Below are 49,526 nucleotides of genomic sequence, written 5' to 3' on the forward strand. Positions count from 1 at the left end.
CAATTTGGACCGGTAACCGCAAGTCCGGTCTCCTTGATCGCCTGTTTCAGCTCGACCGCGAGCCGCTGGCTTTCCTCGTCCTGCAGCTCGCTGAAGCCGGAGGTGACGATGGTCGCCGAGCGGGCGCCGGCGGCGGCCGCATCGCGGATCACCTGCACGGCAAAGCGGGCCGGCACCAGCACCAGCACATGGTCCGGCTTTTCGGGAAGGCTGGCGAAATCCTTGTAGCAGGTGACGCCCCAGATGGTTTCGCGCTTGGCGTTGATCGGAAACAGGCCGCCGGCATATTGGTACTTGATCAGATTGTTCCAGATCCGTTCGGCGTAGTTGCCGGGCTTGTCGGTGGCGCCGACCAGCACGATGTTGCGCGGGTGCAGCATCGCATGGATGCTCTTGACGATGTCGCTGGCGTCAGCGGGCGGTGCCCATTTGCGGGACGAATGTGACGCGGTGCCTGCGAAAGCTTCCATGGAGCCTGCCTTATCCTTGTTCTACTTGTTTCCTCTGGCCCACGGCGGATCACCGCAGAACGCGATTTTTCATTGTTTTTATGGCCGATGGAAGGGGGTAGCAACTCACGCTGCTGCAAGTCAGGGCATCGCTTGCAATATCCCGGCAGGCGCAAAATCGATAAGCATCAGGAACCTCAGTCGGATAGGCTCGAATCCGATTGGATCATGGTCGCGTGCAGCAGATAGCGCTCGGGGCCCGACGTCAGCGCGTCAAACGGCCAGCAGGTCGACAGCACCAGCTCATACCGGTTGGTGAGCGGATCGATGCCGGACTGGTCGAAGCGGACGACCGCGCTGCGATCGGCCTGGTAGCGAAACATCTTGCCGTCGGTTCTCGTGACGTCGATCTCGTCGCCGATTGCGACATCCTTCAGAAAGCGGAAATGGGTGTCGCGATGCGCGGAATAGACCGCAACGCCCGGCTCGCCGGCATCGACGGTTTGTTCGACATGGCCGGGGCCGAATGCCAGCGCCTGGCCGCTGCTGCCGGCAAGCGCAATTGCGGACGCGTGCAGGCGCTTCACCTCGATCCGGGCGACCGGCCAGGTATCGGCCCAGCGCCACGGCTTCACCGGATGTCCGGTCGCGATGCTCTGTGCGAAGGCGCGCTCCAGCAGCAGCTGCGCGAGCAGCGCCTTGGCGTGGATATAGGCGCCCTGGCCGAACAGGATCAGGCCGATGAGGGCGAAGGCGAGCGGGGGGATGAAGCGGCGCATTGCTATCTTGCTCCCGTCATTGCGAGCGAAGCGAAGCAATCCATCATGCGGCAGATGGGGAGCCATGGATTGCGTCGTCGCTTCGATCCTCGCAATGATGCTTGGCGAGAGAAGTGGCGCGCGCGGCCTTGGGGGACGGGAAGGCCGCGCGCGCTCTTGAAAGAGGAGGTCGGGGGCACCTCCTCCTTTCATCCGACGTCAGTGGGACGACGTCTGACGCCGGTTGAACACCAGAAGCAGAAGGCTGACCGTGAGCAGGATCACACCGGCGATCATCTTCAATTCGGCATCGGTCGCAGTCTTCGGCAGCTGGATCGTGCCGGGACCTGGCGTCGCGACCGGTGACCGCTTCAGCGCGGCGAGCTGCACCTTGCCGTCGCCGGCGTTAGCGCGACGCTCGGTCGGCGCGGCCGGCAGGCGCGGACGCTCACCGAACACCTTTGCGAAATCCCAGCCGGCGGGCAGGTTGAGCGGCAGTTCGGAGAGTTTGAGCGGCTCGCCTTCGGGGCGACTCGGCGTCTTGTCGACCGCAACGAGGCTGGTCAGCCGCGTCACGAGCTGATGCTCCAGCGCCAGCGCAAGGATGGTCTTGTCGGCGTCCTCGGGATTCGCCTGCCGCGTGGTGCGCGCGACCTCGGCATCCGCGATCTTGCGGCGCGCCCACAGCTTGGAGAGGCCCTTGCCTTCGGCGGCGTTCGCGAGCGGCAGCGTTACGCTCCATGGACGGTCGCCGATGCGGCCCCTGATCTCGACCGAGCCGGCAAGCTTGTCGAGCTTCGCGGCCAGCACCAGCGGCTCGTCGCGATAGACGTCGGGGAGTGCCGACGGCGTCAGGTCGGCGGTCGCATCGGAGAACTTTGCGGCGAGGTTCGTCACCGCCGGATTTTCCAGCTTGGCGAACAGGTCGCGCATCCGCTCGTCGACCTGCTCGACCGAACCGATATGGGTGAAGGTGCCGCGGCCGAGCTCGGCGGCGCGCGTCATCAGGTAGGTGTTCGGCGCCGAGCCGATGCCGACCATGAAGATGCGTGAGCGGCCGCGCAGCGCGCTGATGGTTTCGAACAGTTGCTGCTCGTTGCCGATGGCGCCATCGGTCAGGAACACGATCTGGCGGACATGGTCGGCGTCATCATGATTGGTGTCGGAGAGCGCCGCGCGCATTGCCGGCAGCATCTCGGTGCCGCCGCGCGCCTGCAACGCGCTGACGAACGACGTCGCGTTGCCGATATTGGCGCTGTTGGCCGCAACCGGCGCCGGGAACAGCGTGTCCATGGTGTCGTCGAAGCGGATCACGTTAAAGCGATCGGTCGGCTGTAGGCGGCCGAGCGCGTAGATGAGGCTCGCCTTGGCCTGGATGATCGAGGTGCCGCCCATCGAGCCGGAATTGTCGATCACGAAGATCACTTCGCGCGGCAATGGCTTCTGTTGCGCCTGTTCCACCGACGGCGGGGTGACGAAGGCCAGCAGATAGTCGGAATTGCCGACATGCTCGCGGAACAGCCCGACCGACGGCGCCTTCTCGGCGGCCGGCTTCCAGGTCAGCTCGAAATCGCGATCGGCCGGCACCGGGCCTTCGGCGAGCTTGACGATACGCGTGGTGCTGTCGGGGCTCTCGATCCTGACCTGGTGGAAATGGCTCTTCACTTCGCCGAGCGCAAAGCCGGCGTTGAGGTGCACCGTGATGTTGGTCGGATTGACCGGCGCGTTCGTCGCGGGATCGAGCACCTCAGAGGTGATACGATCGCGATCCGGAACGGGATCGGTGGTGGCGCCCCAGCCGCTGCCATCGGCGCGGAGATCGACGCTCTGCACCACCGGCCGCGGATTGTAGCGCGGGCCGACCACCATCGGCACCCGCAACGAGAATTCGTTGCCGTTCTGCTGCACCGGCTCCTGATACTCGATCTGCACCAGCACGGTTTCGCCGGGGCCGATATTGGCGACCGAGTTGGTGAAGATGTTCGGCCGCTCCTGCTCCGTGAGCGCGGCCTTCTGGCCGTTCTGCTTGGCCTGCTCGTAGATCGCGCGGGCCTGCTGCCGCTCCTTGATGTCGCCGACCACGATGCGGTCGCCGACCACCATCTTCAGCGTGTCGACCGCGCCGCCGGCCGGCAGCGGATAGACATAGGTCGCTTCCACCCAGTCCTTGGTCGAGTTGCGGAAGATCTGCGTGACGCGGGCACGGACGGTCGGACCGGACACGGTGAGATCGACATCGATGCCGAGCCTGGTTGCATCGGCATAGCCGTCGTCGGTCTTGAACAGCAGCGAGCCGGAGCGCGCCTCGCTCGGCCGCAGCACCGCCTGTTGCGGCAACTCGGCCGACCACACCGGATCAAAGCTCACGAACAGCGCCGCGAAGCCGATCACCAGCGCGGCGACGCCTTCCACCAGGAAGAACAGCACAATGCGCATCCGGCGCGACAGCCGGAGCTGCGGGCCGCTCTCACATGCATCGTAAATCGTCATTTTTGTCACTCCGAGCGAGACTTTCGCTGCTTCGCGATCATGGAGAGCGGTGGTTTTGGCGCGAGCAGAATGATCGGCAATGATTGGCCGCCGTCCGGCGCGGCCCGCCGCCGGCCGAGGCGGTTTTGTGCGGTTTTGTGATGGATTGTCCGGTCTGCTAGACTGCGCGGAATCAAGGGGAACCGGGCAGGAATCACGATGCCGACGCCGGACAAGCAGCTTTCCGCCGAGCAGAGCCAGCAGGTCGCAGAGACCATCCGCGAGGAGATCGCGCGCCGCCGCATCTCGCGGCAGACGCTGGCCGAGCAGGCCAAGCTCAGCCTTTCGACACTGGAGAAGGTGCTCGGCGGCCGCCGTCCGTTCACGCTGGCGACCACGGTGCGGCTCGAGCAGGCGCTCGGCGTCTCCTTGCGCAAGCTGCCGGAGGCGATGGCGGTGGTTGCGCCTGCCAATGGCGGGATCGCGCCCGACAGCCTCGGATCCTATTCGCGCCGCTCGGTGGCGCGGATCGAAGGCACTTACATCACGGTGCGCCCGTCGTTCGGCGAGCAGCGCGCGGTCTATGCCTATCGGACGGAGATCGCCTGGGATGATGCTGCATCATCGCTCGGCTTCCGCGAGGGCGAGCGACAGGATGCCGATTACACCCAGTATGGCGAGGTGGCGGTGCCGAATGAATCCGGCTTCGTCTATCTCGTCACCAACCGGCATGGCCAGCATCGCGTGATCACGGTCTCGCGCCCGCGCAATTCCGGTGAGATGTACGGCATCATCACGACGCTGCTCGCCGGCCGCGGCTCGCTGCTGACGCCGGTCGCCGCGCCGATCGCATTCCTGCCGGTGAAGAACGTGCCGAAGCCGAGCCTCGGCCGGGTGTCGGCCGAGGATGCCAACTACGCCCTCTATCGCGAGCATCTGCGCCGCACGATCGACGAGCCGTTCGCGATCTTCCTGCCGGGATAGTTGCAGGTTGCGTCGGTCGCAGCGATCGTTGCTGCGCAACTAAGCCACATAGCGCTGCCAATTCCGTCATCCTGAGGTGCGAGCGGAGCGAGCCTCGAAGGATGCACGGCCACCATCGACCCTTCGAGACGCCGCTTCGCGGCTCCTCAGGGTGACGGTGAAATTGCTCGCCGAAACAACGAAGCCGCCTGAATGGGCGGCTTCGCGATACCTGATGCTAGCTGTTCGAGCGCGTGGCGCTAGCCGCCGGTCTCGGCGCTGATGATGTCGCCGAACAGCTCCCACTGTCCGTTCTTGAACTGCATCATCTTGAGCTGCTCGACCGGAGCGAAGTCGGTCGCGCTGGTGTTGATCCGGATGCCGGGGATCAGCGTGTCGGGTGTGAAGTCCTTCAGGCTGGCGGCCTGCTTCATCACGTTCTCACGCGTCAAATTGTCGCCGGCCTGCTTCAGCACCTGCACCATGGTCTGCGCCGCGGCGTAGCCATAGACCAGATTGGCGTCGGACAAATTGGCGCCCGGCATGTACTTCTCGGCGAACTCCATGAACTTCTTCATGCCCTCGTCATTCTTCCATTGCGGATCGGACGCGTCCTTGAGGTACCCGGCCGACAGCACGCCTTCGGAAGCCTCGAGTCCGGCGGGCTTCATGACCGCGCCGATCGAGATCGAGACGTCGGTCATCACGTGCATCGGCTTCCAGCCGAGCTCGGCGATCTTCTTGATCGCCTGCGCGGCGAATTTCGGCGTCGAGATGTTGACGAACACGTCGGCGCCGGTGTCCTTCAGCTTGACGATGTGGGAATCGATCGACGGCTCCGTGGTCTCGTAGCTTTCCTCGGCGACGATCTTGACGCTTGACTTGTCGAGCACCTCCTTGAGGCCGACCAGGTAGTCCTTGCCGAAATCGTCATTGGCATAGAAGATCACGACCTTGGCATCCGGCTTGGCCTTGAGGATGTACTTGCCGAAGATCCGCGCCTCGACGCGATAGCTCGGCTGGAAGCCCATCGTCCACGGGAAATCCTTCGGATCGTTCCACTTGCTGGCGCCGGTGGCGAGGAACAGCTGCGGCACCTTCTTGGCGTTGTGATACTTCTGCACCGCGGTCTGGGTCGGCGTGCCCAGCGCGTTGAACACAAGGAACACTTCGTCGCTCTCGATCAGTTTGCGGATCTGCTCCACGGTTTTCGGCGGCGAGTAGCCGTCGTCATAGGAGATCCAGTTGATCTTGCGGCCGTTGATGCCGCCTTGATCGTTGATCATCTTGAAATAGGCTTCTTCGGTCTTGCCGATGACGCCGTAGGCGGAGGCGGGACCGCTATAGGCCTCGACGTTGCCGATCTTGATCTCGGTGTCGGAGGCGCCGGTGTCATACTTCTTTTGTGCAAAGGCGGCCTGGGTGGAGAGCAGGCAGAGCGCCGCGGCGGCGGCCAGCAGCGACAATTTTGTGGTTTTCATAAAGGCAATTTCCTCGATTGATTCTGTTTGGGGACTTACGCAACGAACCCGCAGCCGGTCCCGGCAGACGGTTGCGGGCAACACTTCTCTCGACATGGCCAGGGAGACGCGACACGCGTCCCCGGGATCATGCGGCAGTATCGGTCGGCTTCGGCTGGCTGAATTGCTGCCGCAGCGTCGGCTTATGAATTTTGCCTGTCGCATTCCGCGGCAGGGCATCGATGAATTCGATCAGGCGCGGGCACTTGAACCGCGCCAGATTGGCCTGGCAATGCGCGTGGATCTCGGCCGGCGTCAGCGTGTGGCCCGGCTTCACGGCGATCACGGCCATCCCGACCTCGCCCCATTGCTCGTTCGGGATGCCGATGACGGCGGCCTCGGCAACGGCCGCCAATTGATGCAGCACGCTCTCGACCTCGGCCGGATAGACGTTCTCGCCGCCGGAAATGTACATGTCCTTCCAGCGGTCGACGATGTAGTAGAAGCCTTCCTCGTCGATCCGCGTGGCGTCGCCGGTGTGCAGCCAGCCGTCGGTGAAGGAGGAGGCGTTGGCGTCCGGCCTGTTCCAGTAGCCCGGCGTGATGTTCGGGCCCTTGACCCAGAGTTCGCCGAGCTCGCCGACCGCGGCATCGCTGCCGTCGGGCCGCACGATCCGAACCTCGGTATGCAGCACCGGCTTGCCGGACGAGCCGGCCTTGCGCGCAGCATCCTCGCGGTCGAGCACCATCACCGCGGGCGAGGTTTCGGTCATGCCGTAGCCTTGCTGCAGCGCGACGCCGCGCGCCTCCCAGGTCTTGAGCAGCGGCACCGGCATCGGTGCGCCGCCGACCCCGCCGATCAGCAGGCGGCTGAAGTCGGCTGACGCGAAGGCCGGATGCTGCGCCATGAACTGGTAGATCGCGGGCACGCCGAAGAACACGTTGATGCCTTGCGCGGGATCGCCGATCAGTTTCAGCGCCTCGCCGGGATCGAACGCACGCATGATCAGCACCGTGCCGCCGGCATGCAGCACCGGGTTGGTGTAGCAATTCAGCCCGCCGGTGTGGAACAACGGCAGCACGGTCAGCAGCACGGAGGCCGGCGAGATGTAGGCGGGGCCGCCGAGATTGACGCAATTCCAGAACGTCATCCCATGCGTGATGATCGCGCCCTTGGGCTGACCCGTGGTGCCCGAGGTGTACATGATGGTCGAGATGTCATCGAGCATGACCTCTTCGAACCGTTCGAGCGGTTTCGCCGCCGCGATGCCGGCCTCATAGGCACCGCCCGGGCCGAGCCGCGCCGTCGATGCGACGTCGCAGAGCTTGGCGACCGCAAGCGCGGTATCGGCGAGGTCGTCGTCATGGATCATCACCTTGGGCGCGGCGTCGCCGGTGATGTAGCGCAGCTCGGGAACGGTGAGGCGGGTGTTGAGCGGCAGGAAGACCGCCCCGATCCGGAAGCAGGCGAACTGCACCTCCAGCGTATCGGTCGTGTTCAGCGCCAGCACCGCGACCCGGTCGCCGCGGGCGACCTTGAGGGTGTCGCGCAGATAGCCCGCGAGCCGCGACACGCGGGCGTCGAGTTCCGCATAGCCGAAGCGGCGACCGCTTGCGAGATCGACAAGCGCCATCTTTTCCGGCGTGCGCCGGCGATGATGCGCGATCCAGTCGTAATAACGAACCGGCAAATTTCCCTCCTCTGGAACGGCAGTCTTGCGCCGCCTGTTCCTGGCTCAATTGATGCCATGAATTGGCAGTGGAGGGGGCGTATTAGGATACTGTCTTGCGTTTAGTGGCTGGCCAGTGGCCAGATGGAAGGCCGGTCTGGCCAACAGCCACTCGACGCAAGTGAACAGGGAAAAATCCGGACATCGTCGGAGGCGGGAATCAACGGAGCACGCGGATGGCAAACCCGTTCTACACCGGCGAGCATGAGGCCTTTCGCGAGGTGATGCGGCGCTTTGTGGCCAAGGAAATCGAGCCTTATGCCCATCAATGGGACGAAGAGGGCGAGTTTCCCCGCGCGCTCTATGCCAAGGCGTCCGCAATCGGGCTGCTCGGCCTCGGTTTCCCGGAAGAATATGGCGGGATCGCCGCCGACCAGTTCATGAAGATCGTGGCCTCGCAGGAGCTGGCGCGCGCCGGTGCCGGCGGCGTCTCCGCGAGCCTGATGAGCCATAGCATCGGCTCGCCGCCGATCGCCCGCGCCGCCCGGCCCGAGGTCAGGGCGCGGGTGCTGCCGGAGGTGCTCGCGGGCAAGAAGATCTCAGCGCTTGCGATCACCGAGCCGAGCGGCGGCTCGGACGTCGCGAACCTCCGCACCAAGGGGCGGCGCGACGGCGACCATTACGTCGTCTCCGGCGAGAAGACCTTCATCACCTCGGGCATGCGGGCCGACTATCTGACGGTTGCGGTGCGCACCGGTGGCGAAGGCCCCGGCGGCGTCAGCCTGCTGCTGATCGAGGGCAATACGCCCGGCCTGTCTCGTACCAAGCTGAAGAAGATGGGTTGGTGGGCGTCCGATACCGCGACCCTTCATTTCGACGAATGCCGCGTGCCGGTCGAGAATTTGATCGGCGCGGAGGGCCAGGGCTTCAGGCAGATCATGTACAACTTCAACAGCGAGCGCATGGGCATGGCGGCAAGCTGTACCGCCTACGCGCGGGTCTGCCTCGACGAGGCGATTGCCTATGCCAAGGAGCGCAAGACCTTCGGCAAGCCGATCGCGCAACACCAGGTGATCCGGCACAAGATCGTCGACATGGCGCAGAAGGTCGCGGCCTCGCAGGCGATGCTGGAAATGCTGGCGTGGCGGCTCGGCCAGGGCGAAAGCCCGGTCGCCGAGATCTGCATGATGAAGAACCAGGCGACGCAAACCATGGCGCATTGCGCCTCCGAGGCGGTGCAGATCTTCGGCGGCGCCGGCTTCATGCGCGGCGTCAAGGTCGAGCGCATCTATCGCGAGGTCAAGGTCAACGCCATCGGCGGCGGCACCGAGGAGATCATGAAGGATCTCGCGTCAAGGCAGATGGGGCTTTGAATGCTTCTCACTCACAGCCGTCATTCCGGGGCTCGCGAAGCGAGAGCCCGGAATCCATCGGGCAGCAGATTCGATGTGAAATGGATTCCGGGCTCGCGCTCCGCGCGCCCAGAATGACGAAGGATAGACAAAACAATGCTCTTCACCGCCGACCACGACGAACCGCGCCGCGCGTTGCAAAAATTCATCGCGGCCGAGATCAATCCCCATGTCGACGAATGGGAGAAGGCCGACATCTTCCCGGCGCATAAGTTGTTCAAGAAGCTCGGCAGTCTCGGCTTCCTCGGTCTCAACAAGCCGGTCGAGTTCGGCGGCCAGGGGCTGGATTATTCCTATGCGCTGATGATGGCCGAGGAGCTGGGGGTCATCACCTGCGGCGGCGTGCCGATGGCGATCGGGGTGCAGACCGACATGGCGACGCCGGCGCTGGCGCGGTTCGGCTCCGACGAAGTGCGCCGCGAGTTCCTGTCGCCAGCAATTGCCGGCGACCAGGTCGCCTGCATCGGCGTCTCCGAGCCCGGCGCCGGCTCCGACGTTGCCTCGATCAAGACCCATGCGCGACCCGACGGCGACGATTACGTCATCAATGGCGGCAAGATGTGGATCACCAACGGCACCCAGGCCGACTGGATCTGCCTGCTGGCCAACACCAGCGACGGTCCGGTCCATCGCAACAAGTCGTTGATCTGCGTGCCGATGAAAACCAAGGGTGTCCAGGTCGCGCGCAAGCTCGACAAGCTCGGCATGCGCTCCTCCGACACCGCGCAGATCTTCTTCGACAATGTCCGGGTGCCCAAGCGTAACCGGATCGGTGAGGAAGGCCAGGGCTTCACCTACCAGATGATCCAGTTCCAGGAGGAGCGGCTGTGGGGCGCGGCGGCCTGCCTGAAGGCGCACGAGTTCATCATCAACGCGACCATCGACTACACCCGCAACCGCAAGGCGTTCGGCGGCTCGATCCTCGACAACCAGGTGGTGCACTTCAAGCTGGCGGAGATGCAGACCGAGGTCGAGCTGCTGCGCTCGCTGATCTACCGCGCCGGCGAGGCGCTGGTGGCGGGCGAGGACGTGACGCGGCTTGCGACCATGGCGAAATTGAAGGCCGGCCGGCTTGGCCGCGAGCTCACCGACGCCTGCCTGCAATATTGGGGCGGCATGGGTTTTACCAACGAGACGCCGGTCAGCCGCGCCTATCGCGACAGCCGCCTGACTTCGATCGGCGGCGGCGCCGACGAGGTGATGCTGATGGTGTTGTGCAAGATGATGGGCACGCTGCCCGGGATGAAGAAGTAGCGCGAAGCCGGTCCGACGGGTCGCATCGCCGCGCAGAGATGGAGGCCGCTATGCTCTTTCAGGAGAGCCAGAAAGTCGCCGAGCTGAAGCATCGGCTTCAGTTGTTCATGGATCGCCATGTCTATCCGAACGAGGCGCGGTTCTACCGCGAGGCGGAAGAGCTCGGCCCATGGAAGGTCTATCCGGTCGTTGAGGAGCTGAAGCCCATCGCGAGGGACGAGGGGCTGTGGAATCTGTTCCTGCCCGAGAGCGAGCACGGCGCAGGCCTCACCAATCTCGAATATGCGCCGCTCTGCGAGATCATGGGGCGGTCGCATCTTGCGCCCGAGCTCTTCAATTGCTCGGCACCGGACACCGGCAACATGGAGGTGCTGGCGCGTTACGGCACCAGGGAGCATCAGGAGCGATGGCTGCAGCCGCTGCTCGCGGGCGAGATCCGGTCCTGCTTCGCGATGACCGAGCCGGCCGTTGCCTCCAGCGACGCGACCAATATCGAGAGCTCGATCGTGCGCGACGGCGATGACTACGTCATCAATGGCCGCAAATGGTACACCACCAACGCCACCGATCCGCGCTGCAAGATCTGCATCTTCATGGGCAAGACCGATCCCAATAATCCGGACCGGCATCGCCAACAGTCGATGATCCTGGTGCCGATGGATACGCAAGGGATCGAGGTGCTGCGCCCGCTTCCGGTGTTCGGCTTCTACGGCGTGCCGGACCGTGCCTCGGAGGTCGTGTTCACCAATGTGCGGGTGCCCGCAAGCAACATGCTGCTCGGCGAGGGCCGCGGTTTCGAAATCGCGCAGGGGCGGCTCGGCCCGGGCCGCATTCATCACTGCATGCGGCTGATCGGGCTTGCCGAACGCACGCTGGAGAAGATGTGCGTCAGGACCAGGAGCCGGGTCGCGTTCGGCAAGCCGGTCGCGGAGCAGACGGTTACGCAAGAGCGGATCGCGGAATCGCGCATCATGATCGAGCAGGCGCGGCTCTTGACGCTCAACGCGGCCCACATGATGGACACGGTAGGCAACAGGGTGGCCAAGGCCGAGATCGCCATGATCAAGGTCGCGGTCCCCAACATGGCCTGCCAGGTCATCGACTGGGCGATCCAGGCGCATGGCGGCGGCGGCACCAGCAACGACTTCGGGCTCGCCGCAGCCTATGCGACGGCCCGGCTGCTGCGTCTCGCCGACGGTCCGGACGAGGTCCATCGCAACCAGATCGCGCGGCTCGAGCTGCGCAAATACGCCAATGCCTGAACCGAAAACGTGCGCGATGAAAGCACTGCGCACGACAATGTTGCAGTCGCCGCGCCGGCGCTCCATGGTGGCGGCGATCAAGAACATGGGAAACGCCTGATGATCACGCTCTATCACTGCGATGCCGCGCGCTCGTTCCGTCCGTTGTGGATGCTGGAGGAGCTCGGGCTGCCCTATGAACTGAAGATGCTGCCATTCCCGCCGCGCGTGTTCGCCAAGGAATATCTCGGCATCAATCCGCTCGGCACCATCCCGTTCATGGTCGATGGCGAGACGAAGATGACGGAGTCCTCCGGCATCTGCCACTACCTCGGCACCAAGTACGGCACGACGCCGCTGATCGTCGGCCCCGACGAGCCGGCCTATGGCGCGTTCCTGAACTGGATGTATTTTTCCGATGCGACGCTGACCTTTCCGCAGACACTGGTGCTTCGCTACAGCCAGCTGGAGCCGGAGGAGCGGCGCAACCCGCAGGTCGCGGGCGATTATGCAAAATGGTTCCTGGGCCGCCTGCGCGCGGTGGAGGCTGCTGCCGCGAATTCTGAATTCCTCTGCGCGGAACGCTTCACGGCCGCCGACATTGCCAACGGCTATGCGCTCCGGCTCGCTAGCAATATTGGCCTCGCCAAGGATTTCGGGCCGAATGTCGCGGCCTATTGGGCGCGGCTGCAACAGCGCGATGGTTACAGGCGCGCGGTGGCGTCGGAGCAAAAAGCCGGGCAGGAACAGAACGTTGCGCCGCGAGCGCGGCCGTAACTTCCCCGTCGTGCCGGGGCAATACACAGCATTGAACCCAAATACTCAATTGCGCATTGGGGAACCTAGAGATCCCATAATGCGCAATTGCGCATTGGGGTTCGATGCGTCGCATCGCCCCGGAATGACGACGTATCGCTTTTGCCAATTTGCGCTATGGTAGCCCCGCCGCAGCGGCCCAAAGAGCCGCGCGAGGAGGAACCGCCATGGACGCGATCGTGGACGCGAAGTGCCAAAAGTCCGGCCAGCAGTCCGGCCACCGGATGCTGATCACGCCGGAACGGGTATTCTATGCCGGGCTGCTCGGCCGCCCGCGCGAGCGCTGTCCGGGCGCATTCCATGTCTATGTCGCGATCCGCGAGGGCCTGCATCTGTCGACCAGCGAAGGCCGCGAGTCACACGGCGAGCTCGCGGTGACGATGCCGAACCTGCGCCATACCATCACCAGCGAATATCGATCCGCGATCTGCGTTGCGATCGAGCCGGAGAGCGTGCCTGACGGTACGCTGGAGGCCGTCGCGCGCCGCCTGCAAGGACCCGACTCCCACTTGTTCGCGAACCGGATTCGCAACGCCTATGCGACGCTTGCCGAGATGCAGCATCGTGACGCGATCGCGAATGCCGAGTTCGACACCATGTGCTTCGGCGACGCGCTGCCGCAGCGTGTGCTCGATCCGCGCGTCGTGCGCGCGATCGGCCGCATCGGGCAGTTCTCCGGCGAGCCGGTGACCGCGGCCGGCTGCGCCACCGAGGCCGGGCTATCGCCGTCGCGCTTCCTGCATCTGTTCAAGGAGGAGACCGGGATTTCGTTCCGCTCCTTCCGCGCCTGGAAGCGCGCGCGGCATCTGCTGCATTTCGCCAACCAGGACATCAACCTCGCGCATCTCGCGCAGGATATCGGCTATCCCGACTCGACCCATTTCAGCCACTCGATCCGCCGCTTCTATGGTCTGAAGCCGCGCGCAATCTTCTCCGGCTCGCGAGATCTCGCGATTTATCGCACCGGGCAAGAGCGCGCGTTGACGTAACCATCCGTCGTCCCGGCGAAAGCCGGGACCCATAACCACAGTCGGTTATTGTTTCAAAAGGCCTCTGCCATCCCGCATCACGGATAGATCACGCGGTATGGGTCCCGGCTTTCGCCGGGACGACAGTTGGGATTTTCTCCGCTACAAATTCGCGCCCTGGATCACATCGCCGAACCGCAGCCAGCCGGGCCCTTCGATCCGTTGCAGCTGAAGCTGCTGCAGCGGGTGGTGATTGGTCGGGCTGGTGTTGACGCGAATGCCGGGCAACAGCGTCGGGACTTCAACGTCTTTCAGGTTGTTCGCCTGCGCCATGATGTTGTCGCGGGTGAAGTTGCCCTTGCACTGCTCGAGCACGATCTTCAGCACCTGCGCCACCGTGTAGGCGTAGAGACTGTAGCCCTCCTTCGGATTGCCGTCGGGGAAGTATTTTCCCATGAAGGCGAGGAAATCCTTCACGCCGGGGTCGTTGGCCCAGGCCGGGTCGGCGACGTCCTTCACATAGGCCGACGAGATCGTGCCCTGCGACTTGTCGAGGCCGACCGGCGCGATGGTTGAGGAAATCGAGGCCGCGCCGCTGGCAATGAAATGCATCGGCTTCCAGCCGAGCTCATAGATCTTGCGGATCGACTGCGCGCAGAATTTTGCCGTGGTGCCCGAGATCAGCACATCGGGATTGGCGCCGCGCAGCGCGACGATCTGGGAATCAATCGTGGGATCGGTGACCTCGTGCGAGGCCATCACGGCCGACGTCGCGAACCGCTCGCCGAGCACATCCTTGGTGCCGGCGACGAAATCCTTGCCGAGATCGTCATTCTGGTAGAGCACCGCGAACTTCGCGTTCTTGTTCTGGCTCAGCGCATATTTGACGAACACCTGCGCCTCGGTCCGCGCGCTCGGCGCAAAGCCCATGGTCCAGGGATAGGTCTTGTAGTCGCCCCATTTGTCGCCGTTCACCGACAGGAACAGATGCGGCACCTTGGCGGCGTTGATGTATTTGACGACCGACGAGTTCGGCGCGGTGCCGAGCATGTTGAACAGGAAGGCGACATTGTCGCTCTCGATCAGGCGGCGCACCTGCTCGACCGTCTTCGCCGGATTGAACGCGTCGTCGTAATAGATGTATCTGATCTGCCGGCCGGCGATGCCGCCCTGCTCGTTCAGCATCTTGAAATAGGCTTCCTGGCAGCGCGCCTGCACGCCGAGCGCGGACACCGGGCCGCTCAGCGAGGTGGTGCTGCCGATCCTGATCTCGGTCGCGGTGACGCCGGGCGTATCTTCGGCAAGCGAAGGCCGGAGACCTGCGACCGCGGCAAGCCCCGCGCCTGCGGCGCCGGTGAGCCATCCGCGCCGGTTGATCGAGACCATGATTTTCTCTCCGTGATGCCGGCTTGTTGCGCCGCTTCTGCTTTGCAAGCAAGGCTACGCGCCACGTGGGCGTCACGTCTTGTGTTAACCGGCTGACGGCGGATTCCGTCGTGAGCGCATCCACTTAGCCAGTCAACGCAAGATGGCGCACAGACAAATTTCTCATCATGGGGAAATCAGCCGCGCAGGTGCGCTGCAATACGGACGAGAGACCCATGAGCGACAAGGCCGTCATCACCTGCGCGCTGAACGGCGTGCTTACCGACCCGAAGCAGCACAACGTACCGGTGACACCGGAAGAGATGGCGCGTGAGGCCAGGGCGGCGTTCAACGCCGGCGCCAGCATCATGCACATCCATCTGCGCCAGCAGGAGCCGAACAAGGGGCATCTGCCGTCGTGGGAGGTCGGCGTCAGCAAGGAGATCCAGCAGGCGATCCGCGAGGCCTGCCCCGGCGTCATCATCAATCACACTACCGGCACCTCGGGTCCGAATTACCAGGGCGCGCTCGACTGCGTGCGCGAGACAAAACCCGAGATCGCTGCCTGCAACGCCGGCTCGCTCAATTATCTGAAGGTCAAGGCCGACAACACCTGGGCCTGGCCGCCGATGATGTTCGATAACGCGGTGGAGAAGGTGCAGGACTATCTCAATGTGATGAAGGTCGCCGGCACCATCCCCGAATTCGAGTGCTTCGATGTCGGCATCGTGCGCTGCGTCGGCATGTACCGGCAGACCGGCATGTATTCCGGCCCGCTCGAATACAATTTCGTCATGGGCGTTGCCTCGGGCATGCCGGCCGATCCGGAGCTGTTGCCGATCCTCTTGAAGCTGAAGGTGCCGGATGCGCATTGGCAGGTCACCGCGATCGGTCGCGCCGAGATCTGGCCGCTGCACCAGCGCGCCGCCGACCTCGGCGGTCATCTCCGCAGCGGCCTGGAAGACACGTTCTATCTCGGCGACGGCACCAAGGTGATGTCGAACGGGCAGCTCGTCGAAGGGCTCGCCGCCTGTGCGCGGCGTGCCGGCCGCGACATCGCCAGTCCCGCGGAAGCGCGGCAGATCTTTGGGGTCAGGCACTGAGGCCGTCATTCCGGGGCGCGCGCAGCGCGAGCCCGGAATCCATAACCACGATCCTGAGTATGGATTCCGGGCTCAGCCCTACGGGCTGCCCCGGAATGACAGCGGGGAGTAACGAACAATGGACAATCTCGCAGCAACCGGCGGCGTCACCGGGCCGGGCCGCATCGGACGGGTCGCGATCGGCGATCTCCTGAAGCGCGCCGCGCGGCGGTTTCCGGATCGCGTCGCGCTGACCGATGGCGGCAGGCAGGTCACTTTCACCGAGCTCGAACACGACGCCAATCGCTTCGCCAATCACCTGGTGCAGCGCGGGTTGAAGCCGGGCGAGAAGATCTCGACCATTTGCAATAACTCCGTCGAGTTCGTCAAAGCGCTGTTCGGCATCCACCGCGCCGGTCTCGTCTGGGTGCCGATCAACACCATGCTCGGGCCGTCGGACATGGACTATATCCTCGGCCATGCCGAGGTCCGCTTCGCCGTCATCGACGACAATCTCCACGGTCAGGCCGACCGGCGCTCCGCGCTGGAGGCTCGCGGCATGGAGATGATCGCGATCGATCTGACCGGCAATGCCGGCAAGACCGGCTTGCAGGAGTTCAACGGCCTGCTGGAAGGACAATCCGACATCGAGCCTGACATCGAGATCAATGACCGCGATCTCGCGATGATCATCTACACGTCGGGTACCACCTCGCGGCCGAAGGGGGCGATGCATTGCCACCTCGCCGTGGTCATGGCGGTGATGAGCAACTGCATCGAGATGCAGCTTTCGCGCGATGACGGGATCACCGGGCAGTTTCCGTTGTTTCACTGCGCCGGCCACGTGCTGCTGCTGAGCTATCTCTCGGTCGGCGGCCGCATGGCGCTGATGCGTGGCTTCGATCCCGTGGTCTGCATGGAGGCGATCGTCCGCGACCGGTTGACGGTGTTCGTCGGCCTGTCGCTGATGTACCAGGCGATCCTCGATCATCCGCGCCGGCGCGAATATGATCTGTCCGGCCTGCGCTGTTGCATCTACACCATGGCGCCGATGGGCAAACCGTTGCTCGAGCGCGCGATGGCGGACATGTGTCCGAACTTCGTGCTGACCAGCGGCCAGACCGAGATGTATCCGGCGACGACGATGTCGCGGCCGGAGGTGCAGCTCGACCGCTTCGGCAATTACTGGGGCGAGTCGCTGATCGTCAACGAGACCGCGATCATGGACGACAACGGCAACCTGCTGCCGCGCGGCGAGATCGGCGAGCTCGTTCACCGCGGACCCAACGTGATGATGGGCTATTACAAGGACCCCAAGTCGACCGAGGAGGCGCGCAAGTTCGGCTGGCATCATACCGGCGATCTTGCCCTGATCGATGGCAATGGCGAGGTGCTGTTCCTCGACCGCAAGAAGGACATGATCAAGTCGGGCGGCGAGAACGTCGCTTCCGTCAAGATCGAGGAGACGTTGCTGGCGCATCCCGCCGTGCAGAACGCCGCCGTGGTCGGCCTGCCGCACCCGCAATGGGGCGAGGCGGTCTGCGCCTTCGTCAAGCTGAAGCCCGGCGCGGTGGCCGACGAGGCCGGCATCGAGGCGCATTGCAGAAAGCATCTCGGCGGCTTCCAGGTGCCGAAACTGGTGCGTATCCTCGAGGAGATGCCGATGACCGCGACCGGCAAGCTGCGCAAGGTCGAACTGCGGCAGCAGTACAGCGGGCATTTTGTGGAGCGCGCCTAGTGGCCATCATCGAAAACACCGTCGCCACCGGCAGCGCCGCGTTTCAGGGCAATCGCGACGGCATGCTGGCGCTGATCGCCCGGATGCGGGCCTTGGAGGAGCGCACGCGCGCGGCATCCGCCGTGGCCAAGGACCGCTTCCACAAGCGCGGCCAGCTGCTGCCGCGCGAGCGCGTCGCGCTGGTGCTCGATCCCGGCTCGCCGTTCCTCGAGCTCTCGACCCTCGCCGGCTATATGTTCGATGTGCCGGACCCGGACAAGAGCGTGCCCGGCGGCGGCCTGGTCGCCGGCATCGGCTTCGTCTCCGGCATCCGCTGCATGGTCAGCGCCAACGATGCCGGCATCGACGCCGGTGCGCTGCAACCTTACGGCCTCGACAAGACGCTGCGGGTGCAGGAGCTGGCGCTGGAGAACAAGCTGCCCTATGTGCAGCTCGTCGAGAGCGCCGGCGCCAATCTGCTGCGCTACCGCGTCGAGGACTTCGTCCGCGGCGGCAACATCTTCCGCAATCTGGCGCGGCTGTCGGCGGCGGGGCTTCCTGTCGTCACCGTCACCCACGGCTCCTCGACCGCGGGCGGCGCCTATCAGACCGGCCTTTCCGACTACATCGTGATGGTGCGCGGCCGCACCCGCGCCTTCCTCGCCGGTCCGCCTTTGCTCAAGGCCGCCACCGGCGAGATCGCGACCGAGGACGAGCTCGGCGGCGCCGAGATGCACACCCAGATCTCCGGGCTTGGCGATTATCTCGCCGAGGACGACCGCGACGCGCTGCGCATCGCGCGCGACATCATGGCCAAGCTGCCATGGGATCGTCCTACGTCCGCATCCGCTTCATTCAAGCCGCCGCGCTATGACGCGGAGGAGCTGCTCGGCATCATGCCGATGGACCACAAGCGTCCGGTCGACATGCGCCAGGCGATCGCGCGCTTCATCGACGATTCCGATTTCACGGAGTTCGGCGCCAATTACGGTCCGGCGACGATCTGCGGCCATGCCCGTATCGAAGGGCAGGCGATCGGCATCATCACCAACAACGGGCCGCTCGATGTGCCCGGTGCCAACAAGGCGACGCATTTCATCCAGGCCTGTTGCCAGTCGCGCACGCCGATCCTCTATATGAACAACACGACCGGCTACATGGTGGGCCGCGCCTATGAAGAGGCCGGGATGATCAAGCATGGCTCCAAGATGATCCAGGCGGTGACCTCGGCGACGGTGCCGCAGATCACGCTGTACTGTGGCGCCTCGTTCGGCGCGGGCAATTACGGCATGTGCGGCCGCGGCTTTCATCCGCGCTTCTGCTTCTCCTGGCCCAACGCCAAGACCGCGGTGATGGGCGGCGAGCAGGCTGCCGAAACCATGGCAATCGTCACTGAAGCCGCCGCCGCGCGGCGCGGCAAGCCGATCGAGAAAGAGAAGCTGGACGCGATGAAGGCGCAGATCACCGGTGTGTTCGACGGCCAGATGGACGTGTTCTCGACCAGCGCCCGCGTGCTCGATGACGGCGTGATCGATCCGCGCGATACGCGGACGGTGTTTGCCGAGGTGCTGGCGATCTGCCGCGAGGCCGAGGCACGCAGCCCGCAGCGGATGCAGTTCTCGGTGGCGCGGCCATGAGCGGAGCAATCGTGAAGCGGACGCCGTTCTTCAAGATCCTGATCGCCAATCGCGGCGAGATCGCGCTGCGCGTCATGCGTACGGCGCGGCGGCTCGGCTACGGCGTTGTCGCGGTCTACTCCGACGCTGACCGCGACGCGCTGCATGTGCGCGAGGCCGATCAGGCGGTGCGGATCGGCGAGGCGCTGCCCGCGCAATCCTATCTGAAGATCGACGCGATCATCGCAGCCGCCAAGGCGAGTGGCGCCGGCGCGGTGCATCCCGGCTACGGCTTCCTCGCCGAGAACGAGGACTTTGCGCAGGCGTGCCGCGATGCGGGACTCGTGTTCATCGGCCCGTCGCCGGAGGCGATCCTCGCGATGGGCAACAAGGCCGGCGCCAAGGAGATCATGCAAAAGGCCGGCGTGCCCTGTGTGCCCGGCTATCAGGGCGCCGATCAGAGCGACACTGTGATGCTGGCGGAGGCCAAGGCGATTGGTTTTCCGGTCATGATCAAGGCGGTCGCCGGTGGCGGTGGCCGCGGCATGCGGCTGGTCGCGGATGCGTCGGCATTTCCGGATGCGCTACGCAGCGCGCGGTCGGAGGCGCAGGGGGCGTTCGGCGATCCCACCGTGATCCTCGAGCGCGCCATCGTCGATCCCCGCCACATCGAGATCCAGGTGTTCGGCGACCGCTATGGCAACGCGGTCCATCTCGGCGAGCGTGATTGCTCGGTGCAGCGGCGGCATCAGAAGCTGATCGAGGAGGCACCGTCGCCCGCGGTGACGCCGGAGCTGCGCGCGCGGATGGGTGCGGTTGCCGTGCAGGCGGTCAAGGCGATCGGCTATGAGGGTGCGGGCACGCTGGAATTCCTGCTCGATCGCGCCGGCAATTTCTACTTCATGGAGATGAACACGCGGCTGCAGGTCGAGCATCCCGTCACCGAGGCGATCACCGGGCTCGATCTGGTCGAGCTGCAACTGCGCGTCGCCAGGGGCGAGCCGCTCGACCTGAGGCAAGAGGACATCACCTTCTCCGGTCACGCCATCGAGGTCCGGCTCTGCTCGGAGGATGCCGGACACGACTTCATGCCGCAATCCGGCACGATGGCGCGGTGGCAGATGCCTGAAGGCATCCGCGTCGAGCACGCGCTGCAGTCCGGCTCGGAGATTCCGCCGTTCTACGATTCGATGATCGCCAAGGCGATCAGCAACGGCGCAACCCGTGACGAGGCGCGCGGCAGGCTGATCTGCGCGCTGGAGCAGGTCACGGCCTTCGGCGTCACCACCAATCAGGGCTTCCTGATCGACTGCCTGCGTCATCCGGTCTTTGCCAAGGGCGAGGCGACCACGGCCTTCATCGGCAGCAACCGCGATGCCCTGCTGGCGTCCCGGCCCGATCGCGGCAGCGACCTCGCGCTTGCGGCGCTACTGCTCTATGTCACCAATCCGCACGCGCCGCCATGGCAGCGCGGCCGCTCGCTGTCCGCGACATTCCCGCTCGGCCTGCGGATCGATCTCGGTCACGGCGTGCAGGAGATCGAGATCGTCCGCGAGCGCGACGGCAGCTACCTCGCCATCCGCAATGGCGATCGTTTCGGCTTCGTGATCGATGAGCTGGATCAAGATAGCATCCGCTTCCACCATGATGGCTTGATGGAGCAGGCCAGGTTCCTGCGCGACGGCGACCGGCTTTACATCTTGCATCGCGGCGTCACGCTGTCGGTGCGCGATCTCACCCTCGCCCCGCCGGAGAGCGCTGCGGCTGCCGGTGGCGACGGCAAGGTCCGTGCGGCGATGAACGGCCGGGTCGTCGCGGTGCTGGTGAAAGCCGGCGACAAGGTCGCGGCCGGCCAACCGGTGATGACGCTGGAGGCGATGAAGATGGAGCACGTGCACACCGCCGGCGTCGCGGGCACGGTGTCGTCGATCGATGTCGCCGAGGGCGAGCAGGTGACGACGGGGAAGATCGTGGTGGAGATCGAGGCGGCGGCATAGGGACTGTCGTCCCGGGCAAGCCAACGGGTCGGCGCGAAGCGCGGCCCGATGACAGGCTCCGCGCGACCCATAACCACCGATCGATGTTGTTGGAACAGGATGTGGCCACAGCTCGGTGCAACAATGAGCGACGGTGGTTATGGGTCCCTGCTTTCGAAAGCAGGGACGACGGCGGAGTCACTCGTCCCGCCCCGTCCCGTCATTCAGCCAGCAGGCGACCTGATGCGCCGTGCCGGCCGCTTGCAGTGCCGGGCGCTCCAACTTGCAGCGATCGATCGCGTAGCGGCAGCGGGTGTGGAAGGCGCAGCCCGAAGGCGGATTGATCGGGCTCGGCACGTCGCCGTCGATCATCGGCGCGAGCCGCCTGGCCTTGGGGTCGGCGATCGGCACCGAGGCGAGCAGCGCCTGGGTATAGGGGTGGCGCGGATTGGCGAACAGCTCGTGCTTGTCGGCGATCTCGACAATACGGCCGAGATACATCACGGCCACGCGGTGGCTGATATGGGCGACCACCGCGAGATCGTGCGCGATGAACAGGTAGGAAAAGTTCTGCTTGCGCTGCAGGTCGATCAACAGATTGATCACCTGCGCCTGGATCGAGACGTCGAGCGCGGAGACCGGCTCGTCGCAGACGATCAGCCGCGGGCCGAGCGACAGCGCACGCGCGATACAGATGCGCTGACGCTGCCCGCCGGAGAACTGATGCGGAAAGTTCTTCATCTGGTCGGGCCGGAGACCGACCTGTTGGAACAGCTCCGCGACGCGCTCCTGCTTCTTCGCGCCGCTAGCCAGGCCATGCACGGTCAGCGGCTCGCCGACAATATCGCCTGCCGTCATGCGTGGATTGAGCGAGGCGAACGGATCCTGGAACACGATCTGCATCGAGCGGCGATACGGCCGCAGCGCGCTCTTGCTGAGCGGTGCGATGTCCTCGCCATCCAGCTTGATGGCGCCGCTGGTCGGCTCGACCAGCCGCAGTACGGTGCGCGCCACCGTCGACTTGCCGCAGCCGGATTCCCCGACGAGCCCGAGCGTTTCGCCAGCGCCAAGCGCGAAGCTGACGCCGTCGACCGCATGCACAGTGCCGACCTGCCGGCGCAGCACGCCGCCGCGCACCGCGTAGTGCTTGACGAGATCGGTCACCTCGAGGAGCGGGCGTTGCTCGGTCATGACGCCTCCAGCATCTCGCCGGCGCGCCAGCAGGCCGCCCAGTGATTGCTCTTGACCTCGTCGAGCGGCGGATACTCCTTGAGGCAGCGGTCGATCGCGAACTTGCAGCGCGGCGCGAAGGCGCAGCCGGGCGGCAGATTGGTCAGTGACGGCACCATGCCGGGAATTTCGGTCAGCCGCGCATCGGTCTTCGCGCCCAGCGCGATCACCGCCGGCATCGAGGCCATCAGCCCGCGCGTATAGGGATGCAGCGGCGTTTCGAACAGCGACTCGACCGTCGCCTCCTCGACCTTCTTGCCGGCATACATCACGATCACGCGCTGCGCGGTCTGCGCGACGACGCCGAGGTCATGGGTGATCAGGATCAGCCCGGTGCCGAGCCGCTGCTGCAAATCGACGATCAGCGCGAGGATCTGCGCCTGGATGGTGACGTCGAGCGCGGTGGTCGGCTCGTCCGCGATCAGGAGCGCCGGCCGGCACGCCAGCGCCATCGCGATCATGGCGCGCTGGCGCATGCCGCCGGAGAGCTGGTGCGGATATTCCTGGGCACGGCGCTCCGGCTCCGGAATCCGCACCAGCCGCAGCATGTTGACCGCCTGCGCCCACGCCTCCTTGCTGCTCATCTTCCGATGCAGGCGCACCGCCTCGGTGATCTGGTCGCCGATCCGCATCACCGGATTGAGCGAGGTCATCGGCTCCTGGAAGATCATCGAGATGCGGTTGCCCCTGATAGCGCGCATTGCGGCATCGTCGAGCTTCAGGAGGTCGGTACCTTCGAGCGTCACCGAGCCGCCGACAATGCGGCCGGGCGGATCGGGCACCAGGCGCATGATCGAGAGTGCGCTGACGCTCTTGCCGCAGCCGGATTCGCCAACGATCGCGAGCGTCTCGCCGCGGCGAACCGAGAACGAGACGTCGTCGACCGCGCGGAACAGGCCGGAGTTGGTGAAGAACACCGTTTGCAGGTTCTTCACGTCGAGAACCGTCTCTGGCGGAGCAGCCTCGCTCATCAGCCGCGCTGCCTCGGATCGAGGATGTCGCGCAGCGCGTCGCCGAACAGATTGGTGCCGAACACCGCGAGACTGATCGCGATACCAGGGAAGATCACCAGCCACGGCGCCGTGCGGACATATTCAGCAGCGGATTCCGACAGCATGCGGCCCCAGGACGGATAAGGCTCGGGAATGCCGAGGCCAAGGAACGACAGCGACGCTTCGGTCAGGATGGTCGAGCCGAGCTGCGCGGTGGCCAGCACGATCAACGGTGCGATCGTGTTCGGCAGCACGTGGCGCAGCGCGATGCGCGTCTCGCTCATGCCGATCGATTTGGCGGCTTCCACGAATGGCTGCTCGCGCAGCGCCAGCGTGTTGGCGCGGATCACGCGGGCAACCGTCGGGATCAAGGGAATGGCGATGGCAAGGATCACGTTCGGCAGCGACGGGCCGAGCGCCGCGGTCATCACAAGCGCGAGCACCAAGAGCGGCAGCGATTGCAGGATGTCGGTCACCCGCTGGAACACGAGGTCGACCCAGCCGGAGAGATAGCCTGAGGTGAGACCCACAATGACGCCGAGCGTGGCGCCCAAGGTCGTGGAGCCGATGCCGACCGCAAGCGAGATCCGCGCGCCATGGACGATGCGGCTCCAGACGTCGCGGCCGAAGGAATCGGTGCCGAACCAGTGCAGCGTGGAGGGGGCGGCCAGCCGGTGGGCGGAATCGACGGTGAGCGGATCGTAGCGGCTGATCAGATCGGCTGATATCGCGGTCAGCACGAACAGCAGCATGATGACCAGGCCGATGGTGCCGAGCACATGGCGCTGGGCGAGGAACGCGAACCGCCCCCAGCCGGCCGTGGCGTTGGCTCCGGCGCGTCGCAGTTCGCTGTCGAAATTGATCGTCGCCATCGGGTCAGTCTCCAAACCGGATGCGCGGGTCGATCGCCGCATAGAGCATGTCGACGATGAAATTCACGACCACGACGACGACCGCGATGAACATCACGAGGTTCTGCACGATCGGGTAGTCACGCCAGCGCAGCGCCTCGACCAGGAAGCGGGCGATGCCGGGGATGTTGAACACGGTCTCGGTCACGATCAGCCCGCCGATCAGGAACGCGGCCTCGATGCCGATCACGGTGATGACCGGCAGCACGGCGTTCTTCAGCGCGTGGCGGTAGTTCACGGAGGCCTCGGAGGCGCCCTTGGCGCGCGCGGTGCGGATATAGTCCTGACGCAAGATCTCCAGCATCGAGGAGCGGGTGATGCGCATGGTCAGCGCCGCGCTGCGGAAGCCGACCGCCATCGCCGGCACCGCATAGATGGTCAGCGCCTCGAGCCAGGTCTTGGGATTCGGGTTGAAGATCGGCATGGTGCCGAACAGCGAGACCGAAGCCATCAGGATCAACAGGCCGAGCCAGAATGACGGCAGCGACAGGCCGCTGAGGCTGACGACACGCAGCGCGTAATCGAGCTTCGAGCCCTGGTGCACGGCGCTGATCACGCCGAGCGGAATGCCGATCGAGGCGGAGAACAATAGCGCCAGCCCCGCAAGCCGTGCGGTGATCGGGATCCGCGGCAGGATCTCCTCCAGCGCCGGCTTCTCGGAGACATAGGAATAGCCGAGGTCGCCGTGCAGCAGGCCGCCGATCCAGTGCAGGTACTGGATCACGATCGGCTGGTTGAGGCCGAGCTCGCGCTCGAGATTGGCCTTGTCGGCGGGATCGACGAAGCCCGCGGCGTCGAACAGGATATCAACGATGTTACCGGGCACGACGCGCAGCAGCACGAAGATGATGACCGAGATCCCGAACAGGGTCACGAGCATCAGGAACAACCGCCGCACGATATAGGCAAACACCCTGGCTCTCTCCCTGATCCCGAATCTTCTCTTGACGCGCGCCGGCGTCCACTTCGCTCGAAAACGCTATGCCTACTTGTCCAGCCAGACGTCTTCGTAGCGATAGCCGTTATAGGAGCTGTTGGACATGATCGTGACATTCTTCACGTAAGGCTTCCAGCAAGTACCGGTCCGGGCGTGGAAAATGATCGGACGCGCGACGTCTTCCTGCAGCTTCTTGTCGATCTCCCAGACCAGCTTCTTGCGCTTGTCGATGTTGGTCTCCTCGGATTGCTGGTCGAACAGCTTCTCGATGTCCTTGTTGCAATAGTTGGTGTAGTTGCGCTCCGAGCCGCAGGCATAGTTCTCGTAGAAGGACTGATCGGGCTCGTCGACGGCGTTGCCGGTGAGGTTGAGGCCGAGCGAATAGTCCTTGCGCGCGATCTTCGGAAACCACTGCGCGGTATCGACGACGTCGAGCTCGGCGTCGATATAGATGCTCTTGATCTGGTCGATCAGGATGATCGCGGGATCGCGGTAGACCGCGATGTTGCGAGTCGACACCTTGATCTGCAGGTGCTTGTCCGGGCCATAGCCCGCCTTCTGCATCAGCTCGCGGGCCTCCTCGCGGTTTTTCTCGATGTCGGGACCGTAGCCGGGGATCTGCTCCAGCATCTCCTTCGGCATCGCCCACAGGCCGTCGGGTGCCGGCTCCATGGTGCCACCGATGTCGCCCTGGCCCTCGAACATGATCTGGATGAACGCCTTGCGATCGAGCGCCAGCGCCAGCGCGCGACGGATGTCAAGATTGTCGAACGGCGGTCCGCTCGAATTAATGATGATATTGGTGGAGACGTTGTTCGGTTCCACCACGCAGACGGCCTTGGGGTCTTGCGACTTGACGTCCTTGAGCAGCGGGATCGAGACCTCGGTCGGGAATGTCATGTCGAACTTGCCCGACACGAAGCCGAGGATCGCGGTCGAGCGGTTGGTGATAATGGTGAACTCGATGCCATCGAGATAGGGCAGGCCCTTTTTGAAGTAATCCGGGTTCTTGGTGAGCTTGATCGATTCGTTGGCCTTGAACTCGACGAACTTGAACGGGCCGGTACCAACAGGCTTTGTGCGCATCTCCGCCGGCGACACATGACAGGGATAAACCGGCGAATAGCCCGAGGCGAGCAGCGACAATAACGCCGGCTGCGGCCGCTTCAGCTTGAACGACGCCTCATCATCGCCGTTGGTGGTGACCTCGTCGACCTGCTCGTACCAGGACTTGCGCGGGTTCTGGCGGAACTTCTGCTGCGACTTGCCCATCAGCATGTCGAAGGTGCATTTGACGTCGGCTGCGGTAAATGGCTTGCCGTCGTGCCATTTCACGTCCTTGCGCAGCTTGAAGGTCAGGGTCTTGTTGTCGCCGCTCCAGGCCCAGCTCTCCGCCAGCTCCGGCCGGATCGTGCTGGTGCTGTTCTGGGCGATGTGCTGATCGAAGATGACGAGATTGTTGAAGATAGGCATGAACGGCACGTTCAGCGAATAGGTCGCGCCCTCATGGATCGATGCGCTGCCCGGGCTGTCGCGGTGATAGATCCTGAAGATGCCGCCGGATTTCGGCTCGGCCGCGTGTGAAGTGCCGCTGAACGTCAGCACAGACAACGCCGCGACGGCCAGCGCTCGCACGCTCCGCATGGTCCCCTCCCACATGTCGGTCTCAATGGCCGATTGGCATCGACGATACCACGGTGAGGCTGTCGAGCAACCAGCGAGGGTCGCGAGGGGATTGGCAATTCGGATGACGTGAGAGCATTAAAATTTCCACCGACCGGGAATAATGGCCGTGATGGCGGGGAATTCCGATTGTTTTGCTATGCAGCGGCGAATCTTCGTTCAATTTCGATTGCTGACGTCGACGCGTGCGGCGTGAAGCGGTCCAAATCAGCGACAGTTTGTCGCCGATATGGATCAGCGCACCCTAACTCTTCCCGTCATCCTGAGGAGCGCGAAGCGCGTCTCGAAGGATCGACGGCCCGACTGTGGCCGTGCACCCTTCGAGGCTCGCTGCGCTCGCACCTCAGGATGACGGTACGATGACCATTCGCGTGTCACTCCGCCGCTTGCGACGAGGGTGGGCTCACGCTCGCGACGCCATCGGCCTCGGTTGCCGAGATCGTGGTGCGAATCATCAGGCGGCCCTCATGCGCCGGCCAGGGACGGCCGCGATGCATGGTGGCGCGGTTGTCCCACATCACGACGTCGCCCTGCTTCCACTGGTGCAGATAGCTGACGCCGGGTGCGGTCGCAGCTTCGGTCAGTTGCTCGATCAGCGCCTTGCCGGCTTCGGCATCCATGCCCTCGACGCCATAGGCGTGGGAGGCAAGATACAGCGCACCGCGGCCGTTGACGGGATTGCGCCACACCATGCGCCAGCACACCGGCGGCAATGCGTCGACTTCCTCGGTTGTTGCGAGCCCGGTGGCGACCTTGCTGCGCGAATGCGCGTAGGAATGCCAGGCGAACGAGTTCTCCAGCCGCTTCGCCACGTCCTTGTCGAGCCGCTCGAAGGCAAGCCGCATCGAGACGAATTCGGTCTCGCCGCCATGCTCGGGGATGATGCGCGCCGACAGGATCGAGGTCAGCGCCGGCACGCGCTTGAAGGAGGAGTCGGTGTGCCAGAGCTGGTTGGCCTTGGCGCGCAGTTGCTGCCGATGGTCCGACGGAACCACCTTGCCGTCGGGCCCGAAGGTCGAGAGGATCACAAAATGCGAGCCGGTGCCCATCGATCCGACCTTGGTCGTCTCTGGCGGACCGAAGCGGCGTGAGAAGGCGAGCTGGATGTCGTCGCTGACTTCCTGGCCGCGGAACACCAGCACCGAGTGTTCCTCGAACGCCGCGCGCACTGCCGCATAGACGGCATCGCTGGCGGCAACATCCGAAAGCGTGACGCCGCGCAGTTCGGCTCCGAATCCCTGGCGCAGTAGGATCACTTCCATCGGCAAATCCTCCCTGATTTTTCTTGTTGAGGGGAGGTTAGGGGAAAAGCCTGCCAGCGGCAACGCGGCTCGCGCCGCCTCACCCCATCGCGATCAGATTGTGCCGCGTCCGCCGGTCGGCGACCTCCATGCGACGCGTGACGAAGGCGAACAGCGCCCAGCTGGAATGGAAGGCGACGCCGGCCAGAACCACGATGGCTCCGGGAATCGGTCCGATCGCGGCGCGGTCCCAGATCTCGCTCACCGTGGTCAGCGGCAGAGGGTGGATCGCCAGCTTGCCGTAATAGGCGATGGCCTGGATCGCGAAGATCCAGCCATAGGTCCGGCGCAGCCGCCGGCCGATCGCCCGGGCAAGGCTGATGTGGTAGCTCGGATGGCGGTAGTCGTTGGCGAGCAGCTCGGTCCAGGCCGAGTTCGGCGTGGGACTTTCGCCGCGGATCATTGGCGCGTAGAAATCGGTTTCGAGCAACCGCGCCCGGGCGCGCCAGACGTTGAAGTAGCGATAGCGCCGCGCCTCGAACAACAGGAAAACCGTGACCAGCAACCCGACTAGCACCATCGGCAAAGGCGAGGCCTCCGCGCTGCTGTAGGTCGCCGACAGCGCGATGCCGGTCGTGACCACCGCCCAGTTGGTGGAGCTGTCGAGGCGGGTGCGCCAGACCGTGCTGCGGTAGACCTCGCCACGATAGAGATGGGCGAGCGCACCGATCTCGGCGGCAGTGAATTCGAGCCTTCCGGCCTGTACCGGCTCGGGCTCGCGCGGCTGGGGCGACGGCATGGCGGCCTCCGGCGAAGCTGGCTTGCGATCCAGGAGCATAGCGCGAAATCCGCGCGACGGGCGAGTCTGTTGCGCCGCCCGGCGTCCCCGGCTGCGACGGCCCGGCTCGCCGCATCACGTGTTCACACGATCCGCGAGGTCTTGTTGCCCCAATAGCGATCGCGCAGCAGGCGCTTGTAGAGTTTTCCGGTTGGCAGCCGCGGCAGCTCGGCCTCGAAATCGACCGAGCGCGGCACCTTCTGGCGCGACAGCGAGCTTGCGCAGAACGCGATCAGCTCCTCGGCGAGCTCCGGCCCCGGTGCGATGCCGTCGATCGGCTGCACCACCGCTTTCACTTCCTCGCCGAGATCGACATTGGGCACGCCGAACACTGCGGCGTCGGCGACCTTGGGATGGGTGATCAAGAGGTTCTCGCATTCCTGCGGATAGATGTTCACTCCGCCGGAGATGATCATGAAGGTGGCGCGGTCGGTCAGATAGAGGAAGTTGTCCTCGTCGACATAGCCGACGTCGCCGACCGTGCTCATGCTGCCGTCCGCCGAGCGGGCCTCGCTGGTCTTGACCGGATCGTTGAAATACTCGAACGGCGTCGCGGTCTTGAACCACACCGTGCCCGGCGTGCCCTTCGGGCAGGGCTGCATGTTCTCGTCGAGGATATGCAGGTCGCCGAGCAGCACCTTGCCGACGGTGCCGCGATGGGCGAGCCATTCCTCGCTGTTGCAGGCGGTGAAGCCGAGGCCCTCGGTCGCGCCGTAATATTCGTGAATGATCGGGCCCCACCATTTGATCATGTCGTCCTTGACCAGCGCGGGGCAGGGCGCCGCGGCATGGATCGCGATCTCGAGCGTCGACAGATCGTAGCGGCTGCGAACCTCCTCGGACAGCTTCAGCAGGCGCGAGAACATCGTCGGCACCAGCTGGCTGTGGGTAATGCCCCATTTTTCGACGAGCTGGAGATAGCGCTCGGGATCGAAGTTCTCCATGATGACGACGGTGCCGCCCATCCGGATGGTGAGATTGACCGCGGCCTGCGGCGCCGAGTGATAGAGCGGTGCCGGCGACAGATAGACCATGCCCTCGCGGTAATGCCAGAGCTTGGTCAGGAAATCGAACAGCGGAAGATTTTGCGACGGCGGCTGCTCGGGCAGCGGCCGCACGATGCCCTTCGGCCGGCGGTCGTGCCGGAGGAATAGAGCATCGCGGTGCCCGCATATTCGTCCGCGATCGGTGTCGCCGGCAGCCCCACGGTGGCCTGTTGCAGCCCGACGATGCGATCGCTCTCACTGTCGCCGTCGACCACGATGCAGAGCTCGACCTGCGGACACTCCTTCAGCGCCTCGCGCGCGATGTCGAGCTTCAGCTTCGAGGTGATCAGGATCCGAGACTGGCTGTTGGTCAGGATGTAGGCGAGCTCGCCGGCCGTGAGGTAGGAATTGACGCAGGTGAAGTAGAGGCCGGACCGTTCACCGGCGCCGCAGGCCTCGAGGTAGCGGTTGTTGTTCTCCATGAAGATCGAATAGTGATCGAGTCGCTTCATGCCGCGGTTGCGGAACAGATGCGCGAGACGGTTGTTGCGCGCCTCGAGCTCGCGATAGGTGACGATTTCGCCGGTCCCGGCCATGATGAAGGCCGGTTGCAGCGGGCGCAGATAAGCATGCTTGCCGGTGTACATCGAAGCTCAGATCTCCCCTCAGTGTTGCTTTGCTTCTTGTTTGAGCATGATCTCCGCGCAAACGCTTCGCGTTTGTCGCGAGGGAAAACCGCTTCGCACTTTTCCGGATCATGCTTTAAGCGGCCATCATCAGAATCTCGCGGACCTGGGATGGACCGTCGATCTTGCGCGGATTGCGCGGCACCCAGGGCGTGCGCATCGCACCCGCCGCGATGCGGTCGAAATGCTCGGGGCCAACACGGACCTCCTGCAAACTGCGCGGCATGCCGAGATCGTGGATGAAACGGTCGAGCACGTCGCCGGCGTCCGCGCCCGGATGCCCCATCGCGGCCGCGACCAGCGCCTGCCGGTCGGCATTGTCGCGCTTGTTCCAGCGCATCACCGCCGGCAGCATCACGCATGAGGTGTAGCCGTGCGGCACGTCGAACTCGGCGCCGAGCACGTAGCCGATGCCGTGGCTCGCGCCCATCGGCACGCCGGAGGCGAGCGGGCCGGTCGAGAGCCAGGTGCCGATCTGGCAATCCATCCGCGCCGAGATGTCCTTCGGATTGGCCTTCACCCGCGGCAGGCCCTGCGCCAGCATCTCCAGCCCCTTCAGCGCCTGTGCGTCGCCGTAAGGATGCGCCTCGCGCGAGCAGATGCCCTCGACGCAATGATCGACCGCGCGGATGCCGGTCGACAGGAACAGCCAGTCCGGCGTGTGCACCGACAGGTCCGGATCGAGGATCGTGGCGCGCGGCATCACCAGGGGATGGCGCAGCATCTCCTTCTGCCGCTTGGCCTCGTTGGTGACGCCTGCAATCGACGAGAACTCGCCGCCGGCGATCGTGGTCGGCACGCTGATCTGGCGCACGGTGGGAGGATTCATCTCGGGCGTGATGCCGCCACGGGTGCGGATCGTGTCGATGCCGTCGGATGTCGTGACGTTGTTGGCGAGGCAAAGCTGCACCGCCTTGGCGCCGTCGGTGATCGAACCGCCGCCGATGGTGACGATCAGATCGGCCTTCGCGTCACGCGCTTGTTCCGCTGCCGCGATGACTGCGGCGCGCGGCGTATGCGCCGGCATCTGATCGAAGGTGCCGACGCAGCGGGCGCCGAGTGCTTGGCGGACTCTTTCGATCTCGTCGGTTTCGCGGTTCAGCGTACCCGACACCATCAGGAAGGCGCGCTGGGCGCCAAGCCGGTCCAGTTGCTCGACGATGGCCTCACGGGCGGGCCGCCCGAACACGACCTCGTCCATGGCGCCGAATACGACACGGCCTCGATGCACGCGGCTGTCCTCCCTCAAGATGGGCCGCCTTGCCGGCGGCCCTTTGCGGGGAGGTTAGCGGAGGAAATCGGGGCCGTCATCAGGGGTCTGGGTTGCACGGTCGGAAGCTCCGCGTTCACCGCCGTCGTCCCGGCGAAGGCCGGGACCCATAACCACCGCATTTGGTGATGAAAGGGACCGCGGCCCCAGCGTCGCGCAGCAATTGAGATTTGGGGCAATGGGTCCGGCTTTCGCCAGGACGACGCCGAGTGTGTTGCGCATTCTGTGAGTCATGCTTCCGCATCCTCGCGGCGCGATGCACCCGAGTCTTGCGTTTACTTGCCCTCCTCTTGGGCAGAGGGCGCAGGGAAAGCCCGGTGCGCTTGGGGGCACCGCTCCATCCACCCGTCATTCCGGGGCGGCGCGAAGCGCCGAGCCCGGAATCCATTGTGCCGCCGAACAAGTGGATGAATGGATTCCGGGTTCTCGCTTCGCGAGCCCCGGAATGACGGTCGACGACAGGACCTCCCGACGCGACGGCGGCTTCGAATCGAAGAATAGATGCCTGGCAGAAATCTTGACGGCAACATCGCGGCGTGTGTTACACCTCGAAAGCAACAGGGACGTGCGCATGACATCCACCGTCGATCTGGCGAAACTGCATCTTGACGACTTCATGCCGCATCGAGACGTGGAGTTCGAGATGCAGACGGCGGAAGGCGTCGTGGCGCTGAAGCTCGCCAAGGTCGAGGCCGCGGGCAACAGCGGCCGGGCGGGTGGTGCGTTCTCGCTGCTGTTCACGACGCCGAAGGGAGCCTGGTTGCCGCAGGCGATCTATCCGGTGCGGCATCCGGCACTCGGCGTGATCGAGATCTTCCTGGTGCCGATCGGCCCGCTCGGAGACGGCAACGGCTATCAGGCGGTCTTCACCTGATGGCCGGAAGCTGCGGTCCCGCGCCAGCGCATCAGGTCGTAGACGCCCTTGTCTTCCTCGGTGACGAAACCGAGCCGGCGGTAGAGCCGCATCGCCGGATTGAACTTCTCGACATGGATTGACATCGCCTTGCCTGCGCCGGCGGCCTCGTCGAGCAGGTCGCGCATCAGCGCGCCGCCGAGACCCGATCCGCGATGTTCGGGCAGGAAGGCGATATCGATGACGCAATGCTCGCTCGGCCAGCGGTCGACATAGAGGCGGCCGATATCCTCTCCACCGCGCATCGTCACCAGCCAGTCGGCCGTCGGATAGTGCTGCTGGTAATGCGCATGCTGCGCCTGGAACTGCATCGCCAGGAAGGCGGCCTTCTGCTCCGCGCTCCACGGTGTCACTGCCAGTTCATCGGTGCGCGTCGAAGCATAGAGCCGCGACAGGAAGGGCAAATCGGCATCAGCGATGCGGCGGAAGCTCAGGCCGGCATCCGCGGCGCGCGTCCATCCGAACGCCGCGGCAGCCGCATCGGTGCTCAAACCATCCGTCATGGCCGGTCTAGCTGCGCGGCGGGAAAATGCCCTGCAACGCGATGCAGAAATTCAACGTGAGATAGGGCATCAGGTTGTTGTGGGGCTGGCTGCCGCCGTTCGGCAGAATTGAACTGGTTGCCGAGAACGGCGAAACGTTGGTCAGCGTCGCCGTGTAGGCCTGTCCCGGGTTTGCGCGTGCAAGGGATCGTGTCGGACCGGGCGTGGCAAGCTGAGACTGATTGATATTGCCCAGAACCCCGTGGTTGTGCTGGGGCATCTGGCTTTGCAGCAGGGTCACGGTCGTCGTACCGGCGGACTGTCCGATGTCGTAGAAAGTGCCGGTGGAGCTCTGCCCCTGCTGCATCGGCGCGCTGCCTTGCAGGTCGGGCAACGCAAAGTTGCTCTTGCCGTCGCCGCCATAATAGGTGCCGAGCAGGGAGAAAAGTGCGGTGTTCTGCGAGATCGGTATGAGTTGCCCGTTGCAGACGGCCCACCCCAACGGCGCGAAGTCGAACGGGAAAATGCGGATCTCGGCCAGGAATTGATCAGACATGGTCCCGTCCTAGTTTTGGCTCGGGTAAACGCCGAACAGTGAAATGATGAAGTTGTAACAGAGGTAGGGTTGCATGTTGTCGTGCGGCTGGCTGCCGCCGACGAACGAGCACGCCTGGCTCGCCATCGGCGAGGCGGCCGCGACCTCGCGGTAGATCTGGGTCGCTCCCACCGCGCCCACGACATTGCCCGTCACCGTGTTGCCGGTCGCATTGTTCAGGGACGCAGCCATCGGGTGGTTGTGGGTGGGCAGTTGCTGGGTGATCAGCGTTACCTGTTCGGAGCCCCCGGTCTGCCCGATGACGAAGCCACTGGTCTGGTGCAACGGCAGACGGCCTTGCAGGTTCGGCAGCGCGAACGTCTGCTGGCCGTCACCGCCATAGGTGGTCCCGATCAGATTGTACAAGGTGGCGTACTGGTCGATCGGCAGGATCTGTCCCTGGCAGAGCATCCAGCCGGCCGGCGCGAAATTGCCGCCGAACATGCGAATCTCGCCGACGTAAGGCTGGCCCATGGCGCGCGTCCTTTAGGTCCGGGAGGGGAAGATGCCCTGCAACGCGATGCAGAAGCTGAGCGTGAGATAGGGCTGCATGTTCTCGTGCGGCTGTGAGCCGCCGGCATTGCCGACGGTGCTCGGAGCCAGCGTCGTCAAACTGCTGGCAGCGGTATAGAGATTGGCCGACGTCGCCATCAGATTGTTGGTGACCGCGGCATTGTCGGCGCCGTTGGTGGTGCCCTGAAAAATATGCGGATGCTGGGGCATCTCGGGGATCGACAGCGTGTGAGACGTTTCACCGCCGGTTTGCCCGAGCGTGAAGCCCGAGCCCACATGCAGCGGCACTTTTCCCTGCAGGTTGGGCAGCGCGAACGTCGTCTGGCCGTTGCCGCCATAGATGGTGCCGAGCAATGCGAACAACGCCTGGTTCTGATTGATCGGCAGCAACTGTCCATTGCAAAAAGCCCAGCCTTTCGGCGGGAAGTTGAACGACATCATCCTGATCTCAGAGAGAAACGGTTGGGACATCGATCCTCCGTCAGACGATCCGTCTCGTCAGTGACTCAATTAATGAAAATTCAAGGCAAATGTGGTCGCGCAACAACGGGTGCACGATAGCGTGCTTTGCGCCAAATGCAACCTAAACGATTGTCGGAGTTTTGTGACGAACGCATGACGTGCGGATGGCGTTGCGATGACGTGGCGCTTCGCGACGACGATTGCCGTGAATGCGGCGCGACCGAATCGAAACGCCTGCCGGATCGTTCCGGCAGGCGTTGCTCAGGCTGTTGCGACGTTCGATCAAACCACCAGATCGTGATGGGTCTGGAGATGATCGGTCGGGTTGCCGCCCATGGCGGCGTAGGTCATCTCGTGGCCGACCCACCATGGCGTCGCGGCACTGGACTGTCCGTTGAACAGATCAGATAAAGTCTGCGTGTTCGTGGCCACATCCACGTGGTTTGTGTTGGTCTGCGACTGCGTCTGGATCAATGACGAGAAGTCGAAGCTGTCGCCGCTGGTCACCTTGAGCGTACCGGTGGTCTGCAAAGTGGCGGTTTGCTGGTTCGAGGTTGCGGTGCCTTGCGTCGGCATCGCCTTTTGCAGGGCCGCGTTGGATTGGGCGACGTCCGCGGCAGTGGGAAGTCGACGCTCGCCGTCGGCGAGGCCGATATACATCAGGCTGTTGGCATCCGATGGCGAAATCGAGTCGGGGAGGCCGAGCACGTGGCCCAGTTCGTGAACCACGGTGGTCAGCAGATCGAGATGACCCGCCGCGGCCGTCGACGGATCGGTCAGGAGATCGGTGCCGGCGGCGTTGACGGCGTGGGTGAACTCGAAATTGTCCGCCGGGGTCGGGTCGATGAACCAGCCGTGGCCGGCGGCATCGGTGTCGATCGTGATAAGCAAGGCGCCTTCCTGACCGACAATCTGGCCGGCGAGGTCGGCGATGCTGAAGGTCGCGGCATGCAGGAGGGCGAGCTGCGTCGCGTTGGCGCCCGCACTCGCCCATTCGGCGATCGCCGCCGACACCACCGAACTGAGCTCGGCCTGCGTCAGGTGCGTCTCGCCCGTGTTCGGGGTCGACGCCTGAACGCCGCCCGCTTCGGCAAGCAGCGGCGCGACCACCGCGGGCAGCGTCGGCAGCGTGCTGACCAATGTCGTCGTGCCGTTGCCGCCGGTGGTGTCGACGGTGATGCCGCCCGTGGTGCTGGTGTTGTCGTCGGTGATCACGCTTGCGGCGTTGCCCGACGTCGAACCGTTCTTCGAGAGGTTCAGATGGGTGCTGGCGCCGAAGTTGCTCAGCTCGACGTCGGTAGCGTAGAGCGCGCTATGGTTCAGCGTGTTCTTGCTGCCGGTGCCGCCGGAACCCATGCCGATGGCGACATTCGTCGTGCTGGTGTCGGTCGCGGTCGCGCCGTTCTCGACATCGAGCGCGGCGAACGGACCGGCGGAAGTCGGAGACGACACCGAGTTGCCGTAGAGCGTGGCGTTCAGGGTCGAGCTGCCGTCGTTATTCTGCAGCGCGATGCCGGCGTCGCCGACGCCGGTGATGGTGTTGTTCTGGATTAGCGTCGTCAGGCTGCCGGCGCCGGCGTCGCGGACGAAGATGCCGTCGGAGTTGGATCCCACCTTCGCCGGGCCGATATCGTTGCTGGCGATGGTGCCGGACATCGTGCCGTTGTCCTGGCCTTTCGAGACGAAGATGCCGACGGTGTCGAAGGCGTTGGTGCCGCCGTCGGTCAGGATGTTGTGCGAGATGTCGAACGTGGTGGTCGCGGCGGAGACGAGGCCACCGGATCCGCTGGCAATATGGACGGCCGTGCCGCCGCCGGGAACGATCGCTTGGCCGTTGTGGAAGGTGTTGCTCCGCACCACGGCGTCCATCGACGAATTGTTGTTGGCGGCGAACGCGATGAAGTCGGACCGCGTGCCGGCAAACGTGCTGTTGGTCACCGTGTAGTTGGCGGTCGCGGAGTTGTAGACTTGGCCGAGGACGTTGTCGTTGCCGCTCGAGCCGATCAGGCCGAACGTGTCGTTGTTCATCGTCAGGCGGTTCAGCGCGCCGCTGGTGTTGTAGAGGTCGATGTTCTCGTCGAAGCCGCCGGAGATGCTCGACCCCGTGATCGAGGCGGTGCCGAGCAGATTGTCGAACCGGATGCTGCTTTCCTCGCGGTCGCCGGCAATGGTGGTGCCGTTGGTGCCGTTGATCGTGCTGTTGGCGAGCGTGAAGCCGATGACGTTGTTGCCGTAGATCGCGAAGTTGCTGAAATCATGCATCGACATGTCGGTCAGCGACACGTTGGCGGTATTGTGCAGGAAGATGCCGGTCCCGTTCGTGCCTGACGTCGCTTGTCCGTTGGCGTCGCTGCCGATCAAGATGTCGCTGCCCGTCTTGTTGTCGATGGTGCCGCCGGATCCGGTGGTCCCGGTGCCCGTGACGGCAAGGCCGCCGGCCGATCCGGTGTTGCTGAGGATGATGCCGGCGTTGTTGGAGGTGCCGGTGGACGAGATGCTCTGGAAGGTGATGTTGCCCGAGCCGATATTGGTGTTCTCGACATCGAGCGCGGTACCGGTGGTGGACGTGATGGTGTTGTTGCTGCCGGTGACGGTGATCGTGCCGCCATGGGTGAAGCTCATGCCGGCGCCGCCGGCGGTCTTGATCACGATGTCGGACATCGAGACGGTCCCGACATTGTTGCCGTCGTCGCTGATGCCGATGCCGGTCGAGGCCGAGGTGTCGATGCTGACGCCGGTGATGGTGTGACCCGACGTGCCGAGCAGGTCGATGCCGTTGTGGGCGCCGGTGACCTGGATGACCGGATCGGTGCCGGAGCCGGTGTTGGCCGTGACCAGCGCGCCGGTCACCAGATTGGTGAATTGCAGGGTGTGGCTGCCGCCGATCAGGTTGACGCCATTGGCGAGACTGATGCCGTTGGCTTCACTGTAAGTGCCGGTGCCGTGCTCGAGCACGACGTAGTCGCCGGAGCCCGCCGGATTCGCGGCGTTGAAGGCCGCGATCGAGGTGTATGGATTGGCTTGGGTGCCGGCGTTGGTGCTGCTGGTGGCCGAATTGTCGATATAGAACACCTGCGGGACGACGCCGACAAGGAAGCTCTGCGGGCCCGATGAGAGCGGGCTGCCGGTGCCGGTGTGGCCGTTATCGTTGATGTTCAGCGAGATCGCGTCCGCCCCGGTGAAGCCGTCGTCGCTGTTATAGGTCAGCGTCGCCAGCGCGGTGTTGATCTGCGCGATCGTGCCTGTGAGCGTGACGGTGTGGCTGCCGTTGTTGGTGAAGCTGGCGAGGCCCGTGGTGTTGAAGTTCAGCGCGCCGTGGCTGGAGGTGATCGTTGCGATCTCATTGCCACCCGCGGAATCGATGTCGGCGACCGAAAGCGCCGATATCGCGAGGTTGGTGTGTGAAAATGCACTCCCGACCGATGCATCCGACGGCACCGTCGCGGTGGGCGGATCGTCGATCGCGGTGACGGTCTGGCTCGCACTTGCGGAACCGGTGTCGTTGCCGCCGTTGGCGGTGCCGCCGTCGTCGACCGCGGTCACGGTATAGGAACGCGCCGTGGTGTCGGGGGGCTCGCCGGTGTTGTTGAACTGAACCAGATCGAGCACGGCATTGTAGTGCGCGATCGTGTCGGTGCCGGTCAGGGTGACGGTTTCGGTGGTGGCCGTGCTGGTGATGGCGAAGTGGATGCTGCCAATGTCGCCGCTCGAGCCGGCGTGACCCGAGATCGAGAGCGCGTCCGAAGGCTTGAGGTCGTTCAGTTCGAAGGTCGCGCTGATCAGGTTGGTGCTGTCGACGTCGGTGATCGTGAGGTTGGGAGCAATCGTGACCGGGACGGAATTCGCCGGCGGCGTGCCGACCGGCGGCTCGCTGAAGTTGGTGATCGCGCCGAATGTCACCACCGGCGGGTTGTTGACCGGCGTCACATCAATGGTGTCGGTCACGGGCGTGCTGTCGACGATACCGTCGTTGGCGATGATGGTGACCGTGCGGGCCAGGCCGGACGGGTTGTTGCTGGTGTTGAGATAAGTGATCGAATCCAGCGCCGTTTGATAATTCGCAACCGTATCGTTGCCGGTCAGCGTCAGCGTGCCGTGTACGGCATCAAACGTTCCAGTGATGTTGCCGAATGCGGTGAAGGCGAGAACGTCCTGGCCGCTGACATAGTTGCCGGTGATCTGGACGGTGGCATGCGCAAGATCGGCCGAATCCGAATCCGTGACGGTCAATGCCGGGTCGAACGCGGTCGCGGGTTGCCCCTCGAGATAGTTCAGGGTGTGGCCGGCGGTGACGACGGGCGGCGCATCAGGAGGCGCGACCGTTTCGGTGTTCGAGGTGCCGGTGATGGCGGCGCTGACGGTATCGGTCGCGGTGATGGTCTGGCTGCCCGCGGTCTCGAATGTTTCAGCGAAGGTGCCGACGCCGTTGGTCAGCGTCATGTTGGCCGGTAGCACCGCGCTGCCGTCGGTCGAGGTGAAGTGCACCGTGCCCGTATAGCCGGTGGCCACGTTGTTGTGGGCATCGAGCGCAGTGACGGTGACCGAACCCGGAACGTTCGCCCTGCCGTTGGCGGGGATGCTGACCACAAAATGCGTGGCCGCACCCGGCGCGACCGTTTCGGCGTTCGAGATACCGGTGATGATGGCGCTGACGGTGTCGGTCGCGGTGATGGTCTGGCTACCGGCAGTATCGAGGGTTTCGCTGAAGCTGCCGATGCCGTTGGTCAACGTCATGTCGGCGGGCAGCACGGCGCTGCCGTCGCTCGAGGTGAAGTGGACCGTGCCCGCATAGCCAGTGACGACATTGCCGAAGGCGTCGAGCGCGGTCACCGTGCCCGAACCGGCCGTTCCTGCCGTACCGCTCGCCGGGATGCTCACGCCAAAATGCGTGACCGCGGCAGCCGTGACCGTCTCGGCGTTCGACGTGCCGGTGATGGCCGAACTGACGGTGTCGGTCGCAGTGATGGTCTGGTTGCCGGCGGTGTCGAGGGTCTCGCTGAAGGTGGCGGTGCCGTTGGTCAACGTCATGTTGGCCGGCAGCACGGCCTGGCCGTCGGTCGACGTGAAGTGCACCGTGCCTGCGTAACCGGTGGCGATGTTGCCGAAGGCATCATATGCGGTGATCGTGGCCGGACTTGCTACGCCCGCCGTTCCGCCGGCCGGGAGGGTGACCACGAAGTGGGTGGCGGCGCCCGCCGTGACGGTCTCGACGTTCGAGGTGCCGGTGATGGCGGCGCTGACCGTGTCGGTCGCGGTGATGGTCTGGCTGCCGATGGTTTCGAATGTCTCGCTGAAGCTGCCGACACCGTTGGTCAGCGTCATGTTGGCCGGCAGCACCGCACTGCCGTCGGTCGACGTGAAGTGCACCGCGCCCGAATAGCCGCTGGCCACGTTGTTGTGGGCATCGAGCGCGTGACGGTGACCGTGCCTGGCGTTCCCGCCGTTCCGTGGGCCGCAATGCTGATCACAAAGTGGGTGGCGGCACCCCCTGCCACCGTCTCGACGTTCGAGGTGCCGGTGATGGCGGCGCTGATCGTGTCGGTTGCGGTGATGGTCTGGCTGCCGGCGGTATCGAGGGTTTCGTTGAAGCTGCCGGTGCCGTTGGTCAGCGTCATGTCGGCGGGCAGCACGGCGCTGCCGTCGGTCGACGTGAAGTGCACGGTGCCTGTGTAACCGGTGACGACATTGCCGAAGGCGTCGAGCGCGGTCACCGTGCCCGAACCGGCCGTTCCTGCCGTACCGCTCGCTGGGATGCTCACGCCAAAATGCGTGACCGCGGCAGCCGTGATCGTCTCGGCGTTCGAGGTGCCGGTGATGGCGCTGCTGACCGTGTCGGTCGCGGTGATGGTCTGGCTACCGGCGGTGTCGAGGGTCTCGCTGAAGGTGGCGGTGCCGTTGGTCAGCGTCATGTTCGCCGGCAGCACGGCCTGGCCGTCGGTCGAAGAGAAGTGCACCGTGCCTGCGTAGCCGGTGGCGACGTTGCCGAAGGCATCATATGCGGTGATCGTGGCCGGGCTTGCGACACCCGCCGTTCCGCCAGCCGGGAGGGTGACCACGAAGTGTGTGGCGGGGCCCGCCGTGACGGCCTCGGTGTTCGACGTGCCGGTGATTCCGGCGCTGAGCGTGTCCGTCGCGGTGATGGTCTGGTTGCCGACGGTCTCGAATGTCTCGCTGAAGCTGCCGACACCGTTGGTCAGCGTCATGTTGGCCGGCAGCACCGCACTGCCGTCGGTCGACGTGAAGTGCACGGTTCCTGTGTAACCGGTGGCGACATTGTTGAAGGCATCGAGTGCGGTGACGGTGACCGTGCCGGGTGTCCCCGCCGCTCCGTTGGCGGCAATGCTGACCACAAAGTGCGTGGCGGCACCCCCCGCCACCGTCTCGGCGTTCGACGTCCCGGTGATGCCGGCGCTGACCGTGTCGGTCGCAGTGATGGTCTGGTGGCCGGCGGTATCGAAGGTCTCGCTGAAGCTGCCGACGCCGTTGGTCAGCGTCGCGTCGGCGGGCAGCACGGCGCTGCCGTCGCTCGACGTGAAGTGGACTGTGCCGGTATAGCCGGTGGCGACATTGTTGAAGGCATCGAGCGCAGTGACGACGACCGACCCCGGCGTCCCCGCCGTGCCGTTGGCGGCAAGACTGACCGAAAAATGCGTGGCGACGCCCGGCGTCACTATCTCGGCATTCGATGTCCCCTTGACCGCGCTGTTGGCGGTGTCGGTCGCTGTAATGGTCTGGCTGCCGGCGGTATCGAGGGTCTCGCTGAAGCTGCCGGTGCCGTTGGTCAACGTCACGTCGGCCGGCAGCACGGCGTGGCCGTCGGTCGACGTGAAATGAACCGTGCCTGTGTAGTTGGTGACGACGTGGTTCAAGGCATCGAGCGCGGTGACGGTGACCGTGCCCGGCGTGCCCGCTGCGCCGTTGCCCGGGATGCTCACGGCAAAGTGCGTGGCGGCACCCAGCGTCACCGCGATGGTGAAGGTCTGCGAGCTGGACAAGGTGCCGTCGCTTGCCGTCGCGGTGACGGTGTAGGCGTGACCGGGGGCGGTGGTGTAGTCGATCTTGCTGGGATCGGCGACGGTGATGACGCCGGTATTGGGGTCGATCTTGAAGCCGCCGCCTGAGGTGTCGCCGGTCAGGGTATAGGTCACGGCATTCATGTCGGCCGCGGATGCGGTGATGCCGACAAGCGTGCCGGCGGCGGATCCTTCCGCGACCTTGTTGGGTGCAGCGTTGCTGTCGACCGGCGTCGAGGGCGCAACGTCAGTGACACCGATGGTGAAACTCTGCGAGCTCGTCGCGATGCCGTCGCTCGCCTGAACGGTGATGGTGTAGGCGTGACCGGGGCTGGTCACGTAATTGACCTTGGTGGGATCGGCGACCGACACCACGCCGGTGTTCGGGTCGATCTTGAAACCGCCATTGGAGCTGTCGCCGGTCAGCGAATAGGTGACGGGACTACCGACGGCGCTGGTGGCTTGCGCGGTGATGTTGACCAGCGTATTGACCGCGGCGCCCTCGGCGACCGTGTTGTTTCCCGCATTGGCGTCGACCGGTGGCGACAGCGAGTCAGTGACCGGCGGCCAGGGCGTGCCGGGAGGACAGCCGAGGTACAGATATTGCAGACCATACGTGTCGGCGAAGGCCTGGGCAGCCGAGTCGAGGACGATGTGACCGGTCGAATCGAGCTGGAGTGCCGGGCGCGTTAAACCACCGATTGTATAGGCAGGTATGGTCGTCATGAGCACTCCTGCGATCGGCGTGGACGCCGATCGATAATTACATTTGTTGGATACGAGGACGTGTGATGCGGTTCACACGTTGAGGTTGATCATCCGCGATCGGAGCTTGCGCCAAGCTGGCTGCAATACCGGACGACCTTGATGTCCACGGAGCCGTGACATCAGCAAGGTCAAATGCGCTTGCCATTTACGTAGTCGCCTTCACACACTCGCGCCGCGACAAAACATAATGAATGTTCGAGAAAAATGCGGCCGGCCAACAAAATTCATGCTTTGGCAACCATGACCGTATTGGCGATACCACCGGGTGTCAATGTGTGTTCGGATGACAACCGCGCTGTCAACTACGATTCCGCCGCGCAGCGGGAGGTTGAATAATGGAACTCGCCCGGTCTTGCCATCTGCGCACCAGTGGTTGTTGCGCCAAAGGTCGAATCGGCAGCGGTGTGACGAATCTGTGAAGCGCGCTCGCGTTGTGATTGATTCGGGACGATCCGTCAGTGATCTCGCAGCTCCGATAGGCCAGCCAAACTGCCCCTTTTCGTCGTCACGGTTTCGCGATCACGTCGTAAGGCTTTCAGACTACGCAACTATTTGCTTGATCCGAGGGCCATCTTGAACAGACTGGGGTGCGGCTACATCTGTGACGTCCGCCGCCGCGACATCGCGGTGGTCCATCCGCGCTGAATCACGGCAATTTCAATTGCGACTTTCGTAGCCCTGCTTTGGTCGTCGTGCTTTCGTTGTTCTGGGGGAGAGGGAATTGGGTTCGATTGACAAAGCGGAGCGTGTGGCTCCCGTGACCGCCGTCGAGCGTCATTCGCTTCGGCGCCATGTATGGCTCGGCCTCGCGCCGATCGGGCTTTTGGCCGCGCTGACGCTCGGCGGCTGCGATGACAAGAGCGCGCAGTCGCAGGCCGCGCCTCCGCCGCCGCCCGTGACCGTCGCGCAGCCGGTCAAGCGCATCGTCACCGACTGGGACGAGTTCACCGGCCGCTTCGAAGCGGTCGAGGAGGTTCAGGTCCGCGCCCGCGTCGGCGGCTTCGTCAACAGCGTCGAGTTCAAGGACGGTGCGATCGTCCATGCCGGCGATCTGCTCTACATCATCGACCCGCGGCCGTTTGAGGCGGTAGTGCTGCAGGCCGAAGGCCAGCTCGCCGACGCGCGCGCCAAGGGGGAGCTTGCCAAGCGCGATCTCGAGCGCGGGCTCAACCTGGTGCAGACCAGCGCGGTCTCGGAGCAGGTCGTCGACCAGCGCCGTCAGGCGTTGCAGGCGGCGCGCGCCGCCGAAACGCAGGCCGAGGGCACGCTGAAGGCCGCGCAGCTCAACGTCGAATTCAGCCATGTGCTGGCGCCGATCACCGGCCGCGTCAGCCGGCATCTGGTGACGCCGGGCAATCTGGTGCAGGGCAGCGAGAGCGGAGCGACGCTGCTGACCTCGATCGTGTCGCTCGATCCGATCTACATCTATTTCGACGTCGACGAGGCGACCTATCAGCGCAACAGCAAGCTGTGGTTCGAAGGCCGGCGGCCGAGCTCGCGCGATACGGCGAACCCGGTGCAGGTGACCCTGACCGGCGAAACCAAGCCCTCGCATGAGGGCAAGATGGACTTCCTCGACAACCGCCTCGACGTTTCCACCGCAACGCTGCGCAGCCGCGCGGTGATCCCGAACAAGGACCTGTCGATCCTGCCCGGCCAGTTCGGCCGGGTCCGCCTGATCGGCTCCTCGCCCTATGAGGCGCTGCTGATCCCGGACAGCGCCATCGCCACCGACCAGTCGCGCAAGATCGTGTTCGTGGTCAAGGACGACAACACGGTGGAAGCACGAACGGTCACGCTCGGACCGCTGGATGAGGGCCTGCGCGTGATCCGCGACGGCCTCAAGCCGGAGGACCACGTTATCGTCGACGGGCTGCAACGCGCCCGCGTCGGCGCCAAGGTGACGCCGAAAATGGCCCAGGCTCCGGCGGAAGCCAAGCCTGCGGCAGCAGACAAGCCGGCGGCAGGTGCGAAGCCATGAATCTCGGCAGGCTTTCCATCAACCAGCCCATCCTCGCGATGGTGCTGTCGATCGTGCTGCTGATCGTCGGCGCGATCGCCTATCCGACGCTGCCGGTCTCGGAATATCCGCAGGTGGTGCCGCCGACCGTCGTCGTCACCACGCAATATCCGGGCGCCTCGGCGCAGACCGTGTCCGATACCGTCGCCGCTCCGATCGAGCAGGAGATCAACGGCGTCGAGGACATGCTGTATCTCTACAGCCAGGCGACCTCGAACGGCCAGCTCACCATCACCGCGACCTTCAAGCTCGGCACCGACCTCGACAAGGCCCAGGTGCTGGTGCAGAACCGCGTCGCGATCGCGCAGCCGCGGCTGCCCGAAGAGGTGCAGCGCAACGGCGTGACCACGCGCAAGAACTCGCCCGACATCCTGATGGTCGTGTTCATGCTGTCGCCCGACGACACGTTCGACCAGCTTTACATTTCCAACTACGCGCTGCTGCAGGTCCGCGACCAGCTGTTGCGGCTCGACGGCGTCGGCGACATCCAGATGTTCGGCGCGCGCGATTACTCGATGCGGCTGTGGCTCGATCCCGACCGGATCGCCAATCTCGGCCTGACCTCGGGCGAGGTGCTGGCGGCGATCCGGGCGCAGAACCTGCAGATCGCGGGCGGGCAGATCGCGGAGCCGCCGATCGCCGATCGCGCCTTCCAGCCGAACCTCGTCTTCACCGGCCGCCTCAAGGACATCAGGCAGTTCGAGGACATCGTGGTGAAGGCCGGCTCCGACGGCCGTACCGTGCGGCTGCGCGACGTCGCCCGTGTCGAGCTCGGTGCGCTGTCCTACGCCACCAACAGCTTCCTGCTGCGCAAATCGGCCGTGGCCCTGCTGGTGACGCAACGGCCCGGATCGAACGCGCTCGCCACCGCCAAGAGCATCTCCGACACGATGGAGCGGATGAAGGCGAGTTTCCCGAAGGGGCTCGACTACAATATCGGCTACAACCCGACCGAATTCATCGCCCAATCGGTCCATGAGCTGATCAAGACGATCTACGAGGCGATGGCGCTCGTCGTCATCGTGGTGCTGGTGTTCCTGCAGGGATGGCGGCCTGCGATCATCCCGATCATCGCGATCCCGGTGTCGCTGGTCGGCACCTTCGCGGTGATGGCCGCGCTCGGCTTCTCGATCAACAATTTGACGCTGTTCGGCCTGGTTCTCGCGGTCGGCATCGTGGTCGACGACGCCATCGTGGTGGTGGAGAATGTCGAGCGCCATCTTGAGCACGGCATGTCCAGGCGCGACGCTGCGCTCAAGACCATGGAGGAGGTCGGCGGCGCGCTGGTCTCGATCGCGCTGGTGCTGTGCGCGGTGTTCGTGCCGACCGCCTTCCTCGGCGGCATCTCCGGGCAGTTCTTCCAGCAATTTGCGGTGACGATTGCGGTCGCGACCGCGATCTCCTGTTTCTGCTCGCTGACGCTGTCACCGGCGCTGGCTTCGCAGATCCTGGTGCCGCATGCGGAGAAGCGGCCGCCGGCGCGCTGGAACATCATCGCGCGCGGCTGGGACAGCTTCACCGGGCTGTTCAACCGCGTGTTCGACCGGCTGGCCCATGGCTATGCCGCCGTGGCCGACTTCGTGATCCGGCATACGGTGGTGATGGTCGTGATCTACCTCGCGCTGATCGGCAGCGCCGGCTGGCTGCTCGCGACCACCTCGCAGGGCTTCATCCCGGCGCAGGACCGCGGCTACGTCATCATCTCGGCGCAACTGCCGGGCGCCGCGTCGCTGGCGCGGACCACGGCTGTCGTGCGCGAGATCGAGCGGATCGCGCTGGATACGCCGGGCATCGTTCGCGTCGCGGCCTTCGCCGGCTTCTCCGGCGCGACGCGCACGCAGGCGGGTAATGCCGCGGCGTTGTTCCCGGTGTTCGACGAGCCGGAGGCACGCCTGAAGAAGGGACTGACGGCGACCGCGATCACGGCCGACCTGCGCAAGCGTCTGTCGGTGATCCAGGGAGCCTTCATCATCGTCATTCCGCCGCCGGCCGTGCCCGGTATCGGCACCGGCGGTGGTTTCACCATCCGCGTCCAGGATCGACAGGGGCGCGGGCCCGAATTGCTGGCGTCCGCGACCGACGAACTGGTGTTGGCCGCGCGCAAGTCACCGAGCCTCACATCGGTGTTCTCGCCGTACTCTGCGAACACCCCGCAGCTGTTCGTCGATATCGATCGCGTCAAGGCGCAGAAGCTCGGCGTTCCCATCGCCAACATCACCGACACGATCGAGACCTATTTCGGCTCGACCTATGTCAACGACTTCAACCTGTTCGGGCGCACCTACCACGTCACGGCGCAGGCGGACCTGCCGTTCCGCAAGGAGACCACCGATCTTTCGCGGCTGCGCACCCGCAACGGTGCCGGCGACATGGTGATGCTCGGCAGCGTCGTGGACTTCAAGGACATCTCGGGCCCCGACCGTGTCGCGCGCTACAATCTCTACTCGGCGTCCGAACTGCAGGGTGAGCCGGCGCCGGGCGTCAGCTCGACGACGGCGCTCAACACCATCAAGAAGCTCGCCGACGAAACCCTGCCCAGCGGCTTCTCGTTCGAATGGACCGACCTGTCCTACCAGCAGGTCAACGGCGCCAACGCCGGCCTCTACGTGTTCCCGATCTGCGTGCTGTTCGTCTATCTGGTGCTGGCCGCGCAATATGGCAGCTGGACACTGCCGTTCGCGGTGATCCTGATCGTGCCGATGTGCCTGTTCGCGGCCACCATCGGCGTGCGCATCATGGGCCAGGACGTCAACATCCTGACCCAGATCGGCTTCGTGGTGCTGGTGGGGCTCGCTGCCAAGAACGCGATCCTGATCGTCGAGTTTGCGCGCGATATCGAGCTCGAGGGCCGGCCACGGCTGGAGGCGGTCATCGAGGCCTGCCGGCTCCGCCTGCGGCCGATCCTGATGACGTCGTTCGCCTTCATCCTCGGCGTGCTGCCGCTGGTGCTGTCGACCGGCTCGGGCTCGGAGATGCGCCAGGCGGTCGGTGTCGCCGTGTTCTTCGGCATGCTCGGCGTCACCCTGTTCGGCCTCGTCTTCACGCCGATCTTCTACATGGTGGTGCGCAACCTCGCGGAAGGAAAGAACGAGGGCAAGCCGAAGGAACCCGCAGCGAACGTGGCGGGGTAGCGGGCGGCATTCGGCGTACCGCGGCAGCAAGTCCTTCCCCGTCATCGCTGAGGTGCGAGCCCTTGCGAGCCTCGAAGGATGCACGGCCACCAGCCGGGCCGTCGACCCTTCGAGGCTCGCCCAGCGGCGCAATTGCGCCGCAAGGCTCGCACCTCAGGGTGACGGAGCAGATATTGTGCGGACTTGCGTCGGCAGCCCATACTAACGGCTGAGCGGAAAGAGATGGGCAGGCGCGGGGTTATAAAATAATGTCGCGCCGATTTTTCCTGATGAGAGACTGCTGGGAGAGCACAAAAATGAAGTCGGGATTTTTGGCTGCGGTCGCGGCTTGCAGCTTGATGCTTGCGGCGCCGGCGTCGGCACAAGGTGTCAAGATCGGCATCCTGAACGATCAGTCCGGCGTCTACGCCGACTACGGCGGAAAGTATTCGCTCGAGGCGGCGCGGATGGCGGTCGAGGATTTCGGCGGCGAGGTGCTAGGCCAGAAGATCGAGATCGTCACCGCCGATCATCAGAACAAGCCGGATCTCGCGACCGCGATCGCGCGGCGCTGGTACGAGGTCGAGAACGTCGACATGATCACCGAGCTCACCACTTCGTCGGTCGCGCTCGCGGTGCAGGAGCTGTCCAAGGAAAAGAAGAAGATCGACATCGTGGTGGGTGCGGCGACCTCGCGCATTTCAGGCGACGCCTGCACGCCCTACAGCTTCCACTGGGCCTACGACACTCGCGCGCTGGCGGTCGGTACCGGCGGGGCGCTGACGGAAGCGGGCGGCGACACGTGGTTCTTTCTGACCGCCGACTACGCCTTCGGCTACGCGCTGGAAAAGGACACCAGCGACATCGTCGCCTCGAAGGGCGGCAAGGTGGTCGGCTCGGTCCGCGTGCCGCTCAACTCGTCGGACTTCTCGTCCTTCCTGCTGCAGGCGCAGAGCTCGAAGGCCAAGATCATCGGGCTTGCCAATGCCGGGCTCGACACCACCAACTCGATCAAGCAAGCAGCCGAGTTCGGCATCGTCAGGGGCGGCCAGAAACTCGCCGGCCTGCTGATGACGCTGTCGGAGGTGCACGGTCTCGGGTTGGAGGCCGCCCAGGGTCTTGTCCTCACCGAAGGGTTCTACTGGGATCACGACGACGCCTCGCGCGCTTTCAGCGAGCGCTTCATCAAGCGCACCGGCCACATGCCGAGCATGATCCATGCCGGCACCTACTCGGCGACGCTGAGCTATTTGAAGGCGGTGAAGGCCGCCGGCACCAAGGACAGCGAAGCGGTCGCCGCTAAGCTGAAGGAGCTGCCGGTCGACGACGCCTTTGCCAAGGGCAAGGTGCTCGCCAACGGCCGCATGGTCCACGACCTCTATCTGTTCGAGGTCAAGAAGCCGTCGGAATCGAAGAAGCCGTGGGATTATTACAAGCAACTCGCCGTGGTGCCGGGCGACAAGGCGTTCTTCACCGCCAAGGACAGCGGTTGCCCGCTGACCAAGTGATGCGTGGCTGACGCATCACGCAGCTCGCGACACAACATCATCGTCGTCCCTGCCTTGTGCGCAATTGCGCACTGGAGCAGGACCCATCACCACCGCACTTTGTTGTGAGATCGGGCTGGGGCCCCAGCCATCGCAAAACTCGACCCTGTGGTT

The 49,526-nt window shown here is 64.6% G+C and carries 35 protein-coding genes and 1 pseudogene; 14 read left to right on the forward strand and 22 right to left on the reverse strand.

Features of this window, described 5'->3' with window-relative positions:
• The 4 genes from H8B02_RS11535 to H8B02_RS11550 all read right to left on the reverse strand — a co-directional run.
• Positions 1-470 (reverse strand): CoA-binding protein (locus H8B02_RS11535; RefSeq protein WP_229166349.1); only part of this gene is annotated, 470 nt, incomplete at its 3' end.
• A 176-nt stretch (positions 471-646) separates the two neighbouring features.
• A complete protein-coding gene (locus H8B02_RS11540; protein ID WP_229166350.1) occupies positions 647-1,228 on the reverse strand; it encodes a class GN sortase in 582 nt (193 codons plus the stop codon).
• Between the two features lie 198 nt (positions 1,229-1,426).
• A complete protein-coding gene (locus tag H8B02_RS11545) occupies positions 1,427-3,643 on the reverse strand; it encodes a marine proteobacterial sortase target protein (protein ID WP_376711641.1) in 2,217 nt (738 codons plus the stop codon).
• Between the two features lie 59 nt (positions 3,644-3,702).
• Complete coding sequence (locus tag H8B02_RS11550) at positions 3,703-3,912, reverse strand: hypothetical protein (RefSeq protein WP_229166352.1); 210 nt, start codon at positions 3,910-3,912, stop codon at positions 3,703-3,705.
• On the opposite strand from H8B02_RS11550, the gene H8B02_RS11555 reads away from it, so the two are divergent.
• The gene (locus H8B02_RS11555) at positions 3,896-4,660 is read left to right on the forward strand and encodes a helix-turn-helix domain-containing protein (protein ID WP_229166353.1); all 765 of its coding nucleotides are present in this window, start codon (positions 3,896-3,898) and stop codon (positions 4,658-4,660) included. The two genes, H8B02_RS11550 and H8B02_RS11555, sit on opposite strands and share 17 nt — an antisense overlap.
• Positions 4,661-4,899: 239 nt before the next feature.
• Here the strand turns inward: H8B02_RS11555 and H8B02_RS11560 are convergent, their stop codons facing one another.
• Positions 4,900-6,120, reverse strand: a complete 1,221-nt coding sequence (locus tag H8B02_RS11560) for an ABC transporter substrate-binding protein (RefSeq protein WP_229166354.1) — start codon at positions 6,118-6,120, stop codon at positions 4,900-4,902.
• A gap of 127 nt (positions 6,121-6,247) precedes the next feature.
• On the reverse strand, positions 6,248-7,789 hold the full coding sequence (locus tag H8B02_RS11565) for an acyl-CoA synthetase (RefSeq protein ID WP_229166355.1): 1,542 nt from the start codon (positions 7,787-7,789) through the stop codon (positions 6,248-6,250).
• Positions 7,790-8,004: 215 nt separating this feature from the next.
• Between H8B02_RS11565 and H8B02_RS11570 the strand changes: the two genes are divergently transcribed.
• The 5 genes from H8B02_RS11570 (at position 8,005) to H8B02_RS11590 (ending at position 13,480) form a co-directional block, all read left to right on the forward strand.
• The gene (locus H8B02_RS11570) at positions 8,005-9,141 is read left to right on the forward strand and encodes an acyl-CoA dehydrogenase family protein (protein WP_229166356.1); all 1,137 of its coding nucleotides are present in this window, start codon (positions 8,005-8,007) and stop codon (positions 9,139-9,141) included.
• Positions 9,142-9,276: 135 nt separating this feature from the next.
• The gene (locus H8B02_RS11575; RefSeq protein ID WP_229166357.1) at positions 9,277-10,434 is read left to right on the forward strand and encodes an acyl-CoA dehydrogenase family protein; all 1,158 of its coding nucleotides are present in this window, start codon (positions 9,277-9,279) and stop codon (positions 10,432-10,434) included.
• Between the two features lie 50 nt (positions 10,435-10,484).
• Positions 10,485-11,696, forward strand: a complete 1,212-nt coding sequence (locus H8B02_RS11580; RefSeq protein ID WP_229166358.1) for an acyl-CoA dehydrogenase family protein — start codon at positions 10,485-10,487, stop codon at positions 11,694-11,696.
• Between the two features lie 99 nt (positions 11,697-11,795).
• Entirely contained in the window at positions 11,796-12,452 is a 657-nt protein-coding gene (locus tag H8B02_RS11585) for a glutathione S-transferase family protein (protein ID WP_229166359.1), read from the forward strand.
• Positions 12,453-12,658: 206 nt separating this feature from the next.
• The gene (locus H8B02_RS11590) at positions 12,659-13,480 is read left to right on the forward strand and encodes a helix-turn-helix domain-containing protein (protein WP_229166360.1); all 822 of its coding nucleotides are present in this window, start codon (positions 12,659-12,661) and stop codon (positions 13,478-13,480) included.
• 141 nt (positions 13,481-13,621) lie between these two features.
• On the opposite strand, the gene H8B02_RS11595 is transcribed toward H8B02_RS11590, so the two are convergent.
• Complete coding sequence (locus H8B02_RS11595; RefSeq protein WP_229166361.1) at positions 13,622-14,845, reverse strand: ABC transporter substrate-binding protein; 1,224 nt, start codon at positions 14,843-14,845, stop codon at positions 13,622-13,624.
• A gap of 215 nt (positions 14,846-15,060) precedes the next feature.
• Here H8B02_RS11595 and H8B02_RS11600 point away from each other — a divergent pair, with 215 nt between their 5' ends.
• The 4 genes from H8B02_RS11600 to H8B02_RS11615 all read left to right on the forward strand — a co-directional run bounded on the left by H8B02_RS11600 (position 15,061) and on the right by H8B02_RS11615 (position 21,236).
• On the forward strand, positions 15,061-15,927 hold the full coding sequence (locus tag H8B02_RS11600; protein ID WP_229166362.1) for a beta-keto acid cleavage family enzyme: 867 nt from the start codon (positions 15,061-15,063) through the stop codon (positions 15,925-15,927).
• Positions 15,928-16,045: 118 nt separating this feature from the next.
• Complete coding sequence (locus H8B02_RS11605; protein WP_229166363.1) at positions 16,046-17,644, forward strand: AMP-binding protein; 1,599 nt, start codon at positions 16,046-16,048, stop codon at positions 17,642-17,644.
• A complete protein-coding gene (locus tag H8B02_RS11610) occupies positions 17,644-19,260 on the forward strand; it encodes an acyl-CoA carboxylase subunit beta (RefSeq protein ID WP_229166364.1) in 1,617 nt (538 codons plus the stop codon). Before H8B02_RS11605 ends, H8B02_RS11610 begins: the two co-directional genes overlap by 1 nt.
• A complete protein-coding gene (locus H8B02_RS11615) occupies positions 19,257-21,236 on the forward strand; it encodes an acetyl/propionyl/methylcrotonyl-CoA carboxylase subunit alpha (protein WP_229166365.1) in 1,980 nt (659 codons plus the stop codon). Before H8B02_RS11610 ends, H8B02_RS11615 begins: the two co-directional genes overlap by 4 nt.
• 177 nt (positions 21,237-21,413) lie before the next feature.
• On the opposite strand, the gene H8B02_RS11620 is transcribed toward H8B02_RS11615, so the two are convergent.
• The 9 genes and pseudogenes from H8B02_RS11620 to H8B02_RS11665 all read right to left on the reverse strand — a co-directional run bounded on the left by H8B02_RS11620 (position 21,414) and on the right by H8B02_RS11665 (position 31,950).
• Positions 21,414-22,406, reverse strand: a complete 993-nt coding sequence (locus tag H8B02_RS11620; protein ID WP_229166366.1) for an ABC transporter ATP-binding protein — start codon at positions 22,404-22,406, stop codon at positions 21,414-21,416.
• Positions 22,403-23,416, reverse strand: a complete 1,014-nt coding sequence (locus tag H8B02_RS11625) for an ABC transporter ATP-binding protein (RefSeq protein ID WP_229166367.1) — start codon at positions 23,414-23,416, stop codon at positions 22,403-22,405. Before H8B02_RS11625 ends, H8B02_RS11620 begins: the two co-directional genes overlap by 4 nt.
• The gene (locus tag H8B02_RS11630) at positions 23,416-24,309 is read right to left on the reverse strand and encodes an ABC transporter permease (protein WP_229166368.1); all 894 of its coding nucleotides are present in this window, start codon (positions 24,307-24,309) and stop codon (positions 23,416-23,418) included. The genes H8B02_RS11625 and H8B02_RS11630 overlap by 1 nt, the downstream gene beginning before the upstream one ends.
• A 4-nt stretch (positions 24,310-24,313) precedes the next feature.
• Positions 24,314-25,261, reverse strand: coding sequence for an ABC transporter permease (locus tag H8B02_RS11635; RefSeq protein ID WP_229166369.1), 948 nt, complete (start codon positions 25,259-25,261; stop codon positions 24,314-24,316).
• Positions 25,262-25,333: 72 nt separating this feature from the next.
• Positions 25,334-26,929: an ABC transporter substrate-binding protein gene (locus tag H8B02_RS11640; RefSeq protein ID WP_229166370.1), complete on the reverse strand. Its 1,596-nt coding sequence runs from the start codon at positions 26,927-26,929 to the stop codon at positions 25,334-25,336.
• Between the two features lie 413 nt (positions 26,930-27,342).
• Entirely contained in the window at positions 27,343-28,230 is an 888-nt protein-coding gene (locus H8B02_RS11645; protein WP_229166371.1) for a TauD/TfdA dioxygenase family protein, read from the reverse strand.
• A gap of 79 nt (positions 28,231-28,309) precedes the next feature.
• Entirely contained in the window at positions 28,310-29,008 is a 699-nt protein-coding gene (locus H8B02_RS11650) for a DUF2270 domain-containing protein (protein ID WP_229166372.1), read from the reverse strand.
• Positions 29,009-29,130: 122 nt separating this feature from the next.
• A pseudogene (locus H8B02_RS11660) lies at positions 29,131-30,680 on the reverse strand (AMP-binding protein).
• Between the two features lie 115 nt (positions 30,681-30,795).
• Positions 30,796-31,950 carry an iron-containing alcohol dehydrogenase gene (locus H8B02_RS11665; protein WP_229166373.1) on the reverse strand — a complete coding sequence of 385 codons (1,155 nt, stop codon included), beginning with the start codon at positions 31,948-31,950 and terminating at the stop codon, positions 30,796-30,798.
• Positions 31,951-32,434: 484 nt separating this feature from the next.
• On the opposite strand from H8B02_RS11665, the gene H8B02_RS11670 reads away from it, so the two are divergent.
• Complete coding sequence (locus H8B02_RS11670; protein ID WP_229166374.1) at positions 32,435-32,863, forward strand: DUF6916 family protein; 429 nt, start codon at positions 32,435-32,437, stop codon at positions 32,861-32,863.
• Here H8B02_RS11670 and H8B02_RS11675 read toward each other — a convergent pair.
• The 6 genes from H8B02_RS11675 to H8B02_RS11700 all read right to left on the reverse strand — a co-directional run bounded on the left by H8B02_RS11675 (position 32,845) and on the right by H8B02_RS11700 (position 42,693).
• On the reverse strand, positions 32,845-33,405 hold the full coding sequence (locus H8B02_RS11675; RefSeq protein ID WP_212316803.1) for a GNAT family N-acetyltransferase: 561 nt from the start codon (positions 33,403-33,405) through the stop codon (positions 32,845-32,847). The genes H8B02_RS11670 and H8B02_RS11675 overlap by 19 nt on opposite strands.
• A gap of 7 nt (positions 33,406-33,412) precedes the next feature.
• A complete protein-coding gene (locus H8B02_RS11680) occupies positions 33,413-33,940 on the reverse strand; it encodes a phage tail protein (protein WP_229166375.1) in 528 nt (175 codons plus the stop codon).
• 9 nt (positions 33,941-33,949) lie between these two features.
• Positions 33,950-34,453 (reverse strand): phage tail protein, encoded by a 504-nt coding sequence (locus H8B02_RS11685; protein ID WP_212316807.1) that lies wholly within the window; start codon positions 34,451-34,453, stop codon positions 33,950-33,952.
• A 12-nt stretch (positions 34,454-34,465) separates the two neighbouring features.
• A complete protein-coding gene (locus H8B02_RS11690) occupies positions 34,466-34,963 on the reverse strand; it encodes a phage tail protein (protein ID WP_229166376.1) in 498 nt (165 codons plus the stop codon).
• 273 nt (positions 34,964-35,236) lie between these two features.
• Positions 35,237-40,345 carry a beta strand repeat-containing protein gene (locus H8B02_RS11695; RefSeq protein ID WP_229166377.1) on the reverse strand — a complete coding sequence of 1,703 codons (5,109 nt, stop codon included), beginning with the start codon at positions 40,343-40,345 and terminating at the stop codon, positions 35,237-35,239.
• Complete coding sequence (locus tag H8B02_RS11700; protein ID WP_229166378.1) at positions 40,273-42,693, reverse strand: beta strand repeat-containing protein; 2,421 nt, start codon at positions 42,691-42,693, stop codon at positions 40,273-40,275. Before H8B02_RS11700 ends, H8B02_RS11695 begins: the two co-directional genes overlap by 73 nt.
• A gap of 799 nt (positions 42,694-43,492) precedes the next feature.
• On the opposite strand from H8B02_RS11700, the gene H8B02_RS11705 reads away from it, so the two are divergent.
• The 3 genes from H8B02_RS11705 (at position 43,493) to H8B02_RS11715 (ending at position 49,373) form a co-directional block, all read left to right on the forward strand.
• On the forward strand, positions 43,493-44,716 hold the full coding sequence (locus H8B02_RS11705) for an efflux RND transporter periplasmic adaptor subunit (RefSeq protein WP_376711642.1): 1,224 nt from the start codon (positions 43,493-43,495) through the stop codon (positions 44,714-44,716).
• Positions 44,713-47,886, forward strand: a complete 3,174-nt coding sequence (locus H8B02_RS11710) for an efflux RND transporter permease subunit (RefSeq protein ID WP_229166379.1) — start codon at positions 44,713-44,715, stop codon at positions 47,884-47,886. The genes H8B02_RS11705 and H8B02_RS11710 overlap by 4 nt, the downstream gene beginning before the upstream one ends.
• Before the next feature lie 296 nt (positions 47,887-48,182).
• A complete protein-coding gene (locus H8B02_RS11715; protein WP_212316812.1) occupies positions 48,183-49,373 on the forward strand; it encodes an ABC transporter substrate-binding protein in 1,191 nt (396 codons plus the stop codon).
• Positions 49,374-49,526 lie beyond the last annotated feature (153 nt).

This window comes from Bradyrhizobium altum (genome assembly GCF_020889705.1).
Lineage (GTDB): Bacteria > Pseudomonadota > Alphaproteobacteria > Rhizobiales > Xanthobacteraceae > Bradyrhizobium > Bradyrhizobium altum.

Bases quoted from the DNA above. Each gene is read 5' to 3' on its own strand.
- H8B02_RS11710 (WP_229166379.1), top strand. From the start codon at position 44,713: ATGAATCTCGGCAGGCTTTCCATCAACCAGCCCATCCTCGCGATGGTG.
- H8B02_RS11580 (WP_229166358.1), top strand. From the start codon at position 10,485: ATGCTCTTTCAGGAGAGCCAGAAAGTCGCCGAGCTGAAGCATCGGCTT.
- H8B02_RS11650 (WP_229166372.1), bottom strand. From the start codon at position 29,008: ATGCCGTCGCCCCAGCCGCGCGAGCCCGAGCCGGTACAGGCCGGAAGG.
- H8B02_RS11620 (WP_229166366.1), bottom strand. From the start codon at position 22,406: ATGACCGAGCAACGCCCGCTCCTCGAGGTGACCGATCTCGTCAAGCAC.
- H8B02_RS11675 (WP_212316803.1), bottom strand. From the start codon at position 33,405: ATGACGGATGGTTTGAGCACCGATGCGGCTGCCGCGGCGTTCGGATGG.
- H8B02_RS11690 (WP_229166376.1), bottom strand. From the start codon at position 34,963: ATGTCCCAACCGTTTCTCTCTGAGATCAGGATGATGTCGTTCAACTTC.
- H8B02_RS11680 (WP_229166375.1), bottom strand. From the start codon at position 33,940: ATGTCTGATCAATTCCTGGCCGAGATCCGCATTTTCCCGTTCGACTTC.
- H8B02_RS11670 (WP_229166374.1), top strand. From the start codon at position 32,435: ATGACGGTCGACGACAGGACCTCCCGACGCGACGGCGGCTTCGAATCG.
- H8B02_RS11570 (WP_229166356.1), top strand. From the start codon at position 8,005: ATGGCAAACCCGTTCTACACCGGCGAGCATGAGGCCTTTCGCGAGGTG.
- H8B02_RS11715 (WP_212316812.1), top strand. From the start codon at position 48,183: ATGAAGTCGGGATTTTTGGCTGCGGTCGCGGCTTGCAGCTTGATGCTT.
- H8B02_RS11595 (WP_229166361.1), bottom strand. From the start codon at position 14,845: ATGGTCTCGATCAACCGGCGCGGATGGCTCACCGGCGCCGCAGGCGCG.
- H8B02_RS11605 (WP_229166363.1), top strand. From the start codon at position 16,046: ATGGACAATCTCGCAGCAACCGGCGGCGTCACCGGGCCGGGCCGCATC.
- H8B02_RS11540 (WP_229166350.1), bottom strand. From the start codon at position 1,228: ATGCGCCGCTTCATCCCCCCGCTCGCCTTCGCCCTCATCGGCCTGATC.
- H8B02_RS11585 (WP_229166359.1), top strand. From the start codon at position 11,796: ATGATCACGCTCTATCACTGCGATGCCGCGCGCTCGTTCCGTCCGTTG.
- H8B02_RS11560 (WP_229166354.1), bottom strand. From the start codon at position 6,120: ATGAAAACCACAAAATTGTCGCTGCTGGCCGCCGCCGCGGCGCTCTGC.
- H8B02_RS11600 (WP_229166362.1), top strand. From the start codon at position 15,061: ATGAGCGACAAGGCCGTCATCACCTGCGCGCTGAACGGCGTGCTTACC.
- H8B02_RS11625 (WP_229166367.1), bottom strand. From the start codon at position 23,416: ATGAGCGAGGCTGCTCCGCCAGAGACGGTTCTCGACGTGAAGAACCTG.
- H8B02_RS11630 (WP_229166368.1), bottom strand. From the start codon at position 24,309: ATGGCGACGATCAATTTCGACAGCGAACTGCGACGCGCCGGAGCCAAC.
- H8B02_RS11575 (WP_229166357.1), top strand. From the start codon at position 9,277: ATGCTCTTCACCGCCGACCACGACGAACCGCGCCGCGCGTTGCAAAAA.
- H8B02_RS11555 (WP_229166353.1), top strand. From the start codon at position 3,896: ATGCCGACGCCGGACAAGCAGCTTTCCGCCGAGCAGAGCCAGCAGGTC.
- H8B02_RS11700 (WP_229166378.1), bottom strand. From the start codon at position 42,693: ATGACGACCATACCTGCCTATACAATCGGTGGTTTAACGCGCCCGGCA.
- H8B02_RS11640 (WP_229166370.1), bottom strand. From the start codon at position 26,929: ATGCGGAGCGTGCGAGCGCTGGCCGTCGCGGCGTTGTCTGTGCTGACG.
- H8B02_RS11545 (WP_376711641.1), bottom strand. From the start codon at position 3,643: ATGCGCATTGTGCTGTTCTTCCTGGTGGAAGGCGTCGCCGCGCTGGTG.
- H8B02_RS11590 (WP_229166360.1), top strand. From the start codon at position 12,659: ATGGACGCGATCGTGGACGCGAAGTGCCAAAAGTCCGGCCAGCAGTCC.
- H8B02_RS11615 (WP_229166365.1), top strand. From the start codon at position 19,257: ATGAGCGGAGCAATCGTGAAGCGGACGCCGTTCTTCAAGATCCTGATC.
- H8B02_RS11645 (WP_229166371.1), bottom strand. From the start codon at position 28,230: ATGGAAGTGATCCTACTGCGCCAGGGATTCGGAGCCGAACTGCGCGGC.
- H8B02_RS11685 (WP_212316807.1), bottom strand. From the start codon at position 34,453: ATGGGCCAGCCTTACGTCGGCGAGATTCGCATGTTCGGCGGCAATTTC.